This window comes from Pseudomonas sp. GX19020, assembly GCF_023371075.1.
Lineage (GTDB): Bacteria > Pseudomonadota > Alphaproteobacteria > Rhodobacterales > Rhodobacteraceae > Pseudogemmobacter.
Genome location: NZ_JAMCCR010000021.1, coordinates 1 through 55,489 on the forward strand (window position 1 = coordinate 1; position 55,489 = coordinate 55,489).

At 63.3% G+C, this 55,489-nt stretch carries 58 protein-coding genes (1 of these 58 cut by a window edge); 25 read left to right on the plus strand and 33 right to left on the minus strand.

Annotated features, from left to right (window positions below):
* Positions 1-117 precede the first annotated feature (117 nt).
* Positions 118-822 (minus strand): hypothetical protein, encoded by a 705-nt coding sequence (locus M3484_RS21365; RefSeq protein ID WP_249499157.1) that lies wholly within the window; start codon positions 820-822, stop codon positions 118-120.
* A 139-nt stretch (positions 823-961) separates the two neighbouring features.
* Positions 962-3,268, minus strand: coding sequence for a DNA topoisomerase IV subunit A (locus tag M3484_RS21370; RefSeq protein ID WP_249499158.1), 2,307 nt, complete (start codon positions 3,266-3,268; stop codon positions 962-964).
* A 152-nt stretch (positions 3,269-3,420) separates the two neighbouring features.
* Between M3484_RS21370 and M3484_RS21375 the strand changes: the two genes are divergently transcribed.
* From M3484_RS21375 to M3484_RS21405, 7 genes are all read left to right on the plus strand, one after another.
* Positions 3,421-4,125, plus strand: a complete 705-nt coding sequence (locus M3484_RS21375; protein ID WP_249499159.1) for an SH3 domain-containing protein — start codon at positions 3,421-3,423, stop codon at positions 4,123-4,125.
* A gap of 100 nt (positions 4,126-4,225) precedes the next feature.
* Positions 4,226-5,053: an SDR family NAD(P)-dependent oxidoreductase gene (locus M3484_RS21380; protein WP_249499160.1), complete on the plus strand. Its 828-nt coding sequence runs from the start codon at positions 4,226-4,228 to the stop codon at positions 5,051-5,053.
* Positions 5,054-5,146: 93 nt separating this feature from the next.
* Complete coding sequence (locus tag M3484_RS21385; protein ID WP_092899260.1) at positions 5,147-5,353, plus strand: twin transmembrane helix small protein; 207 nt, start codon at positions 5,147-5,149, stop codon at positions 5,351-5,353.
* Between the two features lie 33 nt (positions 5,354-5,386).
* Positions 5,387-5,989, plus strand: coding sequence for a cob(I)yrinic acid a,c-diamide adenosyltransferase (locus M3484_RS21390; RefSeq protein ID WP_249499161.1), 603 nt, complete (start codon positions 5,387-5,389; stop codon positions 5,987-5,989).
* A gap of 163 nt (positions 5,990-6,152) precedes the next feature.
* Entirely contained in the window at positions 6,153-6,914 is a 762-nt protein-coding gene (locus M3484_RS21395; RefSeq protein WP_249499162.1) for an electron transfer flavoprotein subunit beta/FixA family protein, read from the plus strand.
* Positions 6,914-7,825 carry an electron transfer flavoprotein subunit alpha/FixB family protein gene (locus M3484_RS21400; RefSeq protein WP_249499163.1) on the plus strand — a complete coding sequence of 304 codons (912 nt, stop codon included), beginning with the start codon at positions 6,914-6,916 and terminating at the stop codon, positions 7,823-7,825. Before M3484_RS21395 ends, M3484_RS21400 begins: the two co-directional genes overlap by 1 nt.
* Before the next feature lie 138 nt (positions 7,826-7,963).
* Positions 7,964-8,839, plus strand: a complete 876-nt coding sequence (locus tag M3484_RS21405) for a 3-hydroxybutyryl-CoA dehydrogenase (RefSeq protein WP_249499164.1) — start codon at positions 7,964-7,966, stop codon at positions 8,837-8,839.
* A gap of 19 nt (positions 8,840-8,858) precedes the next feature.
* Here the strand turns inward: M3484_RS21405 and M3484_RS21410 are convergent, their stop codons facing one another.
* The 14 genes from M3484_RS21410 to M3484_RS21475 all read right to left on the minus strand — a co-directional run bounded on the left by M3484_RS21410 (position 8,859) and on the right by M3484_RS21475 (position 21,723).
* Entirely contained in the window at positions 8,859-10,316 is a 1,458-nt protein-coding gene (locus M3484_RS21410) for a mannitol dehydrogenase family protein (protein ID WP_249499165.1), read from the minus strand.
* Positions 10,316-11,311 carry an ABC transporter ATP-binding protein gene (locus M3484_RS21415; protein ID WP_249499166.1) on the minus strand — a complete coding sequence of 332 codons (996 nt, stop codon included), beginning with the start codon at positions 11,309-11,311 and terminating at the stop codon, positions 10,316-10,318. Before M3484_RS21415 ends, M3484_RS21410 begins: the two co-directional genes overlap by 1 nt.
* An 8-nt stretch (positions 11,312-11,319) precedes the next feature.
* Complete coding sequence (locus M3484_RS21420) at positions 11,320-12,150, minus strand: carbohydrate ABC transporter permease (RefSeq protein ID WP_092899272.1); 831 nt, start codon at positions 12,148-12,150, stop codon at positions 11,320-11,322.
* A gap of 3 nt (positions 12,151-12,153) precedes the next feature.
* Positions 12,154-13,026, minus strand: a complete 873-nt coding sequence (locus M3484_RS21425; RefSeq protein ID WP_092899274.1) for a carbohydrate ABC transporter permease — start codon at positions 13,024-13,026, stop codon at positions 12,154-12,156.
* A gap of 81 nt (positions 13,027-13,107) precedes the next feature.
* Positions 13,108-14,421, minus strand: a complete 1,314-nt coding sequence (locus tag M3484_RS21430; protein ID WP_249499167.1) for an ABC transporter substrate-binding protein — start codon at positions 14,419-14,421, stop codon at positions 13,108-13,110.
* 130 nt (positions 14,422-14,551) lie between these two features.
* Positions 14,552-15,508 (minus strand): sugar-binding transcriptional regulator, encoded by a 957-nt coding sequence (locus tag M3484_RS21435; protein ID WP_092899278.1) that lies wholly within the window; start codon positions 15,506-15,508, stop codon positions 14,552-14,554.
* 10 nt (positions 15,509-15,518) lie between these two features.
* Positions 15,519-16,196 (minus strand): HAD family hydrolase, encoded by a 678-nt coding sequence (locus M3484_RS21440; protein WP_092901972.1) that lies wholly within the window; start codon positions 16,194-16,196, stop codon positions 15,519-15,521.
* A gap of 78 nt (positions 16,197-16,274) precedes the next feature.
* Entirely contained in the window at positions 16,275-17,153 is an 879-nt protein-coding gene (locus M3484_RS21445; RefSeq protein WP_249499168.1) for a lysophospholipid acyltransferase family protein, read from the minus strand.
* Positions 17,154-17,227: 74 nt separating this feature from the next.
* Positions 17,228-17,491, minus strand: a complete 264-nt coding sequence (locus M3484_RS21450; RefSeq protein WP_249499169.1) for an HPr family phosphocarrier protein — start codon at positions 17,489-17,491, stop codon at positions 17,228-17,230.
* A 27-nt stretch (positions 17,492-17,518) separates the two neighbouring features.
* The gene (locus M3484_RS21455; protein ID WP_092899282.1) at positions 17,519-17,914 is read right to left on the minus strand and encodes a PTS sugar transporter subunit IIA; all 396 of its coding nucleotides are present in this window, start codon (positions 17,912-17,914) and stop codon (positions 17,519-17,521) included.
* The gene (gene rapZ, locus M3484_RS21460) at positions 17,911-18,849 is read right to left on the minus strand and encodes an RNase adapter RapZ (protein WP_249499170.1); all 939 of its coding nucleotides are present in this window, start codon (positions 18,847-18,849) and stop codon (positions 17,911-17,913) included. Before rapZ ends, M3484_RS21455 begins: the two co-directional genes overlap by 4 nt.
* A 3-nt stretch (positions 18,850-18,852) precedes the next feature.
* Positions 18,853-19,278 (minus strand): HPr kinase/phosphorylase, encoded by a 426-nt coding sequence (locus M3484_RS21465; RefSeq protein WP_349306287.1) that lies wholly within the window; start codon positions 19,276-19,278, stop codon positions 18,853-18,855.
* 4 nt (positions 19,279-19,282) lie between these two features.
* A complete protein-coding gene (locus tag M3484_RS21470) occupies positions 19,283-21,025 on the minus strand; it encodes a sensor histidine kinase (RefSeq protein WP_249499171.1) in 1,743 nt (580 codons plus the stop codon).
* Positions 21,022-21,723, minus strand: coding sequence for a response regulator transcription factor (locus M3484_RS21475; protein ID WP_092899290.1), 702 nt, complete (start codon positions 21,721-21,723; stop codon positions 21,022-21,024). The genes M3484_RS21470 and M3484_RS21475 overlap by 4 nt, the downstream gene beginning before the upstream one ends.
* Before the next feature lie 347 nt (positions 21,724-22,070).
* Here M3484_RS21475 and M3484_RS21480 point away from each other — a divergent pair, with 347 nt between their 5' ends.
* A complete protein-coding gene (locus M3484_RS21480; RefSeq protein WP_249499172.1) occupies positions 22,071-23,666 on the plus strand; it encodes a phosphoenolpyruvate carboxykinase in 1,596 nt (531 codons plus the stop codon).
* A 64-nt stretch (positions 23,667-23,730) separates the two neighbouring features.
* On the opposite strand, the gene M3484_RS21485 is transcribed toward M3484_RS21480, so the two are convergent.
* The 6 genes from M3484_RS21485 to M3484_RS21510 all read right to left on the minus strand — a co-directional run bounded on the left by M3484_RS21485 (position 23,731) and on the right by M3484_RS21510 (position 30,304).
* Positions 23,731-25,332 carry a 5-guanidino-2-oxopentanoate decarboxylase gene (locus tag M3484_RS21485; RefSeq protein WP_249499173.1) on the minus strand — a complete coding sequence of 534 codons (1,602 nt, stop codon included), beginning with the start codon at positions 25,330-25,332 and terminating at the stop codon, positions 23,731-23,733.
* Between the two features lie 10 nt (positions 25,333-25,342).
* Positions 25,343-26,152 (minus strand): ABC transporter permease, encoded by an 810-nt coding sequence (locus M3484_RS21490; protein ID WP_092899294.1) that lies wholly within the window; start codon positions 26,150-26,152, stop codon positions 25,343-25,345.
* The gene (locus M3484_RS21495; protein ID WP_249499174.1) at positions 26,149-26,961 is read right to left on the minus strand and encodes an ABC transporter permease; all 813 of its coding nucleotides are present in this window, start codon (positions 26,959-26,961) and stop codon (positions 26,149-26,151) included. The genes M3484_RS21490 and M3484_RS21495 overlap by 4 nt, the downstream gene beginning before the upstream one ends.
* Before the next feature lie 69 nt (positions 26,962-27,030).
* Positions 27,031-28,143 carry an ABC transporter substrate-binding protein gene (locus M3484_RS21500; protein ID WP_249499175.1) on the minus strand — a complete coding sequence of 371 codons (1,113 nt, stop codon included), beginning with the start codon at positions 28,141-28,143 and terminating at the stop codon, positions 27,031-27,033.
* Positions 28,144-28,218: 75 nt separating this feature from the next.
* On the minus strand, positions 28,219-29,247 hold the full coding sequence (locus M3484_RS21505) for an ABC transporter ATP-binding protein (RefSeq protein WP_249499176.1): 1,029 nt from the start codon (positions 29,245-29,247) through the stop codon (positions 28,219-28,221).
* Between the two features lie 172 nt (positions 29,248-29,419).
* Complete coding sequence (locus M3484_RS21510) at positions 29,420-30,304, minus strand: LysR substrate-binding domain-containing protein (protein ID WP_092901980.1); 885 nt, start codon at positions 30,302-30,304, stop codon at positions 29,420-29,422.
* 181 nt (positions 30,305-30,485) lie between these two features.
* Between M3484_RS21510 and M3484_RS21515 the strand changes: the two genes are divergently transcribed.
* Both M3484_RS21515 and M3484_RS21520 read left to right on the plus strand, forming a co-directional pair.
* A complete protein-coding gene (locus M3484_RS21515) occupies positions 30,486-32,069 on the plus strand; it encodes a zinc-binding metallopeptidase family protein (protein WP_249499177.1) in 1,584 nt (527 codons plus the stop codon).
* Positions 32,070-32,086: 17 nt separating this feature from the next.
* Complete coding sequence (locus M3484_RS21520) at positions 32,087-33,010, plus strand: dimethylarginine dimethylaminohydrolase family protein (protein WP_249499178.1); 924 nt, start codon at positions 32,087-32,089, stop codon at positions 33,008-33,010.
* Positions 33,011-33,187: 177 nt separating this feature from the next.
* Here the strand turns inward: M3484_RS21520 and moaB are convergent, their stop codons facing one another.
* The 4 genes from moaB to M3484_RS21540 form a co-directional block, all read right to left on the minus strand.
* The gene (gene moaB, locus M3484_RS21525; protein ID WP_249499179.1) at positions 33,188-33,718 is read right to left on the minus strand and encodes a molybdenum cofactor biosynthesis protein B; all 531 of its coding nucleotides are present in this window, start codon (positions 33,716-33,718) and stop codon (positions 33,188-33,190) included.
* Positions 33,715-34,344, minus strand: a complete 630-nt coding sequence (locus tag M3484_RS21530; RefSeq protein WP_249499180.1) for a LysE family translocator — start codon at positions 34,342-34,344, stop codon at positions 33,715-33,717. The genes moaB and M3484_RS21530 overlap by 4 nt, the downstream gene beginning before the upstream one ends.
* Before the next feature lie 45 nt (positions 34,345-34,389).
* Complete coding sequence (locus tag M3484_RS21535; protein ID WP_249499181.1) at positions 34,390-34,587, minus strand: hypothetical protein; 198 nt, start codon at positions 34,585-34,587, stop codon at positions 34,390-34,392.
* Positions 34,588-34,681: 94 nt separating this feature from the next.
* On the minus strand, positions 34,682-35,584 hold the full coding sequence (locus tag M3484_RS21540) for a uracil-DNA glycosylase (RefSeq protein WP_249499182.1): 903 nt from the start codon (positions 35,582-35,584) through the stop codon (positions 34,682-34,684).
* A 128-nt stretch (positions 35,585-35,712) separates the two neighbouring features.
* Here M3484_RS21540 and M3484_RS21545 point away from each other — a divergent pair, with 128 nt between their 5' ends.
* From M3484_RS21545 to M3484_RS21575, 8 genes are all read left to right on the plus strand, one after another.
* Entirely contained in the window at positions 35,713-36,675 is a 963-nt protein-coding gene (locus M3484_RS21545; protein ID WP_092899310.1) for an aspartate carbamoyltransferase catalytic subunit, read from the plus strand.
* A gap of 9 nt (positions 36,676-36,684) precedes the next feature.
* Positions 36,685-37,230, plus strand: coding sequence for a hypothetical protein (locus M3484_RS21550; protein ID WP_249499183.1), 546 nt, complete (start codon positions 36,685-36,687; stop codon positions 37,228-37,230).
* Positions 37,227-37,352, plus strand: coding sequence for a hypothetical protein (locus M3484_RS23735; protein WP_283176111.1), 126 nt, complete (start codon positions 37,227-37,229; stop codon positions 37,350-37,352). The genes M3484_RS21550 and M3484_RS23735 overlap by 4 nt, the downstream gene beginning before the upstream one ends.
* A gap of 3 nt (positions 37,353-37,355) precedes the next feature.
* Positions 37,356-37,970 (plus strand): hypothetical protein, encoded by a 615-nt coding sequence (locus M3484_RS21555; RefSeq protein ID WP_249499184.1) that lies wholly within the window; start codon positions 37,356-37,358, stop codon positions 37,968-37,970.
* Positions 37,967-38,329, plus strand: coding sequence for a hypothetical protein (locus M3484_RS21560; protein WP_249499185.1), 363 nt, complete (start codon positions 37,967-37,969; stop codon positions 38,327-38,329). Before M3484_RS21555 ends, M3484_RS21560 begins: the two co-directional genes overlap by 4 nt.
* Positions 38,326-39,603, plus strand: coding sequence for a dihydroorotase (pyrC, locus tag M3484_RS21565; protein WP_249499186.1), 1,278 nt, complete (start codon positions 38,326-38,328; stop codon positions 39,601-39,603). Before M3484_RS21560 ends, pyrC begins: the two co-directional genes overlap by 4 nt.
* 64 nt (positions 39,604-39,667) lie before the next feature.
* Positions 39,668-40,318 (plus strand): glycerol-3-phosphate 1-O-acyltransferase PlsY, encoded by a 651-nt coding sequence (gene plsY, locus M3484_RS21570; protein ID WP_092899320.1) that lies wholly within the window; start codon positions 39,668-39,670, stop codon positions 40,316-40,318.
* 6 nt (positions 40,319-40,324) lie between these two features.
* Positions 40,325-40,855 carry an NYN domain-containing protein gene (locus tag M3484_RS21575; protein WP_249499187.1) on the plus strand — a complete coding sequence of 177 codons (531 nt, stop codon included), beginning with the start codon at positions 40,325-40,327 and terminating at the stop codon, positions 40,853-40,855.
* Positions 40,856-40,867: 12 nt separating this feature from the next.
* On the opposite strand, the gene M3484_RS21580 is transcribed toward M3484_RS21575, so the two are convergent.
* The 3 genes from M3484_RS21580 to M3484_RS21590 all read right to left on the minus strand — a co-directional run bounded on the left by M3484_RS21580 (position 40,868) and on the right by M3484_RS21590 (position 43,625).
* The gene (locus M3484_RS21580) at positions 40,868-42,214 is read right to left on the minus strand and encodes a glutamate--cysteine ligase (RefSeq protein ID WP_249499188.1); all 1,347 of its coding nucleotides are present in this window, start codon (positions 42,212-42,214) and stop codon (positions 40,868-40,870) included.
* 143 nt (positions 42,215-42,357) lie between these two features.
* Positions 42,358-42,903: a hypothetical protein gene (locus tag M3484_RS21585; RefSeq protein WP_249499189.1), complete on the minus strand. Its 546-nt coding sequence runs from the start codon at positions 42,901-42,903 to the stop codon at positions 42,358-42,360.
* A complete protein-coding gene (locus M3484_RS21590; RefSeq protein ID WP_249499190.1) occupies positions 42,900-43,625 on the minus strand; it encodes a 16S rRNA (uracil(1498)-N(3))-methyltransferase in 726 nt (241 codons plus the stop codon). The genes M3484_RS21585 and M3484_RS21590 overlap by 4 nt, the downstream gene beginning before the upstream one ends.
* Before the next feature lie 12 nt (positions 43,626-43,637).
* Between M3484_RS21590 and ubiA the strand changes: the two genes are divergently transcribed.
* From ubiA to M3484_RS21615, 5 genes are all read left to right on the plus strand, one after another.
* Positions 43,638-44,696: a 4-hydroxybenzoate octaprenyltransferase gene (ubiA, locus tag M3484_RS21595; RefSeq protein WP_249499191.1), complete on the plus strand. Its 1,059-nt coding sequence runs from the start codon at positions 43,638-43,640 to the stop codon at positions 44,694-44,696.
* A 174-nt stretch (positions 44,697-44,870) separates the two neighbouring features.
* Positions 44,871-47,015 carry an OmpA family protein gene (locus M3484_RS21600; protein ID WP_249499192.1) on the plus strand — a complete coding sequence of 715 codons (2,145 nt, stop codon included), beginning with the start codon at positions 44,871-44,873 and terminating at the stop codon, positions 47,013-47,015.
* 72 nt (positions 47,016-47,087) lie between these two features.
* On the plus strand, positions 47,088-47,417 hold the full coding sequence (locus M3484_RS21605) for a hypothetical protein (protein ID WP_249499193.1): 330 nt from the start codon (positions 47,088-47,090) through the stop codon (positions 47,415-47,417).
* Between the two features lie 230 nt (positions 47,418-47,647).
* Positions 47,648-49,126 (plus strand): NAD-dependent succinate-semialdehyde dehydrogenase, encoded by a 1,479-nt coding sequence (locus M3484_RS21610; RefSeq protein WP_249499194.1) that lies wholly within the window; start codon positions 47,648-47,650, stop codon positions 49,124-49,126.
* Between the two features lie 273 nt (positions 49,127-49,399).
* A complete protein-coding gene (locus M3484_RS21615; RefSeq protein WP_249499195.1) occupies positions 49,400-49,948 on the plus strand; it encodes a peptidoglycan-binding domain-containing protein in 549 nt (182 codons plus the stop codon).
* Positions 49,949-50,193: 245 nt separating this feature from the next.
* Here M3484_RS21615 and M3484_RS21620 read toward each other — a convergent pair whose 3' ends face one another.
* From M3484_RS21620 to M3484_RS21630, 3 genes are all read right to left on the minus strand, one after another.
* Positions 50,194-50,400: a hypothetical protein gene (locus M3484_RS21620; protein WP_249499196.1), complete on the minus strand. Its 207-nt coding sequence runs from the start codon at positions 50,398-50,400 to the stop codon at positions 50,194-50,196.
* The gene (locus M3484_RS21625; RefSeq protein ID WP_249499197.1) at positions 50,369-50,749 is read right to left on the minus strand and encodes a hypothetical protein; all 381 of its coding nucleotides are present in this window, start codon (positions 50,747-50,749) and stop codon (positions 50,369-50,371) included. Before M3484_RS21625 ends, M3484_RS21620 begins: the two co-directional genes overlap by 32 nt.
* 226 nt (positions 50,750-50,975) lie before the next feature.
* Positions 50,976-51,656 (minus strand): DUF3857 domain-containing protein, encoded by a 681-nt coding sequence (locus M3484_RS21630; protein WP_249499198.1) that lies wholly within the window; start codon positions 51,654-51,656, stop codon positions 50,976-50,978.
* Positions 51,657-51,769: 113 nt separating this feature from the next.
* On the opposite strand from M3484_RS21630, the gene M3484_RS21635 reads away from it, so the two are divergent.
* Both M3484_RS21635 and M3484_RS21640 read left to right on the plus strand, forming a co-directional pair.
* Complete coding sequence (locus tag M3484_RS21635; protein WP_249499199.1) at positions 51,770-52,384, plus strand: RNA polymerase sigma factor; 615 nt, start codon at positions 51,770-51,772, stop codon at positions 52,382-52,384.
* Positions 52,381-54,510 (plus strand): vWA domain-containing protein, encoded by a 2,130-nt coding sequence (locus M3484_RS21640; RefSeq protein WP_249499200.1) that lies wholly within the window; start codon positions 52,381-52,383, stop codon positions 54,508-54,510. The genes M3484_RS21635 and M3484_RS21640 overlap by 4 nt, the downstream gene beginning before the upstream one ends.
* A gap of 72 nt (positions 54,511-54,582) precedes the next feature.
* On the opposite strand, the gene dacB is transcribed toward M3484_RS21640, so the two are convergent.
* Positions 54,583-55,489: the 3' portion of a D-alanyl-D-alanine carboxypeptidase/D-alanyl-D-alanine endopeptidase gene (gene dacB / locus M3484_RS21645; RefSeq protein ID WP_249499201.1), read on the minus strand. 584 nt of this gene lie beyond the right edge of the window; 907 of the gene's 1,491 nt are visible here — the last part of the coding sequence; the start codon falls outside the window, past its right edge — the gene reads right to left on this strand; the stop codon is at positions 54,583-54,585.

The following is a 55,489-nucleotide window of genomic DNA, read 5'->3' on the forward strand; positions in this document are numbered from 1 at the left end:
CCTGGCCGCCCTTGCTCTGCGGAGCCCCCCTCACGGGAAACCCCTGGTTCACTCGGGCGGCGACTTAACGATGGTGACGGGGAAAATCAAGTGTCCGTTGGTGTCGCGCCCATCGCGTCACCCCTTCGGAGCCCCCTTGCCAGCGGCCTTGCCCTTGCCGGCGGGCAAAGCGGCTGCGGTCGCGGCGGCGGCCGGATCCGGGGCATCATCCTCGGCAGGCTTCGCCTCTGCCGCTTCAATCTCGGCATCACGTGCGGCAAGCAATTCTTTTTGTTCGTCTTTTGTCAGGCCAAACCAATCGGGATGTTCCAGAAGCCAGGCCTCGATCTTCTGAACGGCATTATAGCTCAGCGCCTCCATCTGCTGGGCCTTGGTGCGGGTCAGACCTGTGCCGATCACACTCTCGCCCGAAAGCCCCTCGAAAATGGTGAATTTTTTACCCTCGTCATTGAGCTTTTTCGCCCTGGCGTCGTCCCAGATATTGGCGGTGATGGCGAGCACGGATTTCGGCGCGGCAACGACCGGGATTCCCGGAGGGGCGAGCGCATAGCCATCGACAGAGATACCGATATTGTAGATCCGGCTGCCCTGATAACGCTTTTGCCCGAAGCGATCATCGACCGCCTTCTGCATCACCTTCTGCCATTCCTCGGGCGTCGCATCGCGCGAGATCGGCACTTTCTGCACATTGTCTGCCACGATGATATTATGGCCCAGCACAAAATCGCCGAAGGGCATCGGAGGCTCGTTCAGATCTGCCTTGCCGCCACAGGCAGCCAGCGAGCAAACAAGGGCGAAAGAGGCAAATCCGCGCAGGTACAAAGCAGAACTCCGTTTGAGACGCCCAACCGATAGCCGAGCCAGAGGCAACAGGCAAACCCGCACGCGACCGGCCCGCCAGAAGACAAATTCCTTGCAAAGGAATTTGGCCGGAATTTTACGATAAAATTCCGGCCGCGCTTCAGTTGAACCGGTTGTCGCGGGGGAAGCCGCGCGGGGCCATCTTGCCGGTCCCGGCACGGGCGCCGATCCATTCGCTCAGATCGGTCTCGAGCCGGGTGCGGCCGGCCGGGTCTTTCCAGCTCAGACCATCGGCCAGGGTAAAGGTGATCGCATCCGACAGACCGCCATCCTTGTATTTCTGCAGTCTGACACCCTTGCCTTTGACCATCTCGGGGAGCTGTACCAGCGGGAAGACCAGCAGCTTGCGGTTCTCCCCCACCACAGCGACATGATCGCCACTCACCTTGCGGCACATCGCGGATTTCACCCCGTCCTTCACCGTCAGCACCTGTTTGCCCGCCTTTGTCTGCGCCAGCAGCTCTTCGGCGGGCACCACGAAACCATCGCCCGCCGTCGAGGCGAGCATGTATTTCTCGCCCGGACGATAGAGGATCAGATCGGTGATATCGGTGTCATTCGCCAGATCGACCATCAGGCGCACCGGTTCACCCATACCGCGCCCGCCAGGCAGATTGGCCCCGATCAGCGTAAAGAAGCGGCCATTCTCGGCCACCAGCAGGATCTTGTCAGTGGTCTCGGCATGGAAAGCGAAGCGCGGCCCGTCGCCATCCTTGAATTTCTGTTCCGCCGCCAGATCGACATGGCCCTTCATCGCGCGGATCCAGCCCAGTCTGGAACAGATCACTGTGATCGGCTCGCGCTCGATCATCGCCTCGAACGGCACTTCCTCGACGGAACCGGCATCGGCAAAGGCAGTACGGCGGGCGCCATGCACCCAGTCCTTGCCGAATTTCCGCCGGATCTCTTCCAGCTCTTCCCCAATCCGCGTCCACTGCTTCGAATCCGAGGCCAGCAGATCCGCGAGCCCCGCGCGCTCCAGGATCAGCGCATCGCGTTCGGCGCGCAGCTCCATCTCTTCGAGACGGCGCAAAGACCGCAGCCGCATATTGAGGATCGCCTCGGCCTGGACCTCGGTCAGATCGCCGGGGCTGCGCGGTTTTGGCGCCTTATAGTCCTTTTCCGACAGCGCGCGCGGATAGGTTCCGCCCCAGAGCTCGGCCATCAGCGCGGCTTTCGGGTCGCTGTCATAGCGGATGATGTCGATCACCCGATCAAGGTTCAGATAGGCGATGATAAAGCCTTCGAGCACCTCGAGCCGGTGGTCGATCTTTTCGATCCGATGGGTCGAGCGCCGGCGCAGCACCTCGCGGCGGTGATCAAGAAACGCCCGCAGCACCTCTTTGAGCGAACAGACGCGGGGCACGCGGCCATCGATCAGCACGTTCATGTTCAGGCTGAACCGCGTCTCGAGATCGGAATTGCGATAGAGCATCCCCATCAGCATCTCGGGGTCGACATTGCGGGCGCGGGGTTCCAGCACCACGCGGACATCCTCGGCGGATTCGTCGCGCACATCGGCCAGAAGCGGCACCTTTTTCAGGTGGATCACCTCGGCCAGCTTTTCAATCAGCTTCGACTTCTGCACCTGATAGGGGATCTCGGTCACGACGATCTGCCAGGCGCCCCGGCCCAGATCCTCGATCTCCCATTTCGCCCGGATGCGGAAGGCGCCGCGCCCGGTGGTATAGGCCTCGCGCATCGACTCTTTCGGCTCGACGATCACACCGCCGGTCGGGAAGTCGGGGCCGGGGATATGCTCCATCAGCCCGTCAATGCTGATCTCCGGGTCTTTGAGCATCGCATGGCAGCCGCGGATCAGCTCATCCAGGTTATGCGGCGCGATATTCGTGGCCATGCCGACCGCGATACCGGAAGATCCGTTTGCAAGCAGATTCGGGAAGGCCGCCGGCATCACGACGGGTTCTTCCAGCGTGCCGTCGTAATTCGGGCGGAAATCCACCGCGTTCTCGGCCAGCCCCTCCATAAGGGTCTCGGCCAGCGCGGTCAGACGCGCCTCGGTGTAGCGCGACGCTGCAGGGCTGTCGCCGTCAATATTGCCGAAATTGCCCTGGCCGTCGACCAGCGGGTAGCGGACGTTGAAATCCTGCGCCAGGCGCGCCATCGCATCATAGATCGCGCCATCGCCATGCGGGTGATAATTGCCCATCACATCGCCGACGATCTTGGCGGATTTGCGGAACCCCCCGGTCGCCGAGAGCTTCAGCTCGCGCATCGCATAAAGGATTCGCCGGTGAACCGGCTTCAGCCCATCCCGCGCATCGGGCAGCGCCCGATGCATGATGGTGGACAGCGCATAGGTCAGATACCGTTCGCCAATCGCCCGCGAAAGCGGCTCGACTTCGGTTGCACCCAGGGAATTGTGATCGTCATCTTCGTCGGACATGCATCTTGTCTAGGCTGCGGCCCGGTTCTGGTCCAGTCGGTTTTCGCGCGACAACGCGCGGCCTGCGCCCGGCATTTGGATTTTGCTGCTGATTTTTCACCCTGATCTGTGCTAGAATGTGGGTTCTGCTGCCAAATTCCGAAAGTCTGCCAATGTTGCGCTACGTGTTGCCGCTTTCTGCGGCTATCTTCGTTACCCTTCTGGTCGCCGGCGAGGATAAGGGCCAGATGCGCCCTGGTCTCGCCCGTGCGGTCGCGACCGGAGAAGAGATCGTGCTGGTCACCCGCACCTTCTCGCCCACGGTCACCGTCGCGCCCGAGCCCGAGCGTGTCCAGCTCTCCGCCACAGATCTGCCGCCGCCGGTCGAGTTGGCTGCAGCCCCTGCAATCGCGAGCGTGCCGAAGGCCGAGCCCGCAGCGCCGGCACCAAAGCCCGTTTTCACCCTGTCTTCATTGCCTGATCCCAGCGGCGACATGGCGACACTTGATGCTACGGGCACCGGGTCCGCAGAGATGTCGGCCCCGGCTGCGCCCGCCATGGCGGAACCCTCGCTTTATGCCGATCCGACCGATGGCGGGGCGCTTTCTCCCGATCCGTCCGCTGGCTATGACAGCCCCTCTTATGACGGCCTTTCCAATGACTGGGCGGCGATGAACGGGGATATCCGCACCGTTTCAGCCAGCTCGGTCAATGTGCGGCTTGGCCCCTCGACCGATTCTTCGGTTGTCGGCCGCCTTTCCGAGGGCGAAGCCGTCCGCGTGATCGGCGCGGTCGATTCGGAATGGGTCGAGGTGGCGATCGAAGGCGACGGCATCTATGGCTATGTCGCCTCGCGCTTCCTGACCGACGCCTATTGATCGCCGGCAGGGCGTGCCCCTGCTTGACCCTCTGCCCGATCTTCATTTGACGCTGCCCGGTCTTTGCCCCTAAGGCTTTGGAAAAAAGACGGGCAGAGCAATGGACAGATCGATTCTCATCACCGGATGTTCTTCTGGCATCGGGCTGGATGCGGCGCAGGGTATGAAGGCCCGCGGCTGGCGCGTCTTCGCTACCTGCCGCCAGGAGGCCGATTGTGAAAGGCTGCGCGAACAGGGGTTCGAGAGCTTCCGCCTGGACTATGCCGATGAGCCCAGCATCCTGGCCGCCATCGACGAGATCCACGAACGCAATGGCGGCCGGCTTGGCGCTTTGTTCAATAATGGCGCCTTCGCCTGCCCCGGCGCGATCGAAGACCTGCCGCGCGGCGCCCTGCGCGAGATCTTCGAGGTCAATCTCTTTGGCTATCATGACCTGACGCGCCGGGTGATCCCCCTGATGCGGGCCGCCGGTGTCGGGCGGATCGTCAATTGCTCCTCGGTGCTGGGGCTGGTGCCGATGAAATGGCGCGGCGCCTATGTGGCAACGAAATTCGCGATGGAGGGAATGACCGATGTGTTGCGCCTTGAGATGCGCGGCACCGGAATTGACGTCGTGCTGATCGAGCCCGGCCCGGTCACCTCGCGCATCCGCGAAAACTCGATCCCCCATTTCGAGAAATGGGTTGATTGGGAGAATTCCGCGCGTTCCGACGAATATCGCACCCTTTTGCACCGGCTTTACGAGGCGAAAAATGCGCCTGACCGCTTTGAACTGCCGCCTTCGGCGGTGACGGCGGCGCTGGTGAAAGCGGTGGAAAAGCCACGCCCCAGGGCCAGGTATTACGTGACCAAAGCCACCTGGCTGATGGCCTTCGCGCGCTGGCTGTTGCCGCGCCCCATGCTGGACTGGCTGATCGCGAAAGGCTGAAACGGCAGTTTCACCCTTCGCATTCCGCCCATTGCACTTTAGGCTTTCACCCGTGGCACTGTTGTGCCGCCGGGCGCACAGAAAGAGCACACCATGTTGAGAGATCCCCTTTTCCTCCTCGCGGCCTTCGCTGCACTTGTCGTCGCCGCGATCCTCATCTTCGGTATTGGCACCTTCGCCAAAGGTGGTGATTTCAACCGGCGCAACGCGAATAAGATCATGCGTTGGCGCCTTATCGCTCAGTTCATCGCCGTCATCCTGCTGGTCGCCTTTGCCTGGTACCGGCATTCAGGCAGCTGAGGCGGCGGGCGCGCGCAAGGTCAGGGAGGAAACATGGTCGTTCTGTCAAAAATCTACACGCGCACCGGTGACAAGGGCGAAACAGCCCTGTCGAATGGCGCGCGGGTGCCCAAACATGCAACCCGCGTCTCGGCCTATGGCACGGTAGATGAGACCAATGCGACCGTCGGTCTTGCCCGGCTGCATGCGACAGGCGAAGTGGCGCTGGCGCTGGCCCGGATCTCGAACGATCTCTTTGATCTTGGCGCCGATCTTGCGACGCCGGACCGGCATCTGGACGAGACCCTCTCTTATACGCCGCTGCGGATGATTGCGGCCCAGGTGGACAGGCTGGAGCGCGAGATCGACGCGATGAACACCCGGCTGACGCCCTTGAGCAGCTTCATCCTGCCCGGAGGATCGGCGCTCGCGGCCCAGTTGCATCTGTGCCGCACGGTCTGCCGCCGCGCTGAGCGGCTGGCAGTAGAGCTTGCCGGCGAAGAGGATGTGAACCCCGATGCAGTACGATATCTGAATCGTCTGTCGGACTGGTTTTTCGTCGCCGGGCGCATTGCCAATGATGATGGTCGGTCGGATGTTCTCTGGGTGCCTGGCCTGACACGTGGCGATGCCGGGCCGAATGGCGCGGCGGGCTGATCGCCCCCTCCCCCCATCTGATCGAAAAGACGCATCAGTAACGCGACGCAGTGCGTCCGGGACGTGTCGCTTTTTGCTGTAGAATCGTTTCCCCCTGCGATAACACTCCTGGCGGGAGCTTGTGAGGGGCGTGCGAACGCCCCCAGAAATGGAGATTTACCGCATGAAGGTCCTCGTGCCTGTCAAACGGGTGATTGACTACAACGTGAAGGTCCGTGTGAAGGCGGATGGTTCGGGTGTCGATCTTGCCAATGTGAAGATGTCGATGAACCCCTTTGACGAGATCGCGGTGGAAGAAGCGATCCGCCTGAAGGAAAAGGGCATCGCAACCGAGGTCGTGGTCGTCTCGATCGGCGTCAAACAGGCGCAGGAGACCCTGCGCAACGCGCTGGCGATGGGCGCGGACCGGGCGATCCTGATCGAAGCCGCGTCTGACGTGCATACCGATATCGAGCCGCTCGCCGTGGCGAAACTTCTGGCGGCCGTGGTGAAGGAAGAGGCCCCCGGCCTGGTCCTGGCCGGCAAGCAGGCGATTGACAACGACATGAACGCGACCGGCCAGATGCTGGCGGCGCTGCTTGGCCAGGCCCAGGCGACCTTTGCTTCGGAACTGGTGATCGAGGGCGACAAGGCCCGCGTCACCCGCGAGGTCGACGGCGGTCTCCAGGTCATCGAGGTCAGCCTGCCGGCGGTCGTCACCGTCGATCTGCGCCTCAATGAGCCGCGTTACGCAAGCCTGCCGAACATCATGAAGGCCAAAGCGAAGCCGCTGGCGGTGAAGACCCCGGCTGACTATGGCGTCGATGTGACCCCGCGTCTGACGGTCGTGAAAACCACGGAACCGGCCGGCCGCAAGGCGGGTGTGCGCGTCGCCTCGGTCGATGAGCTGGTGGCGAAACTCAAAGATGAAGCGGGGGTGATCTGATGGCTGTTCTCCTGATTGCAGATGTGAACGAAGGCCAGCTTGCCACCGATTCGGTTGCCAAAACGTTGACGGCCGTAAAATCTCTGGGCGAAGTGCATCTTCTGGTCGCAGGCCCGGCAGAGGCTGCGGCGACTGCAGCAAAGCTCGAAGGCGTCAGCAAGGTTCTGAATGCCAGCGATAACAATGGCCTGGCCGAACCGATGGCCGATCTGGTGGTCAGCCTCGCGGGCGCTTACAGCCATATCACCGGCGCCGCGACCGCCTATAACAAGAACGTTCTGCCGCGTGTTGCTGCGCTGCTCGACGTGATGGTGATCTCGGATGTGACCGCCGTTATCGATTCTGAAACCTTTGAGCGGCCAATCTATGCCGGCAATGCGATTCAGACGGTGAAATCTTCGGACGCGAAAAAGGTCTTTTCGGTACGCACGGCGGCTTTTGCAGCGGCAGGCGAAGGTGGTTCGGCTGCGGTCGAGGCTGCGGCAGATGCGGCTGCAACCGGCCTGTCGAGCTTTGTCGAAAACCGGGTGGCGGCTTCGGATCGTCCTGAACTGACCTCGGCGAAGATCGTCGTGTCGGGCGGGCGCGGTGTCGGTTCGAAAGAAAGCTTCGCGGTGATCGAAAAGCTCGCGGACAAACTGAACGCAGCCGTCGGCGCAAGCCGCGCGGCGGTCGACAGCGGCTACGCGCCGAACGACTGGCAGGTCGGCCAGACCGGCAAGGTCGTGGCGCCTGATCTTTATGTCGCGGTCGGCATCTCGGGCGCGATCCAGCATCTCGCCGGGATGAAGGACTCGAAGGTCATCGTCGCGATCAACAAGGACGAAGAAGCCCCGATCTTCCAGGTCGCGGATTACGGCCTTGTCGGAGACCTCTTCACCATCCTCCCCGAGCTCACAGAAAAGCTCTGATCTGCAAAACGCAGAAAAGGTACAAAGGGCGCCCCCGGGCGCCCTTTTCCATTGCAGAACCTGCCAGCGCCCGCAGCGGGGATTGCCCCCGCAAGCCCCCGCGCCTAATCTCACAGCCGCAACAGGAAGAGGCTCATCATGGATATCCGTTCGGTCGGCATCGTAGGCGCGGGGCAGATGGGCAACGGCATCGCGCATGTTTTCGCGCTTGCCGGATATGACGTGCTGCTGAACGACGTGAATGAAGACTCGCTGCAAAAGGCTGTCGCCATCATCGACCGCAATCTGGAACGCCAGGTGTCGCGGGGGAAGGTCTCGGCCGAAGACAGGCAGGCCGCGATGGGCCGGATCAGGACCACCATGACCCTGGCCGATCTGGGCCCTTCGGATCTGGTGATCGAGGCCGCGACCGAACGTGAAACGGTGAAACAGGCCATTTTCGACGCGCTGCTGCCCCATCTGAAACCCGAGACGATCCTGACCTCGAATACCTCTTCGATCTCGATCACACGGCTCGCCTCGCGCACCGACCGGCCCGAGAAATTCATGGGGTTCCACTTCATGAACCCCGTCCCCGTGATGCAGCTGGTCGAGCTGATCCGCGGCATCGCCACCGATCAGGCGACCTATAGCGCGCTGCATGCCGTGGTGGAAAAACTTGGAAAAACGGCGGCTTCTGCCGAAGATTTCCCTGCCTTCATCGTGAACCGCATCCTGATCCCGATGATCAATGAGGCGGTCTATACGCTTTATGAAGGCGTCGGAAATGTGCGTTCCATCGACGAGGCGCTCAAGCTCGGCGCCAATCACCCGATGGGACCGCTGGAACTTGCGGATTTCATCGGGCTCGACACCTGCCTTGCGATCATGAACGTGCTTTATGACGGCCTTGCCGATACCAAATACCGGCCCTGCCCGCTTTTGACGAAATATGTCGAGGCCGGCTGGCTGGGTCGCAAATCGCAGCGCGGCTTTTACGATTACCGCGGTGAGGTGCCGGTTCCCACCCGCTGATCCCGGGCCCGGCCCAAGCTTACCGCGCCAGATACGCGCCCAGAACCGCCCGCGTGCCTTCAGCCCAAAGGCGCGTCAGATGGCGTGCAAAAGCCGCACGAAAACGCGGATCCTGGCCGGTCTCACCATAGATCGCTTTTTGTGCCAGCCACAGGTCGGGCTGAGCCTTGGCCTGCTGCGCCAGCGCCGTCAGCCGATCCCAGTCCGGATCATTCGCCGCAATCACGGCGCCGCTGTCAGTCACCCCGGCGCAATAGCGACACCAGAGCGCCGAGACCAGCGCCAGCCCCTCCACCGACCCGCCCGCCGCCAGCGCGTCGCGCAGCGAGGGAATGATGAATTTCGGCTGCCGGTTCGACCCGTCAAGGCAGAGCCGCCGCGTGGTATCTGCCACTTCGGGGTTGGAAAACCGCTGCCGGATCACCTCGTAATACCCGGCAATCACCGTATCCGGGACCGGTGGTACATAGGGCACCACCTCCTCCGTCTCGACCCGGTCAAGGAAGCCCGCGATCAGCGGATCGGCCATCGCCTCATGGACAAATTCGAGATCCATCAGTCCGGCCGGATAGGCGATGATCGCATGGCCACCGTTAAGGATACGGATCTTCATCATCTCATAGGCATGGACCTCGCGGCTGAAGGTCACGCCGACGCGCTCCAGCGGCGGGCGCCCGGCGGGGAAATGATCCTCGATCACCCATTGACGGAAGGGCTCGCAGGTCACCGGCACCGGATCGTCGAGGCCGAACGCCGCCGCCATCGCGCGTTCGCGCGGGCCGGTCGCGGGGGTGATGCGGTCAACCATCGCATTCGGGAAGGCGACCGTGGCGTCGATCCAGGTGCTCAGATCCGGGTCAGACAGGTGGGCAAGGCCCACGACCGCATTGCGGGTAACATCGCCATTTCCGGGCAGGTTGTCGCAGCACATCACGGTGAAGGGCGCGATCCCGCCAGCGCGGCGCGCCTTCAGCGCGGCCACAATCGCGCCGAAGGCCGTACCCGGCGCGCCGGGATTGGCCGCATCGGCAACAATAGCCGGTGCCGTGGGATCAAAAGCGCCCGAAGCCGGGTCGATGAAATAGCCACCCTCGGTCACCGTGAGCGAGACGATGCGGATCTCTGGCCGCGACATTGCCGCGATCAGGCTGGCATTGCCGGGCTCGACCGGCAGGAAATCAATCATCGCGCCGATGCGGCGACAGCTGCGGCCCTGCGGATCCAGCTCGATCACGGTCGAAAGGCAATCCTGGGCCAGCAGGGCATCGCGCATCGCCGCATCCGCCGGGCGCACACCGGCGCCGATTATGGCCCAGTCATGCGCCAGGCCGAGCCGGAACAGGTCATCAAGATAGACCGCCATATGGGCACGGTGGAAGTTCCCCAGCCCGATATGAACGATGCCGGGGGTCAGCGCCTTACGGTCATAGCCGGGCATTTGCACAGACAGGTCAGGCACCGTCTCTGAACCCCGCATCACAGCGCCCTTCCCTCATGGTCGAAGCGGTAAAGCTTGCCCTCCTGCGGGCTGAGGCTGACGCGGTCGCCGTGGTGCAGGGCCATCTCGCCGGAGACACGGACGGTCAGTTCGCCCGCCTCGGCGGTCTGAACCTTGAGAAAGGTGTCCGAGCCGAGATGTTCTGCAAGGCCCACCACGCCGGTCCAGCGCCCGTCCTGCGTCACCGCGATATGTTCCGGGCGGATCCCCAGCGTCGTGCAGCCCTCACGCGCGGCTTCGGCCCCGGTGATGAAATTCATCTTCGGGCTGCCGATAAAGCCCGCGACAAAGAGGTTCTTCGGCTGGCGATACAGCTCAAGCGGCGATCCGACCTGTTCGATCCGCCCCGCATTCAGCACCACGATCTTGTCGGCCATGGTCATCGCCTCGACCTGATCATGGGTCACATAGATCATCGTGGTCTTAAGCGACTGGTGCAGCTCGGAAATCTCTTGCCGCATAGTCACGCGCAGGGCTGCATCAAGGTTGGACAGCGGCTCGTCGAACAAAAACGCCGCCGGTTCGCGCACGATGGCCCGGCCAATGGCGACGCGCTGGCGCTGACCACCCGAAAGCTGGCCCGGACGGCGGTCGAGATAATTCGTCAGGTTCAGCACCTTCGCGGCCTGTTCGACCTTTGCGTTCTGCTGATCGGGGCTGAGACCCGCCATTTTCAGCGGGAATGCGATGTTCTTGCGAACCGTCATATGCGGATAAAGCGCATAGGACTGGAACACCATCGCGAGCCCCCGGCTTCCCGGCGCGGTATCGGTCGCGTCCTTGCCATCGATCACGACCTGGCCCGAGGAAATATCCTCAAGCCCCGCGATCAGCCTGAGCAGGGTCGATTTGCCGCAACCCGACGGCCCCACGAAAACAACGAATTCGCCGTCATTGATGGTCAGGTCAAGCGGCGGAATGACATTCACTTCGCCAAAGCTTTTCGTGACTGCGGAAAGGGTAATCTGTCCCATTCTTTACCTCACTTCACCGCGCCAAAGGTCAGGCCGCGGACGAGTTGTTTCTGGCTGAACCAGCCAAGGATCAGGATCGGCGCAATCGCCATGGTCGAGGCCGCCGAGAGTTTCGCGTAGAAAAGTCCCTCGGGGCTGGAATAGCTGGCGATGAACTGCGTCAGGGGGGCCGCGTTCCTGGTGGTCAGCTGCAATGTCCAGAAGGCCTCATTCCAGGCCAGGATGATGTTCAGAAGCATGGTCGAGGCGATCCCCGGCACCGCCATAGGGGTCAGGACATAGAGTATCTCGCGGCTCAGACTGGCGCCGTCCATCCGCGCGGCCTCGAGGATCTCGCCCGGGATCTCGCGGAAATAGGTGTAGAGCATCCAGATCACGATCGGCAGGTTGATCAGGGTCAGCACGCCAACCAGGCCGATGCGGCTGTCCAGCAGGCCGAAATCGCGGAACAACAGGTAAAGCGGCACCAGCACGCCGACCGCCGGCATCATCTTGGTGGAAAGCATCCACATCAGCAGGTCTTTGGTGCGTTTGCCGGGGACAAAGGCCATCGACCAGGCCGCCGGGATCGCGATGACCAGCGCCAGCACGGTCGATCCGAGCGAGATGATCACCGAATTCATGAAATGCAGGAAGTAGTTCGAGCGTTCCTGGACGACGTGATAGCTCTCCATCGTCCAGGGCGCGGTCAGGACCTCAAGCGGCGCTTTGATCGCGTCGCCCTCGGTCCGGAAGGACAGGATGAAGATCCACAGGATCGGGAAGAAGATCAGGAAACCGATCGTCCAGGCCGCGATGGTGACGGCCCATGTCCGGGCGGGGCTTGTGCTGCGCGCCATGGCTCAGACCTCCAGATTCTTGCCGATCATCCGCATCAGGAAGACCGCAACGATATTGGCAAGGATGACCGCGATGATGCCTCCGGCCGCACCGCCGCCGACGTCAAAGGACAAAAGTGATTGCGAATAGACGAGGAAAGGCAGGTTGGTCGACGCCGTGCCCGGCCCGCCATTGGTGGTGACGAGGATCTCGGCAAAGACGGAAAGCAGGAAAATCGTCTGGATCAGGATCACGACCGTGATGGGCCGTGTCAGATGCGGCAGGGTCAGGTGCCAGAACCGGCTGCGCCAGCCGGCGCCATCCATCTCGGCGGCCTCCATCTGCTCGCGGTCAAGGCTTTGCAACGCGGTCAGAAGGATCAGCGTCGCAAAAGGCAGCCAGGACCAGGCGACGATCAGAATGATCGAGGCCAGCGGCGCATGGCTCAGGAAATCAAAGGGTTGTAGCCCCACGGCCTTGAAGAGATGCGCAAACATCCCGTTCACGGGGTTCATGAACATGTTCTTCCAGACCAGCGCGGCCACGGTCGGCATGACAAAGAAGGGCGCAATCACCATGACCCGCACCACGCCCTGGCCCCTGAACGGCTGATCCAGCAACAGGGCAAGTGCGATGCCTCCGACCACCGTGATCGCCAGCACGCCCAGCACGAGAAGCAGCGTATTGGTCAGGGCTGGCCAGAAGGCGGGCTGGGTGATGAAATAGTAATAATTGTCGAACCCGGTCCAGCTCTCCATCCCCGGCATCAGGAGGTTGTAGCGCAGGAATGAGAAGTAAAGCGTCATGCCCAACGGCACGATCATCCACAAAAACAACAGGATAACCGCCGGAGAGACCATAAGACGCGCAGCCGTCCTGGACTGTTCGGTCGCCATGATGTGGTCCTGAAATACGGGGAAGAAGGTGGCGGGGCCGCGTAAAGAAGGCAGCCCCGCCGGGAGGAACCTTTTAACCGATCACTTGATATAGCCCGCGCGGGTCATCTCGGTCGTGGTAAAGGCCTGCGCCTTGGCCAGCGCGCCCTCGGCCGTATCAGACCCCGCCAGAGCCGCCGAGAACATCTGCCCGACCGCCGTACCAAGCCCCTGGAATTCCGGGATCGCCACGAATTGCACCCCGACATAGGGCACCGGATCCACCGCCGGATTGTTCGGATCGGCCGCATTGATCGATTCAAGCGTCATCTTCGCAAAGGGCAGTTTCTGATATTCCGGATTGTCGTAAAGCGACTGGCGGGTGCCCGGGGGGACATTGGCCCAGCCCTCTTTTTCCGCCACCAGCGCGAGATAGTCCTTGCTGGTCGCCCAGGCGACGAAGGTCCTGGCGGCCTCTTCCTTCTGCGTGCCCGCAGGGATTGCAAGGTTCCAGGCCCAGAGCCAGTTGCCGCGCTTGCCCAGCCCGTTATCGGGTGCCAGTGCGAAGCCGACCTTATCGGCCACGGTCGATTCCGCCGGATTGGTCACGAAACTCGCCGCCACGGTCGCGTCGATCCACATGCCGCATTTGCCCTGCTGGAACAGCGAGAGGTTTTCGTTGAACCCATTATTCGCCGCACCGGGGGGGCCATAATTGCCCATCAGATCAAGGTAGAAATCCAGCGTATCCTTCCAGGGCTTCTGGTCGAATTGCGGCTTCCAGTCCATGTCGAACCACTTCGCGCCGAAGCTGTTCCCCATGGCCGAGAGGAAGGCCATATTCTCGCCCCAGCCCGCCTTGCCGCGCAGGCAGATGCCGTAGACCTCATTCGATTTATCGGTCATCGCGGCGGCGGCTTCTTTGATAAAGGCCCAGCTCGGCGCGTCCGGCATGGTCAGCCCGGCCTTTTCCATCAGGTCGGTGCGATACATCACCATCGAGCTTTCGCCATAGAAGGGCGCGGCGATGAGATTGCCGTCGACGGTCAACCCGCCCCGGATCGCCGGCAGCAGGTCATCCACATCATAATCGGCGGGCAGATCATTCAGCGGCACCAGCCAGCCCTGCTTGCCCCAGATCGGGGCCTCATAGGTGCCGATGGTCATGACGTCGAACTGGCCGCCTTTGGTAGCCACATCTGTGGTGACGCGCTGGCGCAGGACGTTTTCCTCAAGCGTCACCCAATCGACCCTGATGTCGGGATGTTTCGCGTAGAACCCATCCATCAGCCCCTGCATCCGGATCATGTCACCATTGTTCACAGTGGCGACGGTGATGGTGGTTTCGGCCATCGCCGCCCCGGAAAGGGCGAGAGCAACCGTCGCGCCAAACATGGCGCGGTGCGACAATTTCATTGGTAATCCTCCCTGGCTGCGTCTGAAGCGCCTTAAATGAGCAATTCATCGCATTGTGATCAATTGCTCATATTCAGGGGTGTTTCGTCAATCCCTTTCCTCCGCCGCAGCTGCGAGGGTGACAGGCGGCTCAGCCGCGCGACAACAGGGCTTCGGCAGTGGGGGAATCGGTGACGAGACCATTGATTATGCGGGACTTCAGCGCGGCATGGATGCCCGGCACCTTGGATGCACCCGCAGCAATACCGATGGCAGGGCGGGAGAGGCCTGGGTCTACCCTCAGGCCACCGGTGCGTGTGTTGATCCCGAAATCGAGGTAATGGCCATCCGAATCAAAGACCCAGCCCGCGACCTCGCCTGCGGCGCCCGCCGCCTGCATCTCGCGCAATTCGGCATCGCTGACAAATCCGTCCCGGTGCAGCGGCGCGTCATCCGACATCTGGCCGACGCCGACAAAGACCACATCCGCGCCGCGCGCGAGTTCCAGCACCCGCCTGACGGGGCCAAGCGCATGGAATTCGGCACGTTCCTCGGCGGTCGAAGACACCACAGGCACCAGCATCGGGTAATGCGGCGCCTGAACCCGGTCGGCGAGCCGCATCACCACATCGAAAAAGCTCGCCGATCCGTCGGGGGCAATATTGCCGATCAGCGAGACCAGACGGTGTTGCGGCGCGGCCATTGGCTCCAGCGCTTCGACAAGGGCGCGCAGCGCGCGGCCGGTGCCGAAGCCGATGGTCAGAGGATCCTCCATCCGCAGGACCCGCTCCAGTTCGGCTGCCGCCGCACCGGCGATCCCTGCGGCAGGGTCAGCGCCCGGCCCGAGCCCCGGCACCACGCGGCAGGTCGCCAGCCCGAAACGATCCTTCAGACGCGCCGCAAGATCCATCGAGGCGCCGATCGGATGATTGAGCCGCACCTGGATCAGCCCTTCGGCCATGGCGCGGCTGACCAGACGCTGGGCGCGCTGGCGCGAGATACCCAACTCGCCCGCGATCTGGTCCTGGGTCATGCCACCGACATAATAGAGCCAGCCGGCACGGGCGGCATCGTCAAGCAGGCTGGGTTCTGTATCGGCGCGGCTCATTGTGGTTTCCTCATTGCGGTCTCCTCAATGCAGGCACGCTGTCGAAAAACCGGGAAAAATCGTCAAAACGGCGGGTCGGGCGGGCGTCTTCGGGCTCTTCCGGCGTATCAGAGCCCATATGACTGCCCCCGGTAAAGCGCCAGACCTCCATGCCCGCCGCCTTAGCCGCGCGCAAACCCGTCAGGCTGTCCTCGATCACGAGACATGCCGCAGGCGCCACCCCCATCCGCGCTGCGGCATGAAGGAACAGATCAGGCGCAGGTTTACCGCGCGCCACCTCGCTTGCGGTAAAGGTCACCGCGCCAAGCCGGTCCCACAGGCCCACAAGCCCGAGCGAGGTCTCAACCCGGCGCGGGCTGGACGAGGTGGCGACACAGACCGGCACCGCCAGCAGGTCCAGCATCGCCGCCACGCCAGGCATGATGCGCAGATCGCGCCTGAACGCGGCCAGCAGCGCCTCGCGGTAGCCCGTTTCGAATTCAGGCGGCAGATCGAGGCCGAAATCAGCACGGATCGTCGCCATCACCGTCGGATAGCTGCGCCCCAGAAAATGGCGGGCGACATATGCGAGGTCGATCTCGACGCCCAGCTGCGCCAGCTCCGCCACCAGCATCTGCGCGCTGATGATCTCGCTGTCGATCAGCACGCCATCGCAATCGAGGATCAGCAGCTCAGGTGAAACAGTCATCATGCCCCGCACTATGCCCCGAAGCGAAGCCGGCGCATATCTTACCCATTCCGGCGCGGGCCGAAAGCCCGGGTTGCGTCAGCGCGCCTTGCCCAAAGCCAGCGTATGCGCGCGCAGCCAGGCGAGGAAGCCGCGCGGATTGCCTTCCCATTTCTTCAGCTCATCCGCCGGGATCGGCTCGCCGATATGGGGTCGCTGCGGTTTGAAGAGCGCGCGCTTGATCTCGCGCAGCAAAAGGCCCTGGCGCAACGTATCCGACAGCTTGTTCGCGATCAGGAAGCTGCGGCTGTTCTGACCGGGGAAATAGATCGGCAGGATGGTGGCGCCGGTGGATTTCACGATCTTATGGGTAAAGACATTCCATTCCGCCTCGATCGCCGGGCCGAACCAGGTCTCGGACATCGCGACCTTGCCGGCGGGGAAGAGAATGATCACGCCGCCGTTTTTCAGTTGCGCGAGGGTCTCGTTGCGCATCTTCAGCCCTTCTTCGCGCGCATTGTCTTCATGCGGGAAGGGCACCGGGATCATGAATTCCTCAACCTCGGGGATGCCGGTCAGAAGAGAACGGGTGAGGATTTTGAAATCGGGCCGCACCCGGGTGATCATCTCGGCCATGATCATGCCATCGACCAGACCCGAGGGGTGGTTCGCCACCACGACGACCGGACCGGTTTTCGGGATGCGGGCGATTTCCTCGGGTGGCGTGTCGATGCGGATGCCCATATGGCGGATCGCCTTGGGCCAGAAGGGGGCGCCAAAAGGGGCACCTGATTTCTCGAAGCTGCGGATCAGCGACAAAAGCCGGATCTTCGCCGTAAACCATTCAATCGTGCGAATCGTATTCGCCTTGAACGGGTTGCGAAAGGTTCCGGCATAAGACAGCCGGCGCATATCATAGGGTCTGTCCACCGGAGCCGGCGCTGCGGGTTTGGCGGTGGGCGGGCTTTGCTCGGTCACGAAGCGACGATCCTCAGCGTGTATTCCCCGGAACAGGCCCGAAAACCGGACCCCTCATTCCACGAAGACAGCCCTCAATAGTCTTCTCCGAAGCGCCCGGCAACCAGGGCCTCCAATGCATCGGCAAGTTTCTCCGCATCGGCGCCCGACGTCGTTACGTCGATTGAGGTCCCGCGCGAGGCGGCAAGCATCAGAAGACCCATAATCGAATCCCCAGAAACCTCCATCCCGTCCTTGGAGACAAGCGCGCGGGCGTCATGCGCCTCGACCGTCTCGACGAATTTCGCCGAGGCGCGGGCATGAAGCCCCTTCTCATTGACGATTCTGAAAGTCCTCAAGAGCAATCCCCAGGTCGAAACTCCGCCTCAGATCCCGCCGCCGAGGTCAAGGCTGTTGATATATTTGCGCCCGGCATCCAACGCGGCCGCTACCGCCTCTGGCACAGGAATATCGCGCGATTTCGCCAGCTTAATCAGCATTGGCAGGTTCGCGCCATAAAGAATGCGACGTCCCGAAGCCGTACAGGCCGGCAAGGACAGATTCGAGGGCGATCCCCCGAACATATCCGTCACCACAACGACCCCCTCACCGCTGTCAACCGAATTGGCGGCGGCGATGATTTCAGCCTGTTTTGCGTTGCGGTCATGGTCATCTTCAATCGCAATGGCGATCATGCCGTCCTGTTTGCCGACAACATGCTCCACAGCGGAAAGATATTCCCGCGCCAGCCCTCCATGAGCGACGATTACAATCCCGATCAAGCCACAGACACCTTGTCAGCTGGGCCAGGCATCTCGCCGGCCTTGCGTTCCAGTTCCCTGTGCCGTTTTGACACCGGCCAGCCGGCCTGCGCAAGGGCACTGCCCATCAATTCTGCTATAGCAACCGATCTGTGTTGCCCGCCGGTGCAGCCAAACCCGATTGCAAGATGCGCCTTGCCCTCACCCACCTGAGCCGGGAGCAGAAATTCAACCAGATCCCGTACCCGGTCAAGAAAGGGGGCGAAATTCGGATCCTGCGCGAGAAACGCCTGCACGGCCGGGTCCCGCCCGTCCAAAGCGCGGAGCGCGGGGTTCCAGTGCGGATTCTTCAGAAAGCGACAATCAAAGACCATATCCACCCCGCGCGGCAAACCGCGGCGGTAGCTGAAGCTTTGCAGCGACACCGCGAGGCGACCGGAAATGTCCGGCTCGAACCAGCGCTTGATCTCGGCTTTCAGGTCGTGGGGCGACAGCTCGGTCGTGTCGATCAGCAGATCGGCCCGGACCCGGATCGGGGTCAGCAGATCCAGCTCGCGCGCGATACCTTCGGCCGGGGTCTCATCAGGGGCCAGCGGGTGGCGCCGCCGGGTCTCGGAATAGCGGCGGATCAGTTCGGGCGAGGCGCAGTCCAGGTACACCACCATCGGCGAGACCCCGGGGTCACGCACCATCCCATCGATCAGCTCGATCAGCGCGGTGGCGTTAAAATCGCGGTTCCGGACATCAAGCCCCAGGGCCACGGGCCGGTCAGGGGCGGTCCCCTCCAGCAGACGCGGGATCAGGCTCAGGGGAATATTGTCGATCGTCTCATAGCCGATATCTTCCAGAACCCGGATGGCAGTGGTCCGCCCGGCGCCTGACGGCCCGGTCACAAGGACCAGTCTGAATTCCCCGGGCACCGCGTCCCGGAATTGGGCCGCCGAAGAGGCATCCATAGCTCACTCCTGTCGCCCGCCCGTCATCAGGGCAAGCAATCCTTCAGCAAGATGGTCATTTTGCGCCCGCAGCACAAGCGGCAGTTCATATCCAAGTATAGATGTGTGGCGCCGGGGTGGCAGTCGCTCGGTCTCGGCCTGCCCCAGATCGACCACCAGAGCAAGCGGCACCGGGCCCGAGGGCGTTACCCGCAGGATGCCGATCCCCCGCGCCTCGATCAGCCCGCTTATCGCCTGCGCGGGGCAGGAGATCTCTACCCCAATGCCCGACACGGTCAGCGCGGTCCGGTCATCCGCGACCAGCGCCGCGCCATAAGCCATGAGTTTCAGCGCCAGCGCCGATTTCCCCGCCCCCGAAGGGCCGAGGATCAGCACCCCCCGCCCCCCGATGGCAACCGAACTGGCATGCAGGATCTGCGTTTCCGTCACATCGTCAGACCGGCAGACCGACCACGAAACGCGCGCCCAGCGGCTCGGAATTGGGGTCGGCATTCGGGTGGCGGATGTTCTCGGCCCAGATCACCCCGCCATGCGCCTCGACGATCTGTTTCGAGATCGACAGGCCAAGGCCGGAATTATTGCCGAAATGCGTCTCGGGCCGGTCGGAATAAAAGCGCTTGAACACTTTGGTCAGCGCCTGTTCCGGAATACCCGGACCGGTATCTTCCACCACGATCAGTACGCGGTTCTCGCGCTGACGTGCCCAGACCCGCACGGCATCGCTGGCCTCGCAAAACGAGATCGCATTGGTGATCAGATTGACGAAGACCTGGGCCAGCCGCGCCTCAAGGCCACGGATCATAATCTTGCCCGCAGGCAGGTCAGTCAGGAAATCGACCTCCGCCTCCGCTGCCTGTTCGCCCAGATATTGCGTCAGATTGGTCAGGGTATGGACGAGGTCGAATTCCTCCTCCTCCTCCTTCACCAGTTCGGAATCGAGCCGCGAGGCGTTCGAAATATCCGAGACCAGACGGTCGAGGCGCCGCACATCATGTTCGATCACATCGAGAAGTTTCTCGCGATGCTCTTCCTTTTTCACAAAGCGCAGTGAGCCGACCGCCGAGCGCAGCGAGGCGAGCGGGTTCTTGATCTCATGCGCCACATCGGCTGCAAATTGTTCATTGGCATCAATGCGATCATAAAGCGCGGCCACCATGCCGCGCATCGCGACCGAGAGGCGTCCGATCTCATCGGGACGCGCTGCGAGATCCGGGATCCGCACCCGTCCCGGCGAAACCTTACCGCCGTCGCCGCCGCGCCCGATCTCGGCCGCCGCCGCCAGATCCGAAAGCGGATTGGCGATGGTTGAGGCCAGCACCAGCGAAAGCCCAACCGAGACCAGCAGCGCCACGATGAAGACCTGGAGGACCTGCTCCCGTTCATAGCGCACCAGCCGGTCGATCTCGCCCGCCGCCGAAGACAGCACCAGGACCGAACGTACCTCGCCCCCGACCGCCACCGGGGTCGCGACCGAAAACACCTTGCCGCCATCCGGGCCCAGGCCGGTCGAAGAGGCGGTCTGCCCCGCCATCGCATTCGGCAATAGCCGGCGCGCCAGCGTCGCGCTGTCCTCGCCTTCCAGCTGGGTGCGGCCCAGTGACAGCACCACCGAAACCCCGTCCCAGACCGAGTTCAGAAAATCGGTGATCACCGTCGGACGACGGGCCACCAGATCGCTTTCGGGGCCGGTGCGGGTCGCAAGAATCGCGCCCTCGGCGTCGAAGATGAAGGCCACCACGCCCGGCGCCAGATCGACACGACGCAGCGCGGCGGAATAGTCGTAAAGCGCCGCCGGGATGGCCTGCCCCTCCGGGCCGGCCTGACCCGGCGCGGTGGCCGGGCCAGTCTGGCTGGCCTCGAACACGCCGGAAATCAGCCGCGCCTCGCGAACAAGTCCCGCCTCGCGGCTCAGGACCAGGCTGTCGCGGAACGGGTTTAGGAACAGCACCCCCGCCACAAGGATGATCAGCGCCATCAGGTTGAATATGACGATTTTGCGCGCCAGCGGGCTGCGGTTCAGCGCGACAAGCCCGCCCAATGGGCGGGCGCCGCGCTGTTCATCGGGAATGCTCTCTGGCGAGACCCAGTCTTCGCCCAGCAGAACTTGCCCCCCGCGCCGGCCAGTTCCGGTACGGGAGTTGTGATTGTCAGGCCCAAGGCGCGGCGAGGCTGTCATTCTTCGTTGTAGCGATAACCAATGCCGTAAAGCGTTTCGATGGCCGAGAATTCCTCATCAACGGTCCGCATCTTCTTGCGCAGCCGTTTGATATGGCTGTCGATGGTCCGGTCATCGACATAGACCTGATCATCGTAAGCCACATCCATCAGCTGGTCACGCGACTTCACAAAACCCGGGCGCTGCGCCAGGGCCTGCAACAGCAGGAATTCCGTGACCGTCAGCGAGACATCGCGGCCTTTCCATGACACCGCATGACGCAGCGGATCCATCCTGAGCTCGCCGCGCTCGATCACCTTATTCTCTTCGGAAACCGGTGCATCCGTCGCCACGCCGGCATCCTGACGCCGCAACAGCGCGCGGATCCGTTCGACCAGCAACCGCTGCGAGAAGGGCTTTTTGACATAGTCATCCGCGCCCATGCGCAGACCGAGCACTTCGTCGATCTCGTCATCTTTCGAGGTGAGGAAGATCACCGGCATCGCGGTCTTCTGACGAAGCCGCTGCAAGAGGTCCATCCCGTCCATGCGGGGCATTTTAATATCAAGAACCGCCATGTCGGGCATGCGGCGATTAAAGGCATCCAGGGCCGACTGGCCGTCAGTATAGGTTTCGACTTCGAACCCCTCGGCTTCAAGGGTCATCGAGACGGACGTCAGAATGTTCCTGTCGTCGTCCACCAGGGCGATGCGCGACATAATATATCCTGCTCTGTTTCTTATCGGGATATAATCCTCAATGCGCGGGCAGGAATCAACAAGAAACGAATCACCCACCCGTTCCGGCAGGAAAAGCGTCACGAAAATACGGCAGCATGGCGAATATGCCTCACTGTGGGCAGGCTGCCGCCGGTGGTTGCGCTAACCTTGGAATGGTTGCGCTAACTCCCTGAAAGGTTGCTGTTTTCCTTTCGCAACCGCGTGTTATAGGCGCGAAGAGGGCAGTACAAACGGATAGGGTTTGCCCTTGCGCCCAAGGCCCGGGCGCAGTTTCAACCAAGGCCGCGCCAGGCGCGCGGCGACCGGAGCTTGGCACGGATATGACTATGAACGGACGCGTGAACCCGAAACGCACTCTGGACCACCAGGGGATCAGCGGCGCTGGCACTGTTCATTACAACTATCGCGAACCTGCACTTGTCGAAGCTGCGGTTGCCCGCGGCGAGGGCCATATCGGCAAAGGCGGCGCTTTTCTCTGCACGACGGGGAAATTTACCGGCCGTTCGCCGAAGGACAAATTCGTGGTGCGCTCGGCTTCGACCGAAAACACCATCTGGTGGGAAAACAACGCAGCGATGACCGAGGGTGCCTGGGCTTTGCTCAAGGCCGATATGCTCGATCACCTGAAGGGGCGCGAGGTTTTCGTCCAGGATCTCTATGCCGGCGCCGATGCCGCGCACCGTGTCGATGTGCGGGTGATCAGCGGGCTTGCCTGGCATAATCTGTTCATCCGCCACCTTCTGCGGCGCCCTGAGGCGGCTGAACTTGACGTTTTCGAACCTGAATGGACGATCATCAACCTGCCGTCCTTCAAGGCTGACCCCGAACGTCACGGCTGCCGCACCGATACCGTCATCGCGCTGAACTTTGACGAAAAGACCGTGCTCATCGCCAATACCGAATATGGTGGCGAGAACAAGAAATCGGTCTTCACCATCCTGAACTACCTGCTGCCCGAAAAGGGCGTGATGCCGATGCATTGCTCGGCCAATCACGCGATCGGCAACCCCGATGACACGGCCGTCTTCTTCGGTCTTTCCGGCACCGGCAAGACCACGCTTTCGGCTGACCCCTCGCGCATCCTGATCGGCGATGATGAACATGGCTGGTCGGATACGGGCACTTTCAACTTTGAAGGCGGCTGCTACGCCAAGACGATCAATCTCTCGGCCGAGGCCGAACCGGAGATCTATGGCACCACCCATCGTTTCGCGACCGTGGTCGAGAACATGGTCTGGGATCCCGAGACCTTTGAGCTTGATTTCGAAGACAATTCGCTCACCGACAATATGCGCTGCGCCTATCCGCTGGATTATATCTCCAACGCCTCACCCACCGGCCTGGGTGGGATGCCGAAGAATGTGGTGATGCTGACCTGTGACGCTTTCGGGGTGCTGCCGCCGATCTCGCGGCTGACGCCGGCCCAGGCGATGTATCACTTCCTCTCGGGCTTCACCTCGAAAACCCCCGGAACCGAGCGCGGCGTGACCGAGCCGACGCCGACCTTCTCGACCTGTTTCGGCGCCCCCTTCATGCCGCGCCGGCCCGAAGTTTATGGCAAGCTCTTGCAAGAGAAGATCGCAAAGCACGGCGCTTCCTGCTGGCTGGTGAACACCGGCTGGACCGGCGGCAAGCACGGCACCGGACGTCGGATGCCGATCAGGGCGACCCGCGCGCTGCTGACGGCGGCGCTGGATGGCTCACTTGCCCGGGTGCAGTTCCGCAAAGATCCGAATTTCGGCTTTGAAGTTCCGGTCGATGTGCCCGGCGTGGATCCGGTGCTTCTGAACCCGCGCGAGACCTGGGCGGATAAGGCGGCCTATGACGCACAGGCCCAGGTTCTGGTCGGCATGTTCTCGAAAAACTTCGGACAATATGTCGAACATATCGACGCAGATGTCCGCGCTGCCGCGATTGGCTGAAATGTTCGATAAGTGAAATCAGAACCGCCCGGAAACAAAGGTTTCCGGGCGGTTTTGTTTGATTTTAGAGCGATACCTGGGCGCGCAGATCATCACCGAAGATCAGCATTGTCGGCCCTTTGCGTGCAGCCCCCTCGCGCAGGAAGCCCGGCAGCGTCTCAAGTTCCGAGACGCGTTCGACATGCCAGCCCGAGGCCGCAGCGATCGCTGCAAGATCGGGCGTATAGATATCGACCCCAAGCGTCGGGATGTTCTTCGCCACCATATAGGATTTGATCTCGCCATAACCGCTGTTGTCATGGACGAGCAGGATCACCGGCACTTCTGCCTCGGTGGCAGATGCCAGTTCCGAGAGCGAGAATTGCAGCCCGCCATCGCCCGAGATCCCCACCACAGGGCGGTCATCCGCGAGCTTCGCACCGATCGCTGCAGGCAGGCCATAGCCCAAAGTGCCGTAACCCGTAGCCGAATTGAACCAGGTACCGGGCGAGGCCGCTTCATATGCCATATTCCCGGCATAGGTCAGCTGGGTCGAATCGCCCACCATCCGCACACCTGGAAGCGTATCACGCACGATATTGAGCAGCGCCAGGTCGCGCAGATAGGCATCCGAAAGAGCGGCACGCCCCTCGCGCGCCCCTGCCGCCCGCGCCGCACCATTCTTCTTTGCGGCCGGGGGCGGGTCGGCCAGCACCGCCGCCACAAATTCCGCCGCATCCGAAGTGATCGCGAGCGAAGGGGTGATCCCCCGTGCCATATGCACCGGGTCGAGATCGACGCGGATCAGGGTGCCCGGCAGTGCGAAACCGCCATCTTCATACATGTCGTAATCGGTCAGACCCAGCTCGGTCCCGATAGCCAGGACGACATCGGCGCCCGCGATCAGCGCGCGCGTGCTGGCGACCGATGCCGAGACAGGCACCGCCAGCGCATGATCCGGCGGCAGCAGCCCCCTTGCATTGGTCGTCATCACCAGCGGCGCGTCAAACAGCTCGGCCAGCCGTCCGACTTCGGCCCGCTGTGCACCGCCACCGGCGAGGATCACCGGGCGTTCTGCGCCCTCCAGGGCCTGGATCGCCTCGCGCAGGGCCGCGGGCGCGGGCGCGGGCAGCGACAGCATCATCGGCTTTGGCAAAGGCAGATGGCCGGCATCCGCGAGCATCACATTGATCGGCAGTTCGATATGCACCGGGCGCGGCCGCGCGCCATAGAATACCGCAAAGGCCTGGGCCAGTGCGCCCGCCAGTTCCTCGGGCCGGTTCACCGTGCGCGAGAACGCAGCCACGCCCGAAACCAGCGCCTGCTGATTGGGCAGCTCATGCAGCCATCCCTCGCCAGAGCCCATCCGCCCATGCGCGTTGACGGTCGAAATCACCAGCATCGGGATCGAATCACCATAGGCCTGGCCCATTGCGGTCACGATATTGGTCATGCCGGGGCCGGTGATGATGAAACAAACACCGGGCTTGCCGCTGGCACGCGCATATCCATCGGCCATAAAACCCGCGCCCTGCTCATGGCGCGGTGTCACATGGCGCACGCCGGAACCGGCGAGGCCGCGATACAGCTCTACCGTGTGAACGCCGGGGATGCCGAACACCACCTCGACGCCATAGCTGCGCAGAAGGTGGGTCAGATAAACCCCGGTTGAGATATTCGCAGTCACGTCTTCATCCCTATCTTTGCTGGCCCTGCCGCAATTGCACGACGGTTTTGATCAATACGACCGCGACCACAATCGCAATCAGCACCACCGAAATCGCGGCAATTGCCGGGTCAATATTATCCCGCAAGCCCATCCACATCAGGCGCGGCAATGTCACCGCATTGACCGAGGTAATGAACAATGTCACGCCGATTTCCTCCCAGGACAGCACAAAGCTCAGGAAAAATGCGGCAATCAGGCCAAAGCGGATATTCGGCATGATGATGCGGAACACCCGCGTCATCAGCCCTGCCCCCATCGAGCGCGCGGCAAGGTCGATGCGGCGGTCCACCTGGCTCAGTGCGACCGTGATCAGCACGACGGCGAAGGGCGCGACCATGACCGAATGCGCCAGCGCAACGCCAAAGAACGTGTCATAGCCGACGACCCCGTTCCACTGGCTGAGCGAGGTCAGGAAGAAGTAAAGCGTCAGCGCCGAGACGACCGGCGGCGCCACCATCGGCAGCATCGCGATCCCCATGTAAAGCCCGGCAAATCGCGGCTGCAGCATCCAGATCCCAAGCGCGAAAGCGGTGGCAAGCGCGGTGGAAAACAGGCTCGCGACCAGCCCGATGCGAATCGAAAGCCAGACCCCCTGCCCCCAGGCCGGGTTCTCGATCAGCGCCCGGTAATGGCGCAAGGACCATTCATCCCCGGCCATCGACAGGTTGCGCCCTGGCGTGAAGCTGACCGGCACTACGGCAATCAGCGGCATCAGCAGGAAGACCGCGACCATAGCCGCTAGGATCGTCGCAAGGAGACCCGGCTTGAGCGTGATCATCGGCCCGGCCCTTTCGCATATTTCATCGTCAGCATCAGCAAAAGGCCGATGGAGACCATCATGATCACCGAGATCGCGGCGCCAAGGCCCCAGTCCGGGCTTTGGAAGATCCTCAGCCAGATCAGTTCCGCGACCAGCACCGAGCGACCGCCCCCAAGCAGCGCAGGCGTGACAAAGAAGCCAAGCGCGAAGACGAAGACCAGCAAAAGCGCACCGAATATGCCGGTCCTGGTCATCGGAACGAAGACCTGCCAGAAGACGCGCGCCCGCGATGCCCCCATGCCGCGCGCGGCCAGAAGCACACGTTCATCCACCGCGCGCATGGCAGAGGCCAGCGGGAAGACCGCGAAGGGGATGAGGAAATGCACCATCCCCAGCACGACGCCGAATTCATTGCGGACCAGCGTCAGCGGCTCTGCCAGCAGCCCGAGATCCTGGCCCCAGGTGTTGATGATGCCCCGGTTTGAGAGCAGCGCCAGCCAGCCAAAGGCCCGTGTCAGAACGGAAATCCAGAAAGGGATCAGTATGCAGAGCTCGACGAAAAGCCGCATCACCGGCCCGCCCCGCACCCAGAGCAGCGTGATGATATAGGCCATTGCGACCGCCAGCACAGTGACCAGCGCGCAGATCCTGACCGTGCGCCAGATCACGCTCAGAACCAGCGGATCGGTCAGCGCGGTCTTGTACTGGCCAAGCCCGGGCTCGGGGAGGGTCACGCTCCAGCGCATGACGCCGAGGAACGGGATCAGATAGGCCAGCGCCAGGAAAATCAGCAGCGGAGCCAGCAGAAACAGGCGGGATCGGAGCATGGGCACCCCCTCGGGCAAGAGACCCCGGGCCGGGATGGCCAGGGGTCAGGGGTTCAGGTCGGGTTCAGGTCAGGCCGAGATGATCTTCAGATATTCATCCAGCGCCGGGCCGTAATTGGTCTCATACCAGGCCATATCGATCGGCATTTGCTGGGCATAGTTATCAGCGGCCACCGGGTTATATCTGGCATCTTCGGCCGGCAGCAGCGCATCTGCGGCCGGGTTCGCCGGCCCCTGACCCAGCATCTCGAACATGATCAGCTGTTTCTTGGGATCCTGCACCGAGGCGAGGAACTGCATCGCGGTTTCGGCGCCGCCGGGATTGCCCTTCACCACGCCAAGCGCGCCGGGCGAGACAAAGCCATCCTTCCAGATGAATTTCACGTCGCCGCCCGAATCCTGTTCGATCAGGCGCGCGCGGGTCGACCAGACAATGGCCATCGAGGCCTCGCCATCCAGCAGCAGCGACTGGCTTTCCGCCCCGCCACCCCAGAAGGCCACGACATTGTCCCGGAAGGCCGCAAGCTTCTTGTGCGCGCGCTCGATATCCAGCGGATAAAGATCTGCGGGCGCCACACCATCGGCCAGCAAAGCCGCCTCCCAGACACCAACGCCCCATTTATAAAGCGCGCGTTTGCCGGGGAATTTTTCCACATCGAAGAAATCTGCGATGCCGGTCGGCGGGTTATCCCCGAATTTCTTCGCATCATAGGCAATGACGTAAGAGAAGAAATAGGTCGAGGCGGCATAGTCCCAGCCAAAACCCTCGCGGAATTTCGACTTGTCGACCACTGCGTAGTCGATGGGCTCCATCATACCCTTTTTGCCAAGTGCTTCGGCCGAGAACGGATCGACATCCACTAGGTCCCAGGTCGGTTTGCCGCTTTCCACCTGGGCCTGGATCGCGCCCTCGGTCGGGCCCGATCCGTCCTGACGCACGGTGATGCCCGTCTCCTCAAGGAAGGGCTTGCCATAGGCCGCATCATAGGCGGTGCCGGCATCGCCGCCCCAGTTCACCAGTACCAGCTCTTTGGTCTGCGCATCGGCGCGGCTTCCCAGCCCGACCGCAGATGTTCCCAGCAAAAGCGCGAGGCCAGTGTTGAAATTCCGCCGCGAAATCTGACCCTTGCGGGCTTTCATCGCGAGGATTTCCAACTGGTCACGCTGGAAAGGTCCGTTCATAATCCATCTCCCTGTTGAGGATTTTCTGTCTCCCGGCGCCCGCATCTGATGGCGGATCTGTCCCGGATCGTTCGCTTAAAGCATGAAACCGCGGCTCGCCTCCCAGCTGGTCCAGACCGCAGCACCCGGGGCAAGACCCTCCGGGAGTTTCGCAGTCGGCATATGGAGGGTAACCGGCACGCCGCCTTTGGTCGCCAGCGCGAGGCGGGTTTCGGCACCAAGATAGGTCAGGTCGCGCAATTCGACCGGCAGCGCATTGCCGCAGGTGGGTTCGGTCAGCGAGAGGCCCATATTCTCCGGCCGGATCGCCAGGTTGTCGCCCGTGCCGTCCGGCAGGTGAATGGCGCGGCCTTCGATCTGCGAGGCTGTCACCGGCAGAATATTGATATCGCCCAGGAATTCCGCAACGAACCGATTCGAGGGCCGTTCATAGACCTCGCGCGGCGGCGCGATCTGCTGCAACTGACCCTTCTCGAAAATCGCAATCCTGGAGGACAGAGCCAAGGCTTCTTCCTGGTCATGGGTCACGAAAACAAAGGTGGTGCCGGTTTCCTGGTGGATCCGGCGCATCTCATCCTGCATCTGCCCGCGCAGGTTTTTGTCCAACGCCGAAAACGGCTCGTCCAGCAGCAGAACCGGCGGTGAATAGGCCAGCGCGCGGGCCAGAGCGACCCGCTGCTGCTGCCCTCCCGACAGGCCCGCAGGCCGTTTATGGCCATGCCCGCCAAGGCCGACCATCTCGACCATGTCTTTGACACGTCTGGAAATATCCGCCGCCGAACGCCCCTGCACCTTCAGCGGAAAGGCGATGTTTTCCTCGACCGTCATATGCGGGAACAGCGCATAGCCCTGAAACACCATGCCAAAACCGCGCGCTTCGGGCGGCGTTTCGGTCATCTCGCGCCCGTCCAGTGTCAGCTGCCCCGAGGTGGGGGCCTCGAAACCTGAAAGGATCATCAGGAACGTGGTTTTCCCCGATCCCGAAGGCCCGAGAAGCGTCACAAACTCGCCGCGCCCGACGGTCATGGAAATGTCCTTCAGCGCGGTGAAGCGCCCGAACATCTTGCCGATCCCTGATGCTCCGATTTCTGCTGCCTGCGTCACTTGGTATCCCTTGCCAGAGTTCCGGGTGCCGGCGCCGGCCGCAGGTTGCGGCGGGAACCGGGCAGAATATCCACCTGAGCCTGAGATGCGGGGCTCTGAAAAACAATAGAAAGTTTTTCACCCATTCGGGAAACAGAATTTGCCGAACCTCCGCCTGCCGATCAAAAAGGCATCAATCTCCGATCAGCTCGCCCAGAAGCCAGTCCCGAAAGGCCCCGACCGTCGGGTTGCCCGCCTTTTCCGGTGGTACGACCATGAAATAGGATCGGACCGAACGTACCGAAAGGTCAAAGGGCCTGACCAGATGGCCGGCGCGGATCGCATCCTGGCAGATGAACTCGTCGCCCATCGCGATGCCCTGGGCGCCAAGCGCTGCCGCGTAAACCAGGTTCATATCGGCAAAACGGATGCCATTCTGCGCCGCTTCGACCGGCATACCGGCAAGGCGGAACCAGCTTTCCCAATCCTCGTAATCGCCCAGATGCAGCAAAGTGGCGCCCAGAAGCGCGCCGGTATCCGCCATCGATTCAAAGCGGTTCAGCCAGGCCGGGCTGCAAAGCGGCGTGAAATCCACCTCTTTCAACAGCTCGACATCCATTCCGGGCTGGTTGCCTTCACCAAAGGTGATGAAAATATCGACATCGGGGTTCGCAACTTCATCCAGCCGGCGCGGCGTCTGCACCGAAAGCGTAACATCCGGAAAATCCGCAACAAACCCGCCGATCTTGCCGCAAAGCCAGCTGGAGGCAAAGCCCGGCGGACAGCTGACCGACAGCGTTCCGGTCACGCCCCGCGCCGCATTGCGCGTGGCCGATCCCGCAATCATCGACAGCGCGCGGCGGATATCTGTGGCATAGGCCTGGCCCTGCGGCGTCAGTTCGACCCTTGTGCCGATGCGGCTGGTCAGGCGAAAGCCGAGATCGCGCTCCAGCAGCCGCAGCTGATGGCTGACCGCACTGCGGGTCAGGTTCAGCTCATCCGCCGCCTGCCAGACCGTGCCATGGCGGGCAAAGCTTTCCAGCGCGCGCAGCGCCTGGGTCGAGGGGATACGGGCCATGCTCACCTCGCTGGCTTTGCGCCAGTCTGCGGCTTTCGCCGCCCGGCACAAGCAAAAGGTGAATTTTCTTTGCCGAACCTGGGAAAAGGTTTCACTTTCGCGCAACCGCGACGCGCTGTTAGCCCTGAAAGAAGGATGGCGGCCCCTTCCGCCCCCTTGCCCCAGAACCGGAGCCCGGGTCATGTCTCAGCTTTCCGCCGCCCAGACCACCGCCCTTGCCAGCGTCACAGCCCGTGCAGCCGAGCATTCAGACTGGTGCGCCACGATCTTTTCCTATGGCGAAACCGCCTGGCGCGAATACCGCTCCTGCGCCTGGTATGTCGAAAAGCTGCGTGCCGAAGGGTTCGACGTCGAAGAGGGATCGGCGGGGATGCCGACCGCTTTTTGTGCCACCTGGTCGAACGGACCCGAATCTGCGGGTGACCCCGTGATTGGCATGTATGCGGAATATGACGCCGTTCCGGGCAATTGCCAGGCCGCCTCCACCCGGCGCGAGCCGCGCGAGGGCCTGGGCTATCAGGCCGGCGGCCATACCGATCCGCATTCGGGCCTCGGGATTGCCGGGCTCGCGGGGCTTCTGGCCACCAAAGCCGCGATGGAGGAACACGGCATCAAAGGCGGGCTGCGCTTTACCGGCGAACCAGCGGAAAAGGTGCGTGGCTCAAAGCCGATCCATGCCGCAAAAGGCTATTATGACGGGCTGGCGGCGATCCTGTCGTTCCACCCGTTCTACATGCTGCCGATGTGCAATACGGTGCGCTGGAACACGCATTGTGGCGCGGCCTATGCGATGATCTACCGTTTTATCTGCGATGAGCCGCAAAACTGGGGCGCGCATGACGGCGCGCCCATCCCGCAATCGCATTCGGCGGTACGTGCGCCCGGCGCCAATGACGCGCTGAACCTGATGTTCCTGACGTCAAAATCTCTGCGCGATTCGATGTTGCCGCATCAGGGCGGCTGGTCAATTTCCGAGGCGATCCTGACGGCTGGCCAGGCCACCGCTGACAACCTTCCCGCAGGTCTCGCCGAAATCCAGTATATGATGCGGGTGCCGACCCTTGCCATGGCCGAGGCGGTGACCGCCGCACTGGATCGCAACGCCGAACATGCAGCGGCGATGACAGGCTGCCGCGTGGAACGGCACTGGGTCTGCAAATCGCGTCCCGGTCTTGCGAACCACGCCATCGCAAATGTGGTCTGGGAAGCGATGCAGGCCACCGGCGCCCCCGCATGGGGCGAGGCCGCGAAAGACATCGCCCGCGAGATCCAGTCGGGTCTCGGCCTCTCGCCCATGGCAGAGCCCTTCATCCCCGAGATGACACGGCTGATCGCCCCGCAGGAGGCCGAACGGATCCTGCGCGAAGATCTGCCACCCTCGCAGGCCAATTCCACTTCGGATGACTACACCGACATGACCTGGCACGCGCCCACCGCGCGGTTCTACATCGCGCGGCCTGCGCTGAGCGCGCCGCAGGGCTATGTCTACCCGTCCTGGGTGATGAACGCGCTTGGCGGCATCCCCGAGACCATCGACCCTATGGTGCAGACCGCCGCCGGGGTGCTGGCGCTCTCGGCGCTGCGCATCCTCGAAGATGCGGAGACCCGCGCCGCGATGTGGGCCGAATTCGAGACCCGCCGTGCCGCCGCGCCGATCCCGCCTCTTTGCGATTACGACCCGCCCATCCATTTCCGCTGGCCGGAATATGTCACCACCCCACGCGGGCGAGACTGGTGGATTCCCTCCACCATGCCAGGCGCCTGACCCAACAGGAGAGAAAAATGAACGTGCAAACGAAGCCTGAACCCTTTTCCCTCCAGCGCCGCAAGGCAGGTGGCGGCACCGCGCCGCTGGCGAATTGGGGCTTTGCGAATGAGACCGACCGCCTGACCGATGTGCTTTTGGGCGATCCGGCCTATCTGCGTCATATGGCAACCTCGTCGCTGTCGCGCAAACATCTGCGCGAAAACCCCTGCAACATCCAGGAGGCCCAGGCGCAGCATAAAGAGCTGAAAGCGGCCTATGAGAGCTTTGGCGTTCGCGTACATACCGTGCCGCCCGAGGCGGAACTCCCGATGCAGGTCTATACCCGCGATTCGTCCGTGATGACCCCATACGGCGCCGTGATCACCGCCATGAGCCAGCCCTGGCGGCGCGGCGAGAACTATGCCGCCATCCGCCATTACGAGAGCCTCGGCATCCCGATCTATGACATGGTCACCGCCGGCACCTTCGAGGGCGGCGATTTCAATGTGATTGAGGAAGGCGTGCTGCTGGTCGGCTGTGGCGGCGCGCGCACCAATGAAGACGGCGCGCGCCAGGTGGCGGGCTGGTTCGAGGATGAGGGCTGGGAGGTCCGCCTTGCCTTTATCGACGAATATTACGTTCATATCGACCTGATGGTGGTGCCGATCGCACCGAAACTGACCGCCGTCTGCCTCGCCTGCACGGAACCCGCGATTGTTGATTGGCTGAAGGCGAAAGGCCATGAAATCATCGATGTGCCTTTCCAGGACACGATGGCGCTCGGCTGCAATTTCATGAGCCTTGGCGGGGATCGCATCATCGCGCCCCAGGCCTCACAAACCCTGATCGGCCAGCTGAAAGCCCGCGGTTTTGACGTGGCCGTGGTCGATACCGCGGAAATCTCGAAAACCGGCGGCGGCATCCATTGCATGGCCCAGGCGCTGAAACGCCAGGGCTGATTCTGATCTGCTGGTCAGTCGCGCGCGGGCTTTGCCTCGCCTGGCTGACCAGCCTTCCGCCCCGTCAGCATCACCTCAGATCTCAGGCGTATGAGATCCGGGTCCGCAAGACCCCGTCCTTCTCCCACCCTCCATTCCCGGGCTTCACCCGGGTCAGGCCCGGGCGCCAGCCAGGGCTCACTTCCGCCGCTTGTGTTCTTCAAGCCTCGGGAAGATTTCCACGAAATTACAGGGACCATGCCGGTAATCGAGCTGCTTGACGAGGATCTCGTCCCAGGCATCCTTGCAGGCGCCGGTCGAGCCCGGCAGCGCGAAGAGATAGGTGCCGCCCGCGACGCCGGCGCAGGCGCGGCTTTGCACGGCGGAAGTGCCGATCTTTTGCATCGAGACAATGGTAAAGACGGTGGAAAAGGCGGTGATTTCCTTTTCATAGACGTCCTGATGTGCCTCGACCGTTACGTCCCGCCCGGTCAGCCCGGTGCCGCCGGTCGAGATCACCACATCGACGCCGGGGTCGGCAATCCAGCTGCGCAGCTGATCCGCGATCAGCGCGCGGTCATCGGTGATAATGGCACGGGCGGCGAGGATATGCCCCGCCCCTTCCAGGCGTGCCACCAGCGTTTCGCCGGAGCGGTCCTCGGCCAGGCTGCGGGTGTCAGACACGGTCAGCACGGCGATGCGGGTGGGAATGAACTCTCTTTCGGTCATGCGGCACGCTCCATCACGGCAAGGCGCAGGGCAAGCGCTGCAAAAATGCCGCCGGTTGCGCGGTTCATGCGCCGCGCCAGCCGGTCCGATCCGAGCAGCGCCCGCCCGAGGCGCCCGGCAAATATCCCGACCGCGCCGTTGATCACCAGCCCCCCGGCGCAGATGATCAGCCCAAGGGCCAGGAATTGCGGCAGAACCGGCTTTGATGCCGTCACGAATTGCGGCAGGAAGGCAAGGATGAACAGCGCCACTTTCGGGTTCAGCAGATTGACCACCAGCGCCTCGCGAAACACCCTGGCTGCGGGCGCGCGGGCGACAGATGCGATCTCGGGTCGCCCGGCATTCCAGGATTTGACCGCCAGCCACAAGAGATAGCCGACACCGCCCCAGCGGATCACTTCAAAGGCCATGGGATGCGCTTTCAAGAGCGCCGCGAGCCCCAGCCCGGCGATCAGGACATGCACGAAACAGCCAAGCGCGATGCCGAGATTGGCCGCCATCCCCGCACGCGCGCCGCCTTTCAGCCCCTGGGCCAGCACGAACATCATATCCGCCCCTGGCGTGAGGTTCAGCGCCAGCGCGGCCGGCAGGAAGGCCAGCAATGTCACGGCATCAATGGGAAACATCAAAAGCCACCCGATTTTTAAGGGCTAAGGTTTGCGGGCGATGGGTTACAGACATGGGGTCATCACCGGCAGGCGCGGTCTTTCCGGCACTTCTTCCATCGCGGTCAGGAATTCGTCGCGCGGGATATATGAGAGCGTCCTGGCCAGATCGCCATCGGGCCCCGGTTGCAACCGCTTGCCATATGAAAGGCGAGCGCCCCCTCCGTCTGCCGCCCGGGCGGCGATGGCCGTTTCAGGCAGCATCCGCGCATAACCCGCCGCGCGCGCGGTATCTCCCCCGGGGAATTTGCAGTCAGCGGCATCAGCATCAGTATGTGAATGGCGGCAGGACGCATGATCATGCCTTGTCGAGAAAGGCCCTGAGCGCGAGCAGATCGGCCCAGGCCTCGCGTTTGGCGGCAGGGGTGCGCAAAAGGTAAGCCGGATGCGTCATCGGCAAAAGCGGCTTGTCCAGCGCCCGGGTCCAGGTGCCGCGCGCGCGCAGGATGCCGCGATTGCCGGTCAGCGCGACAAGCGGCGTATTGCCCATCACAACGATCACATCGGGGTCGGCCAGCGCGATATGGCGTTCGACAAAGGGGCGCAGCATGGCGATCTCGGCCAGGCTGGGATCGCGATTGCCTTCGGGGCGCCAGGGCATGACATTGGTGATGTAGAAAGACGCGGCCGGATCGGGGCTCTGACGGGTCAGACCGATGGCCCCGAACATCCGGTCCAGAAGCTGCCCGGCCTCGCCCACAAAGGGGCGGCCCTCGATATCCTCTTCGCGGCCCGGCGCCTCGCCCAGAATCAGAAGCCGTGCCTTCGGATTGCCATCGGCAAAGACCGTGTTGCGGGCACCGCGTTTCAGATCGCAGAGATCAAAGCCGCGAATGGCTGTTTCCAGCGCCTCGAGCGTGGTGGCCGAGGCCGCTGTGGCGCTGGCGACCGCGACCGGATCAATCTGCGGCTCGGGCGATGGGTCGTAATTCTGAGAGACGGCGTTCTGGCGGGTCGGGTTCTGACCGTGCGCCGTGGCTGCGGGGGGTGCCGCCGCCCGGACCGGTTTTTCGATCACGACCTCATAGCGGTTGACGGGTGCCTCGCCGATCACCTCGTCGATGCCGCAGTCAAGCTGCCAGTCCAGCGCGGCGTAAGAGGCATTCCAGTCAGCCGCCACGGCTGCGGCAAATGCCGCCGGGTCCGGCCCTGCGCCATCCGGTTCCGCCGCCCCTGCCATGATCCCGGTTTCGATTCCCATAGCGCGCAGGCTAATGCCCGCAGCGCCGCGCCACAAGCCAGCCGCCGCCAAAGCGGCACCGTCAGCGGCGCTTGCCCCTTTTCCCCCGCTTTGCGATAAGAGATCACGCACATTACAGGGATCACGCCATGGCTTTCCATGCCCGCCACCTTCTCGGGATCGAGCCGCTCTCGCCCATGGAGATCACCACCATCCTCGATCTCGCCGACCGCTATGTCGATCTGAACCGCCGCACGGTGAAACAGTCCGACACCCTGGCGGGGATGACGCAGATCAACATGTTTTTCGAGAACTCGACCCGTACGCAGTCGAGCTTCGAGATCGCGGGCAAGCGCCTTGGTGCCGATGTGATGAACATGAATATGGCGACCTCTTCGGTGAAAAAGGGCGAGACGCTGATCGACACCGCGATGACGCTGAACGCGATGCATCCAGATCTGCTGGTGGTGCGGCACGGGGCCTCGGGCGCGGTCAACCTTCTGGCGTCCAAAGTGAATTGCGCGGTGCTGAATGCCGGCGACGGGCGCCACGAGCACCCGACCCAGGCGCTTCTTGATGCGCTGACCATCCGGCGGGCCAAGGGGCGGATCGACCGGCTCACCATCGCGATCTGCGGCGATGTCGCCCATAGCCGCGTTGCGCGCTCGAACCTGATCCTTCTGGGCAAGATGGGCAATAACCTGCGCCTGATCGGGCCACCGACGCTGATGCCTTCGGGCTTTGCGGAACTGGGCGCGACCATCATCGAGGATATGCGCGAGGGGCTGAAAGGCGCCGATGTGGTGATGATGCTGCGGCTTCAGAAAGAGCGGATGGATGGCGGGTTCATTCCGTCGATGCGGGAATATTACCACCGCTACGGGTTGGATGCCGAGAAACTGGCCTATGCCAAACCCGATGCCATCGTGATGCATCCCGGCCCGATGAACCGGGGCGTCGAGATCGATGGCGAGATCGCCGATGATATCAACCGCTCGGTGATCCAGGATCAGGTCGAGATGGGGGTCGCGGTGCGGATGGCCTGTATGGATCTGCTGGCGCGCAATCTGCGCAGCGAGCGCGGCCGCCGGATCGCCGAGAGCTATGTCTGAGGCGACCGGATGACCGCGAACCGGGGGCAGACCGGGGCACAGGATCAGGCCATGACGCGGGAACAGGCCGGAGCTGGCGCCGCGCCTGCATCTGTGATCCTGTGGCAGGCCCGGCCGGATATGCGCATCTATGCCCTGATCGCGGTCATCGGCTCGGTTATGGGCTTTTATCCCGTCCTGCGCCTTGCCACTGCACTCGCCGGAACCGGCGAGCCATTGCCGCCGGTCGAAATCACCTTCGCGCTGATCGCGGCCGCAATCTTCGTTTTCGCGGTCTTCATGCTGGTCGTCATCCTGGCTGGCGGGCTCGTGATCGAATATCGGCTGGAGCAAGGGACCTTCTTTGTCGAGCGTCGGCTTTTTGGCAGGCTCCGCCGCCGCGCCTATGCTGTATCCGGGATCCGCTTTTTTCGCATCCGCAGGTTTTCCTGCCTGGTTCAGGCCGGAAAACCCGACCCTGACGGCAGCTGGCCTGCCAGCTCCACCATAACCCTGTTCAGTGCCGCGCAGCGAGACAGCCTGCGCCGCGCGCTGCCGGAAGGAACCTTCCCGTGACCACGCCCGACCCCAATCGCAAACCCACAAAGGCCGAGATGCGCCAGGGCGGCATGGTCGCCACCGCAGTCCTGCTGATCCTCGTCGTGCTGACCGTGGTTTTTGTCTGGGTCGGAGGCTGACCCGTGGCCCCCGCCCCCCCGCCAGGCTGGGAAGACATTCTCGACCCGGGCGAGGAGATTCTGTGGCAGGGGCGCCCGGAGGCACGGTTCGACTGGGCTGACCTGATCCATTTCAGGCTGCTGATGGGCGCGCCTTGTGTGGTTTTCGCGCTGTTCTGGATGAGCCTCGCCTCAGGTTTCGCCGGCGGGCCGCCTTTCCCGATCAATATCCTCTTTCTGCTTTTTGGCCTTCCGGTCCTCCTGATGGGGCTGACCCTATGTTTTGGCGCGCCGGTTGGGCGCTGGCTGCGGCTCAGGGGCAGTTTCTACACCCTGACCGACCGCAATGCCTTTATCGCGACCGAGATCCTCGGCCGCCGCAGGCTTGCGCGGTATGCGCTGCATTCCGGTCTGCATCCGGCGCTGGAAGAGGGCCTGCCGGGCTCGGTCTGGTTCGCAACCCGGGCCTGGGATGCGGCCAGCCTGACGCGCGGCAGCCTGATCGGCTTTGTCCACAGCACCGGCATCTTCGGCGAGAGGATCGGCTTCGAGGATATCCCCGAAGCGCGGCGTGTATTCACCCTGATGCTTGAGGCCATGCGCCGGCCAGCCCCAATGACCGGCGGCGGTGCATCATGAGACAGGCAGGTGCGTCACGGAACCTGCTGTCAGGACAGCGTATCCCGACCGGGGAAAGCTGTCCGGCCAACCCGACTGGAGCCGCGATCTCGCGCCCGGAGCATGGCTCTTATGGACCGCGCGCCCGGCGCCGGGGTGACCTCGGGAGGACCGGCGATCCGCGTCATGGCACCCACTCCCTGCATCTGGCGATGCGCGTCACAGTGGACAGCGAGGGAGACAAGTCCTACACCCGCACCGGGTTTGAACGTCTGACCAATGCAGAACATGTAATGCAGCTGGTCCCCGACATTCAGGCCAAAGCATCTCTGGCCAAAGCACTGCCGGCCAGGTCACAGCCCGACACGGATCCCGGATGACCATCCTTCATTTCACCAATGCCCGCCTGATCGACCCCGAAACGCTGAGCGATGCGCCGGGCAGCCTGACCGTGGTGGATGGCGTGATCGCCGAGCCCGCGAAAAAGCTGCCGAAAGGCGCGGTCAGCATTGATTGCGGCGGCAAATGCCTCGCCCCCGGAATCGTCGACTGGGGCGTCAAGATCGGCGAGCCGGGTGAGCGCCACCGCGAAAGCTTCCGCTCGGCCGGGCTTGCAGCAGCGGCGGGGGGCGTGACCACGGTGATCGCGCGGCCCGACACATCGCCCGCGATCGACACGCCCGAAGTGCTGGAATTCGTCACACGCCGCGCCGCCGAGGCCGCGCCGGTCCGCATCCGCCATATGGCGGCGCTTACCAAGGGGCGTCTTGGCCATGAGATGACCGAGATCGGCTTTTTGCTGGATGCGGGCGCGCTGGCCTTCACCGATGGTTTCCATGTCTCCACCGACACCAAGGCGCTGTCGCGCGCCTTCACCTATGCGCGCTCGCTCGGGGCGCTGGTCGTGTGCCATCCGCAGGAGCCGGAGCTGTCCAAAGGCGGTGCCGCGACCTCCGGCAAATTCGCAAGCTTCCGCGGCATTCCGGCGGTCTCGCCGATTGCCGAGCGGATGGGGCTGGAGCGTGACCTCGCGCTGGTCGAGATGACCCGCGCCCGCTATCACGCCGATCAGATCACCACGGCGCATACGCTGCCGGCGCTCTCGCGCGCGAAGGCTGCCGGGCTGGATGTCACCGCCGGCACCTCGATCCACCATCTGACCCTGAATGAGCTGGATCTGGGCGATTACCGCACCTTCTTTAAACTGACGCCGCCCTTGCGGTCGGAAGAGGACCGGCAGGCGATCATCGCGGCGCTGGCGGATGGGCTGATCGACGTGATCGCGTCCTTCCACACGCCCGCCGATGAGGAATCGAAACGTCTGCCCTTTGAAGAGGCAGCGCCAGGCGCGGTGGCTCTTGAGACGATCCTGCCGGCCGCGATGCGGCTTTACCATGCCGGCCATCTGAGCCTGCCTCAGATCTTCCGCGCCATGGCACTGAACCCGGCAAACCGGCTTGGCCTGCCCCAGGGCCGGCTCTCGGTCTCGGCCCCGGCGGATCTGGTGCTTTTTGACCCGGATGCGCCTTTCCTGATGAACCGCTTTACGCTGCAATCGAAATCGAAGAATACGCCCTTTGACGGGGCGCGGATGGAGGGGCGTGTGCTGGCCAGCTGGGTCGGCGGGCGCGAGGTGTTCCGCTCGGCCATCTGAAACGCCGCCTGGGTTAAACGCCGCCACCGGGCCCGGGCCCTGTGAGCGCAGGGAGAGACAATAAATGCCGGATTTTGTAACCGGGCGTGAGACGCTGATCCTGGTGGCCATCCTGGCCTATCTGCTGGGGTCGGTGCCGTTTGGGGTGCTGATCACCCGCGTAATGGGCCTTGGCGACCTGCGTCAGATCGGATCAGGGAATATCGGCGCGACCAATGTTCTCAGAACCGGGAATAAGGCGGCAGCGCTGGCGACATTGCTGCTCGATGGCGGCAAGGGCGCACTTGCGGTTATCCTGGCGCGCTGCTGGGCCGGCGCGGAAGACGCCGCCCAGATCGCGGCACTTGCGGCCTTTCTCGGCCATCTCTTTCCGATCTGGAGCGGCTTTCGCGGCGGCAAAGGGGTTGCGACCTTCCTTGGGATCCTGCTGGCACTGGCGCCGCCGGTCGGCATTCTGACCTGTCTGACCTGGCTGATCGGCGCGATTGCGACCCGGATGTCCTCGGCGGCGGCCCTGATCGCGGCGGCCCTGACACCACTTTGGGTGCTGATCGCCGGGATGAAAGATATGCCGGCCTGGATTGCCTCACCCGGTGCGGGGCGAATGCTGATCCTCGTCGTGCTGCTGACGGTGCTGATCTATATCCGCCACGCCGCCAATCTGAAGCGGATCAAATCCGGGACCGAGCCGAAGATCGGCGGGAAAAAGACCTGATCTGCGATGATTGAACTCGGTCTCGCAATCCTGCTTCCGCTTGTGCTGCTCGCCTGGCTGCTGGCGCTTGCCGGGGGCTTGCGGCGGGGGTGGCGCGCGCGGGCAAAGGCGCGCAGACCGCTTGCAGTGCTCGATGGCTCCAATGTGATGCATTGGCGTGACGGCAAGCCCCAGTTCGCCACCCTGAAGGAGGTGCTGCGCCGGCTTGATCTGATGGGCTATGGCTGCGGCGTGGTTTTTGATGCCAATGCCGGCTACCGGCTGACCGGGAACTATATGAATGACCGGCAATTCTGCCGGCTGCTCGGGCTGGAGCAGGACCATGTGCTGGTGGTGCCCCGGGGCGCGCAGGCCGATCCCTTCCTGCTGGATTTCGCAAATCAGAGCGAGGCGGTGATCATCAGCAATGACCGCTTTCGCGACCGGATCGCCGGTTACCCTGACCTCGCCCGCCCCGGCCGTCTGGTTCGGGGCGGCTATCGCGACAATGCGCTGTGGCTGGATCTTGCTCCGGCACGGCAAGCGGCCGGCAAGTAAAAACACCGTAAATCAGTAGCTTGACGCGTCATAGATCGGCGCAAGGCTGCCGGCCCAGTCGCCATGATACAGTTCGAGCCAGCGGTCGGCCTGGACCTTTCCTGCCTTGACCGAGGTAACCAGCGGCGCAAGCCAGATCTCTTCGCCATGACCGCGCTCTGCCAGGCCGGTATGGGCAAGCGAAAGCGCCGCATGGGCCAGATCGGCCAGCTTCACCCCATTCGCCTCGCCTTGCAGTGCCGAAACTGAGGCCGCAACGCGCAGCCCCTCCCGGGTCTCGCTGTCGATATTGCGGACCAGTTCCCATGCGGCGTCCAGCGCGGCATCATCATAGGTCAGCCCGGTCCAGAAGGCCGGCAGCGCGATCAGATGCGCGCGGTCGCCGCAATCCGCGCCGCGCATCTCGATATATTTCTTAACCCGCGCCTCGGGGAAAACCGTGGTCAGATGGTCGGCCCAGTCGGACAAAGTCGGCTTCTCTCCCGGCAGAGCAGGAAGCTTGCCATCGAGGAAATCGCGGAAGCTCTGCCCAAGCGCATCGATATATTTGCCGTCGCGATAGACGAAATACATCGGCACATCGAGCACCCAGTCCACATAGGCCTGAAAGCCCATGCCTTCGTCGAAGGCGAAAGGCAACATCCCGGTGCGGCTGTCATCAAGGCCACGCCAGATCCTGGAGCGCCAGGATTTATGCCCGTTCAGCTTGCCGTCAAAGAACGGGGATGATGCGAACAGGGCTGTCGCCACCGGCTGCAGCGCCAGCGCCACGCGCAGCTTTTTCACCATGTCTGCTTCTGACGCGTAGTCGAGATTAACCTGCACCGTCGAGGTGCGGTACATCATCTGCGTGCCATGGGTGCCCACGCGGCCCATGTAATCGGTCATCAGCCGGTAGCGGCCCTTGGGCATCACCGGCATCTGGTCATGCGACCATTCCGGTGCCGCCCCGATTCCCATGAACCGGACCCCCATGCCCTCGGTCACCGCCGCAACCTCGGCGAGGTGATTGTCAAGTTCGGCCGCGGTCTCGTTGATGGTCAGGACCGGCGCGCCGGAAAGCTCGAACTGGCCGCCGGGCTCAAGGCTGATATTTGCGCCGTTGCGGGTAAGGCCGATGACGTTCTCACCTTCAAGCACCGGCTCCCAGCCAAAACGCGCCTCAAGCCCTGCGAAAATCGCGGAAATCGAGCGCGGGCCGTCATAGGGCAGCGGCTGCCTGGTATCGGTAAGCCAGCCGAACTTCTCGTGTTCGGTCCCGATGCGCCAGTCTTCCTTCGGTTTACAACCGCTCTCCAGCAAGGCCGCGAGCTGGTCAAGGCTCTCGATCGGGCCGCCTCCGGATTGTGGTATCGACATGGGCTGGCTCCGGCTTCGCTGTCAACTGGTCTCAGGCGACTGACCTGTCCTGTCCCGGGGGATATTGTCAAGCCCGCCAGATGCACAGGTCCTGTGAGCCGGCGTTCCGGATGGGCCGGCCGGGCGGCCGGTCAGACGCCCGCTCACACGGGCCGGATGCCGCTGCCGGGCCGTGTCCAGACCAGATGTTCGCGCGCGCCGGTCGAGGGCAGCGTGCTGCCTTGGGGCGCTACATCGGCATCAAGCGCCGCCACGAGGCTTGCGGCCGTAAGCCCTGGCAGGCTGGTCAGCGCATCGGCCAGATCCCCCGCCCCGGCAGATTCGAGCGGCACGATCAGCCGCGCCCCCGAAAGGTCGCGCATCTGCCAGAGCCTGCGTCCCCGGAGCGTGACCAGCTTCAGTTCTGCAAGGTCATTCAGGCTGACCTCGCCTCCCATCACCGGATGCAGAAACCGGATGCGGCCCTCGTCCACCTCGATCAGCCCCGGCGCCGAAGGGTCGGCCTGAAAGCGCATACGCCGCCAGCCATTGACCGCCCAGCCAAGCCCGAGCGCCATCACCGCCAGTCCCGGCAGCTGCCAGACCAGGGTGCCGCCGGCGAAGATCCAGATGCCGAACAGAAGGAAAGCCGCACCTTCGATCACGCCCTGCCAGCGCCGTGCGCCGGCGATGAGTTCGGGGCGGATCATGCCCAATCCCCGAAAGACCGCTGCCAGAGCGTCACCGCCGCCAGTGCCGCCGTTTCGGCGCGCAGGATCCGGGGACCAAGGGCGACGGGACTGACAAAATCGAGACTGTCGAGCCTCGCGCGTTCCTCGGGTGTGAAGCCGCCTTCCGGCCCGATCAGGATCGCCGCAGGCGCGCCCGGCGCGCCCGGCCAGGTCCCATCAGACCCCGCCCGGATCTCATCGGCCCAATAGATCCGCCGCGCCGGATCCCAGCCCGCCAGAAGCCGGTCGAGCGGTTGCAGATCGCTGATCCCCGGCACAAAGGTCGCGCCGCATTGCTCGGCCGCCTCAATGGCATGGGCCTGCTGCTTGTCGAGCCGGAGCCGTTCGGCATTCATGCGCCGGGTCGAGATGGGCATCAGACGCGCAACCCCCAGCTCTACCGCCTTCTCAACAATGAAATTCGTGCGTTCCTTTTTGACCGGCGTGAACAAAAGCCACAGATCCGGCGGGAAATCCTGCCGCCGCGTCTGCGCCTCGCAGACCAGAACACCGCGCCGTTTATTCGCCTCGGCCACGCGCGCGCGCCATTCGCCGTCACGTCCGTTGAACAAAAGCACCTCGGCGCCTGTCCCCAGCCGCATCACGGCAAAAAGATAATTCGCCGCACCCTCAAGGACTGCGACGGCTTGCCCCTCACCAAGGGGCTGATCTACATGAAGTCTGACTTTCGGCCCGGACATGGAGGCGAAACTATGGCGCCCACAGACAGAACGCCAGAGGGAAGCGGCCAGCCCGAAGGGGATGATCTGCTGTCGCCGGTCGAGGCGGCACGGCTTGCCGCTCAGCTGGAGGCCACGGCGGCGAAGATCAGCACCGGCCAGGTGGCGGATGCGCCGCGCGGCAATTGGGTGGATCATCTCGCCCCGCCGGTAACGCGGCCCTTCCTGCGGCTGTCACGGGCAGACCGGCCGATCGGGACCTGGCTTTTATGGCTTCCCTGTCTCTGGGCGCTGGCGCTGGCGGCGAATGATGGGTCTGGCTTTTCCTGGTGGGATCTGTGGCTGGTGGCCTCTTCCGGGGCTGGCGCCTTGCTGATGCGTGGCGCGGGCTGCACCTGGAATGACATCACCGACCGCGACTTCGATGCCTCGGTCGCACGGACCCGCTCGCGTCCGCTGCCTTCGGGCCAGGTCACGGTGAAAGGCGCGATGGTCTGGATGGCGGCCCAGGCGCTGATCGCGGCGCTGATCCTGTTCAGCTATAACCGGCTGGCGATCACGCTTGGCATAGGCTCGCTGGTGCTGGTGATGATCTATCCTTTCGCGAAACGCTTCACCTGGTGGCCGCAGGTCTTTCTTGGCTTCGCCTTCAACTGGGGGGCGCTGCTGCTCTGGGCCGCGCATTCCGGAGATCTGCCGGTTGCGGCAGTGATCCTGTGGCTGGCGGGTATCGCCTGGACGCTGTTTTACGACACGATCTATGCCCATCAGGACAAGGAAGATGACGCGCTGATCGGGGTGAAATCCACCGCGCGGCTGTTTGCCGACCGGACCGGTCAATGGCTTGCGGGCTTTCTTGTACTTTCGGTGCTGCTGTTTGCGGCGGCGGTGATCCTCACCATCCCCGCAAGCCGGGGCATCCTGCCTGTGCTGATGGCGCTTTGTGGCATCTGGGCCTTCGGACTGCATCTCTTCTGGCAGTTGCGGCAGTTGGATGCGGATGATCCGGCCATCTGCCTCAGGCTTTTCAAATCGAACCGCGATGCCGGTCTGATCCCTGTGCTGTTTCTTGCCGTCGCAGTCTTCCTCTGATTGATCCCTGCCGCCCAAGCGCCTAGGTAGAGGGACGATCCCGGCGGCCCGGTTCCCGTGGCCTGCGGGACTCCTACGGTTCCGCAAATCCCGGGTCTTCCTTTGCCGCAACGTCTGCTCACCCTGCCCCGTGCCGCTCTCGGTGCCCTTGCTTTCGCAATTGCCGGACTCTTGATGATCGGCATCGCCTTCTGCACGGTGCTGGTGATCGAAGACCGCACCCGGGCCGTGCTGGGTCAGCGCCTGAGCGAAGCGCGGATGGACTGGGTCGGGGTGACGACCGACGGGATGCAGGTGGGCCTGAGCGGCACCGCCCCGAACGAGGCGGCGCGGTTTCGGGCACTGAACCTTGTCGGCAGCCTCGTTGACAGCTCGCGGATCCGCGACGGGCTTGAAGTCGCCCCCACCACCGCCATCGAGGCGCCGCGTTTCTCGGTCGAGATGCTCCGAAATGATGACGGGATCCAGCTGATCGGCCTGATCCCGGCGATCCTCAATGAGGGCGAGCTGGATTCCGAAGGCATTGCGGCAGCAGCCAATGGCTTTACCGCCGAAGACAGCGCCCCCGCCAATATGCTGCAGACCGCGAACTGGCCGGCCCCCGAGGGCTGGGACGCCTCGCTGCGCTTCGGGCTTGAGGCTTTGTCTTTGCTGAAACGCTCGAAGATCTCGGTCTCGGCCGGTGAGGTGCGGGTGACCGCCATCGCCGAAAGCCCGGCGGAAAAGCGGCGTTTTGAAACGGAGCTTGGCAAGCGCAAACCGGCCTCGGTCAGGCTGGATGCCGCGATTTCAGCGCCGCGCCCGGTGATCACGCCCTTCACGCTGCGCTTTGTCGTTGATGGCAGCGGCGCGCGGTTTGACGCCTGTTCGGCTGATACCGAACGCGCCCGCAGCCTGATTCTGGCGGCCGCAAGCGCCACCGGGATGGAGGGGCCGGCAATCTGCACCGTGGGTCTTGGCACCCCGACGCCGCGCTGGTCGGAAGCGGCAGTACTGGCGATCCGCAAGCTTGGCGCCATGGGCCAGGGCAGCGTCACCTTCTCAGACGCGGATATCACCTTTGAAGCCGGCGAGGGCGTGACGCAGGAGGCCTTTGACACCGCGCTTGGCGATCTGCGCGCCGGCCTGCCGGATGTGTTCTCGCTGCAACCGGTGCCGCCCTCGACCGAAGCCGTGATCCGTGGCCCCGAGGAATTCACCGCCCGCCTTGTGACGGGGGGACGGGTCGAACTGCGTGGCCGCCTTGTCGATGAGGTGCAGCAGGCGGCGGTTGATGCCTATGCAAGGGCCTCATTCGGCGCGTCAAATGTCTATGTGGCGACGCTGCTGGACCCGGCCTTGCCCGATGGCTGGCCGTCAAGGGTGCTGGCGGGGCTCGAATCGCTTTCGATGCTGAGCGAGGGCACGCTTGTGGTGCGCGCCGACACAGTCGAACTGCGCGGCATCACCGGCAGCCAGGAGGCCCGTGGCCGTATCACCCAGATCCTGTCGTCGAAACTGGGCCAGGGCCGCAATTTCCGCGTCGAAGTCACCTATGACAAAAAGCTCGACCCGCTGGCCGCACTGCCGACACCTGCAGAATGCGCCGCTGACGTGGCCGCGATCATGGCGAAATCGAAAATCGCCTTCACGCCGGGATCGGCCGAGATCGCCTCGGAGGCCGGACCGCTGATCAATGAAATCGCTGAAGTGCTGAAGCGCTGCCCGGCGATTCCGATGGAAATCGCAGGTCATACCGATTCGCAGGGTTCGGAAAGCGGCAATGCGGCGCTGAGCCAGGCCCGGGCCGAGGCGGTGCTGATGGCCTTGCAGGGCCGTCGCGTCGATGTGTCGAATATGACGGCCCTCGGCTATGGCGAAAGCACCCCCATCGCGGATAACGCCACCGAGGCCGGGCGCGAGGCCAATCGTCGCATCGAATTCAGCCTGAAAGGCGCCGCCGCCCCCGAAACGCCGGCAAAAGCGGCACCTGCCGAAGAGATAGCCCCCACCGGTGACGAAATCGCCACCGCCCCGGAGGATGAAGATCTCGAAGACCTGGTGCTTGGCTCTTCGGACCCCGATGATCCGGCAACTCCGGCTGATGAAGCGGGCGAGCACGATGTCCAGGTGCCTGCCGCGCAAGGGACTGCTCAGCCGAAGACCGAATCGCCCCCCTCCCCCGCATCGCCTGCAACAGCCGGCCCTGCCCAGGCGGAGGAGGAGGCGCCGTCTGAGCCAGGCCCGGAAATCGTCTATACCTATAGCGGCCCCTCGCTGGCCCCTGCAGAGCAGACCATCCGCCCGAAAACCCGCCCTGCCAGCGCCGGCCAGGACTGAGCCGCGCGCCCGATTGATAACCCCGGATGCGTCGCCCGGATGGCGCCAGCGGGACCAGGAAAGTAAATTTGCATGAACCGGACAGAATTCATCATTGCCACCTCGGTCATCCTGTTGCTGGCCTTTGCACTTGGCTGGTTCTGCCACTGGCTGCTGCACCGGTTCTCGCGCAATGCCGGCAATGACCTGACCGAGCTGGAACGCCTGGCACAATCGCTGCATGAGACCGAAGAAATGCGCGATCAGGCCATTGTCTGGCTCGAATCCCGCGAGGCGGAACTGGGCAATCAGATCAGCCAGACCGAGGCGGAACTGCGCGCCGCAATGGAAGGCCTGCGCGAGGCCCGCCAGGAAGCCGAAGAGATGCGCGCCTATATTGAACGGATGCACGCGAACAGCTGAGGCCACCGCGCCTCTCCTTTGGCGGATACCTTCGGCGGGAATATCTGGATCAGCAGGAAAGCGGCAATTCCGCTGACCTGAATACGCCCCGCAGCGCGTCCCGATCTGCCTCGTATTATGCCGCCAGCCCTTGCCGGATTTGCACTGAAACTGGACTGATCGCGCGCCCGACAGTAGACAAGTGGCCTTACGGATGCCACCTGAGGAAAAACCCTTCAGCGGAGGCCTCCATGCCTGATTCCGTCACCAATCTGCGTTCGCTTCTGAAAGACCCCTCGCTTCTGGTCGAAAAGGCTTATGTCGCCGGCGCCTGGATCGATGCCGATGACGGCTCGACCTTCGAGGTGATCAACCCGGCACGCGGCGATGTGATTGCCCGCGTCCCCAATCTGAGCCGTGCCGAGACGGCCCGCGCCATCGCGGCGGCGGAAAAGGGACAAAAGGCCTGGGCCGCGCGTACCGGGAAAGAGCGCAGCCAGATCCTGAGGAAATGGTTCGATCTGATGATGGCGAATCAGGATGATCTCGGCACCATCCTGACCGCTGAAATGGGCAAGCCGCTGGCAGAAGCCAAAGGCGAGATCGCTTATGGCGCCAGCTTTATCGAATGGTTCGCCGAAGAGGCAAAACGGGTTTATGGCGAGACCATCCCCGGACATCAGCCCGACAAACGCATCACGGTGATCAAACAGCCGATCGGCGTTGTCGCCTCGATCACGCCCTGGAACTTCCCCAATGCGATGATCACCCGCAAATGTGGCCCGGCGCTGGCCGTTGGCTGCGCCTTTGTCGCCCGCCCCGCCGCCGAGACGCCGCTTTCCGCACTGGCGATTGCAGTCCTGGCCGAGCGTGCCGGCATCCCGGGCGAGGTCTTCTCGGTCATCACCTCGAAACGGTCCTCGGATATCGGCAAGGAGTTCTGCGAGAACCCCGTCGTGCGCAAGCTGACCTTTACCGGATCGACCGAAGTCGGGCGGATCCTGCTGCGTCAGGCGGCGGATCAGGTGATGAAATGTTCGATGGAACTTGGCGGCAATGCGCCCTTCATCGTGTTTGACGACGCCGATCTCGACCGCGCTGTCGAAGGCGCGATGCTGTCGAAGTTCCGCAATAACGGCCAGACCTGCGTCTGCGCGAACCGGATCTATGTCCAGGCCGGCGTCTATGATGCCTTTGCCGAAAAGCTCGCCGAGGCCGTCGCGAAGACAAAAGTCGGCGACGGGCTTTCCGAACCGGTACAGTTCGGCCCCCTGGTCAATGAGGCTGCCGTTGAAAAGATCGAAGAGCACATCGCCGATGCGACCGCCAAGGGCGCGGTGGTGGCGCTTGGCGGCAAGCGTCACAAGCTTGGCGGCTCGTTCTTCCAGCCGACGATCCTGACCAATGTCACCTCGAAAATGCTGGTCACCACCGAAGAGACCTTTGGCCCGCTGGCGCCGCTCTTCCGGTTCGAGACCGAGGAAGAGGTGGTCGCGATGGCCAATGACACGATCTTCGGCCTCGCCTCCTATTTCTACTCGCGCGATATCGGCCGCATCACCCGCGTCCAGGAAGCGCTGGAATATGGCATTGTGGGCGTCAATACCGGGCTGATCTCGACCGCAGAAGCGCCGTTCGGCGGCGTCAAACAATCGGGTCTCGGCCGCGAAGGCAGCCATCACGGCACCGAGGACTATCTTGAAATGAAATATATCTGCCTCAGCGTCTGAGACCGGTTATCGGGGGCTGTCCGCCCCCGTACATCTCAGGACGCATCCGCCGGGGGTATCCGGAGGGCGAATGGATCAGAAAGTTACAGGGGGCGCGCAGGCGCCCCTTTTTTCTTTGCCGGCAAGCCACTGATTTTATGGCTGTTATCTGATATCAACGCGGCGTTTTTGCCTGTCAGACGTCTCTTGCCCAGATTTGACCCATCGCGTCCCGATCCGGTTCTCTGCACGACCGGGGAGGAGAGCGCAGGCCAATCCAGGAAAGGACATGCCATGCTGCCTGTTACCAGCTCCGATAAACACCACACCGTTAAAAGCGGGGCCGCCAGAAACCAGAGCGGCAAATTCCGGGCCGGTGTTGTCGCCGCCCTTGCCGCCGCCTCGGTCGCGCTCACCTCGATGCCCGCGCTTGCGTGGGGGAAAAAGGAACAGGGTTTCGTTGCCGGTGTTGCCACAGCGATCATCGTTGACCAGCTGATCCAGAACGGTCAGCACCGCCGGGATCACCAGCCGCGCTATGTGGAACAGCCGCGCTATTATGAGCCCACGCCGGTCTACCGCGAGCCGCCCCGCAGCACCAGGAGCTACAGCTCGGTCTATTCGACCCCGGCGGGCCAGGCCTTCAACACCTATAGCCCTGGCGAGCGCAAAGCGATCCAGCGCCAGCTGCGTCGTGCCGGATACTATAATGGCGGCATCGACGGCGTGTTCGGGACCGGCACCTATAACGCCGTTTCGGCCTGGGCACGTGATACAGGCGCCTCGGGCAATCTGCGCACCACTGGCGGCGCCTTTGCCGTCTATGACGGGCTGTTGTTCTGAACCCGGCCTGATCTCAGGAACCGTTACAGCGGGATTACTGCGGGTGGGCACAGGTGGCCCGCCCGCTAAAACGCGCAGTGGCGGATGAGACCCGGGCCGGCCTCTGGCCGGCAATTCCCCAGGCCGGCCAGAGGACAAGCCCCACAGAGGGCAGGCACCCGAGTACGATGACCTGAGATCCGGGGCCGGACGCCCCCTGCATCCTTCCCGATGGAGGGGGCGTTCCGGTCAGACCTGCCCTTCCCCTAGTCCAGATCGTAACTGAACCAGGACGTCTCATGGACGGTCCGGGCGTCTTCCAGCACTTCAGGCAGATCGCGCAGCGCGATATCGGTCGGCATGGCGGTGAAATCCCATTGCAGCACCAGCTGACCCGGCCCTGGCGCTGCACCCTCAAGCCTGTAGCTGAAAGCCGGATTCTCAAGCTGCACCGCCTGCGGAGGCGCCAGCATGCCAAAACGGCCCCGGAGCTCGGCCCGATGCCGGGAATTGCGCGGTGAAATCCTCGGCTGTCAGCGGAAAGTCCGTCATTACCCCCTCATCCCGGATCACCGAAGCCGGCAGGAAATAGCGTTCATGCGTCCCCATGCTGTTGTTTTCCGCGTCATCGGTGAAATCGGGTTCCCGGATCATGGCAATCTGCTGAAAAACGATCTGGTAATAGCCGAGCAGTTCGGCGGAAATATCCCCGATCCCAGGCTCGGTATAGCGGTAGCGCAGTTCATCCGCGGCCGAGCCGCGATGCTCCGATGTCACGTCGAGAAACAGGCCCGCCGGGGTGAAACGCCAGGTTTCCTGCACATCACTGGTCCAGATTCGCGGCTGGTTCCACCTCCATCACCACCGGCCGCATAATGCCCCACCAATATGGTCGCGATCCGTCCCCAGTCACGATCGCCGCTGGCCCGTAACACGGTGCGTTGATCGCCCCATGAAGGCGCAAGTTCCTCACCCGCGGGCGTGATGAGATCGAAAAGCTGATAGTCATGGCGCGTGCCCCAGCCCGCAACCGGCCCGGTTGCCTGCGTCACCTCCTGGGGCAGGGCCGGAACGAAAATCTTTTCCACGCCGGCCAGTTCACCACGGCCCGCGCAAGCGTGACGCGGTCGTCAAATTGCAGCGGCACCACCGCCTCCTGGTCAAGCCCGCGCTCCGAATCCGACAGATCGGGATGCGAGCGGCGCAGGTAAGACAGATCGAGACTGTCGCCGGCGCGCAGCCCGGGGAAGGTCATCATGACGAAATACTGCGGATTGAGCGGGCTGGCCTCATAGCTGGTGCTGAACAGCTCGACCGCCATTTGCGGTGTATCCCAGAGCTCGATCTCCTCGCCATCGCGCCAGAGTGAGGCGCCCGTCAGCGTAAAATCCTCAAGCGCGCTGTTATAGTCGAAGATCTGTGTACCGGCTTCGGTGGCGGCCCCGTCGGTCGCCATCTCGATCACCTGGCGTTCCCAGATCTGGCGACTGCCGCCCACCCAGGTGAATTGCATTTCCCTCAGCAGATAGCGCGGGCGGTCGATCTCGTCGCTTCCGATCCCGGAAAGCGCTGTGATATCAGGAAGATAATCTACCCATTCCGGAACAGGCACCCGTTTGAGCCCCGCCTCTTCGGCAAAAGCCGGCATGGTGACCAGAAAAGCCGACAGCATGATAGCGCCCAGCCTCAAAACGGCCTGAACAAGTGCGAAACACACAACGCGGACCATATCATCGCTCCCTGGGGCGGCGGGGTGGTCTGCCAAAAGCTGCGGCGCGGTTCCGCGCGGGAAGCCTGCTGCAAAGCCGCCGGTGCGACAAGGCGGCAAAGCCGGAGAACCAGATGGCCGCTGCGGAAAAAAATGCGCCGCGCCTCCAGGGATTGCCAGCCGGGCTGCGTCTGATTAGCACCATGCTGATGGATACGCCCGACGAAACCCTTGCCAGCGCCGCGGCCGAAGGCGACCGCGCAGCCTTTGCGACCCTTGTTGCACGGCATTACGACCGCATTTTCGGCCTGGCCTGGCGGCTGAGCGGCAACCGCTCTGACGCCGAGGATCTGGCGCAGGATATCTGCGCCGCACTGCCGGTGAAACTCAGGAACTGGCGCTCTGAGGCGCGGTTCACCACCTGGCTTTACCGCGTTGTCGTCAATGCCGCCCATGATCAGCGCCGCCGCCAGGCGACGCGCTCAAAGGCGGCCGAGGGCTGGGGCGACTGGGAACTCGCGCGCCAGGACGAGATCGAAACCGGGCGCGAGGCCGAGATCTGGCTGCATCAGGCCATGGCGCAGCTGTCTTCTGAACTCAGGGACACGGTGGCGCTGGTCCTGGGCGAGGAAATGACCCAGGCCCAGGCCGGAGAGGTCCTTGGCGTGACCGAGGGGACCATCAGCTGGCGGATGTCAGAGGTCAAAAAACGCCTGCGGGTGATCGCGGCAAGAGAGGTCGGAAAATGACCGATGAGCTGAATGATCTGCGTGCCGCGCTGAAACGCGCGCCGGCTTCGGACCCCGAGGCCCGCACCCGTGCTCTGACCCTGGCGATGGAAAATTTCGACCGGCTCCAGGGATCGGGGGAAGCGTCGCGTCACAAGGAAGACCGCCCGGGGGCAGATGCGCCCCGCCAGGCGGGCTTCTTTGGTGGAGTGCGACAGATGATGAAATTTCTCACCGCAAAGCCGGCCTTGCTGGCAACGACTTCGGCGGCGGCCCTGGTGGTCGGCGTGGCGATTTTTCTGCCTTTGGGCAATATTCCCGGGATCGGCGGCGGCACGACGGGCGTCACCGGAGCTGTAAGCCCGGGCGGCAATATCCCCGCCCAGAAGGCGCCTGCCCCCGAACCGGCGCTTACCGCATCCTCCCTGGACGTAACAGCCGGGGAGGCTCCGGTCGTCACGGAACCAGCCCCCGCGCCCCAGGCCGCGGCCAAAATTGCCGCAGATGAGGCGCCTGCCCAAGGGGGCTCCCCAAAACCAGCGCCCCAGCGAGAAAATCCGCAACCGGAGGCCGCAGCACGGACTACAGCAGAAGCCGTTCCTGTCGACCAGGCTGAATATGCGGCTGCAGCCTCCTCTGCAGTCGAGATGCTGGCGGAGGCGCCCTCGCAGCCGATGAATGACGCACGCCTGCGCATGTCGAACGGCATCATGCCCGCAGGAGACATGGCCTATCTGCCCGCCCCTGCCCCTTCGACCGAGACCTATGCCAATGCGGTGGCCAATCCGGTCAAAGTCACCGTGGAAGAACCGGTCTCGACCTTTTCGACCGATATCGACACGGCGTCCTGGTCGGTGATCCGTTCGACCCTGAACGCAGGCATACTGCCCGCGCCGGAACAGGTGCGGGTCGAGGAAATGGTGAACTATTTCCCCTATGCTTACGCCGCACCCGAGGGGGATGAGGCGTTCGCCACCACGGTCGCGGTCATGCCGACGCCCTGGAACCCGGAGACGCGGCTGGTGACCATCGGCCTGCAGGGCGCACTGCCCGAAATCGCCGCCCGGCCACCGCTGAACCTTGTATTCCTGGTCGATACTTCGGGATCGATGCAGGACATGAACAAGCTGCCGCTGCTGAAGCAGTCGCTTGCGCTGATGCTGCCTGAGTTGCGGCCCGAGGATCAGGTCGCCATCGTCGCCTATGCCGGATCCGCCGGGGCCGTGCTGGAGCCGACCCCGGCCAGCGAGCGCGATAAGATCCTGAACGCGCTCGACAGCCTGTCGGCAGGCGGCTCGACCGCCGGAGCAGGAGGGCTGGAACAGGCCTATCAGCTGGCCGCGAAGATGGCGGGCGAAGGTGAGGTCAGCCGTATCCTGCTGGCGACCGATGGCGATTTCAATGTCGGTGTGTCGGACCCCGGGGGGCTTGAGGCCTATGTCGCGAAGAAGCGCGCGGGCGGCACCTATCTGTCGGTGCTGGGCTTTGGACGCGGCAATCTGGATGACGCGGTGATGCAGGCGCTGGCGCAGAACGGCAACGGCACGGCGTCTTATATCGACAGCCTGTCAGAAGCGCGAAAAGTGCTGGTTGACCAGCTGACAGGGGCACTTTTCCCCATTGCAGATGATGTAAAAGTGCAAGTCGAGTGGAACCCGGCCCAGGTCGCGGAATACCGGCTGATCGGCTATGAGACCCGGGCGCTGGCGCGGGAAGACTTTAACAATGACAAGGTGGATGCCGGTGAGATCGGCGCGGGCCTGCAGGTCACGGCGATCTATGAGGTGACGGCACCGGGTTCGGCGGGCCTGAAAAACGACCCGCTGCGCTATGGCTCCTCCGGAGCGGTGAGCGGCGGCGGCAGTGATGAGATGGGCTTTCTGCGGCTGCGCTGGAAAGAGCCGGGGGAAAGCATCTCGCAGCTGAAGGAAACCCCGATCACCGGGCTGGAACCGGCCTCTGACGAGACCCGTTTTGCGGCCGCGATTGCCGGCTTTGGCCAGCTTTTGCAGGGTTCTGCCTATACCGGCGACTGGGGCTATGACGATGCGATCAAACTTGCGCTGGCAGCGCGCGGTGCGGATGAATTCGGCTACCGGATCGAAGCGGTGACCCTGATGCGGCTGGCGCAGAGCCTCGCGAAATAGGGCTCGCCTCGCGAAACTGACGAGGGTCGTCAGGCAAAACCGGGCGCGGGGCTTCCTCCCGCGCCCCTGATGTCAGGCGTAAAGCGAGGCCCAGCGGCTGATCAGCTGCCCCTGGAGCTTGCGCGAGCGGCTGATCCAGGCTTCGGATCCGGGCGGGTTCTCGCGCGCGGAGACCGGCACAGCGTCACGGCGCGCAGGGTCTCCGGTGAAGATCGCAAAAATCATCTCGCGTCCGCCGGGGGGGGTAATATAGCCCGCCAGAGCCGAGACAAAATTCAGCGTGCCGGATTTCGCCATGACCTTGACCGGATGGCCTTTGATCACCTTGCCCTGCGCGTCTTTCATACCGACATCGCGGAGGATGGGCTTCAGGCCGCGCCCGTCACGGGCTGCGCGGAGCAGGATCTGCGCCATATCCTGCGCCGAGATCCGCGAAGCGCCACCGAGGCCCGAATGGTCGGCAAAGCTCGCACCGACAGCAAAGCTCTGCCGCACCCAGGCCGTCATGGCCTGGCCAGAGGCGGCGATACTCCCGGCGCCCGAAGCGCTCAGCCCCGAACATTCGGCGGTGATATTCGTGGACCAGCGCAGCATACCGCGCAGCACTTCGGGAAGCGCCTCGCTCTCTACCCGCGCAAGCTCGTCGCTGCGCGGCAGGGCCTGGACTGCCTGACCTTCCGGCAGGGTCACGCCCTGGGCTTTCGCAAGGGTGCGGAAGACCTCGGTGGTGTAAAGCCCGGTCAGCCGCACCGGCAACCAGCGCGAGCCCCCCTTGCCAAGCGCGCCAGAGGCAACCGTCCAGTCCTCGCGAGAAGCGCCGCCTTTATAAGTGTAAAGCGGCGTCTCGCGACTGGCGACCTTCATCCCGACCATCGAAACCTGGGGGATAAACCGTTCACCCCGGGCATCCATCGCGACCGACCAGTCTGCGCCGGCCTTTTTCCATTCAAAATGCACGCGGTTGAAATTCAGGTTCAGC

What these genes read in the sequence shown, in the direction of transcription:
- M3484_RS21470 (WP_249499171.1), bottom strand. Translation starts at nt 21,025, where the DNA reads ATGACAGCCTCGCCGCGCCTTGGGCCTGACAATCACAACTCCCGTACC.
- M3484_RS21520 (WP_249499178.1), top strand. Translation starts at nt 32,087, where the DNA reads ATGAACGTGCAAACGAAGCCTGAACCCTTTTCCCTCCAGCGCCGCAAG.
- M3484_RS21630 (WP_249499198.1), bottom strand. Translation starts at nt 51,656, where the DNA reads ATGGTCCGCGTTGTGTGTTTCGCACTTGTTCAGGCCGTTTTGAGGCTG.
- M3484_RS21535 (WP_249499181.1), bottom strand. Translation starts at nt 34,587, where the DNA reads ATGCTGCCTGAAACGGCCATCGCCGCCCGGGCGGCAGACGGAGGGGGC.
- M3484_RS21615 (WP_249499195.1), top strand. Translation starts at nt 49,400, where the DNA reads ATGCTGCCTGTTACCAGCTCCGATAAACACCACACCGTTAAAAGCGGG.
- M3484_RS21580 (WP_249499188.1), bottom strand. Translation starts at nt 42,214, where the DNA reads ATGTCGATACCACAATCCGGAGGCGGCCCGATCGAGAGCCTTGACCAG.
- M3484_RS21390 (WP_249499161.1), top strand. Translation starts at nt 5,387, where the DNA reads ATGGTCGTTCTGTCAAAAATCTACACGCGCACCGGTGACAAGGGCGAA.
- M3484_RS21510 (WP_092901980.1), bottom strand. Translation starts at nt 30,304, where the DNA reads ATGGCCCGTATCCCCTCGACCCAGGCGCTGCGCGCGCTGGAAAGCTTT.
- M3484_RS21420 (WP_092899272.1), bottom strand. Translation starts at nt 12,150, where the DNA reads ATGGCGCGCAGCACAAGCCCCGCCCGGACATGGGCCGTCACCATCGCG.
- M3484_RS21545 (WP_092899310.1), top strand. Translation starts at nt 35,713, where the DNA reads ATGGCTTTCCATGCCCGCCACCTTCTCGGGATCGAGCCGCTCTCGCCC.
- M3484_RS21410 (WP_249499165.1), bottom strand. Translation starts at nt 10,316, where the DNA reads ATGCGGGGTTCAGAGACGGTGCCTGACCTGTCTGTGCAAATGCCCGGC.
- M3484_RS21600 (WP_249499192.1), top strand. Translation starts at nt 44,871, where the DNA reads ATGATCGGCATCGCCTTCTGCACGGTGCTGGTGATCGAAGACCGCACC.
- rapZ (WP_249499170.1), bottom strand. Translation starts at nt 18,849, where the DNA reads ATGGATGCCTCTTCGGCGGCCCAATTCCGGGACGCGGTGCCCGGGGAA.
- M3484_RS21400 (WP_249499163.1), top strand. Translation starts at nt 6,914, where the DNA reads ATGGCTGTTCTCCTGATTGCAGATGTGAACGAAGGCCAGCTTGCCACC.
- M3484_RS21575 (WP_249499187.1), top strand. Translation starts at nt 40,325, where the DNA reads ATGATTGAACTCGGTCTCGCAATCCTGCTTCCGCTTGTGCTGCTCGCC.
- M3484_RS21540 (WP_249499182.1), bottom strand. Translation starts at nt 35,584, where the DNA reads ATGGGAATCGAAACCGGGATCATGGCAGGGGCGGCGGAACCGGATGGC.
- M3484_RS21590 (WP_249499190.1), bottom strand. Translation starts at nt 43,625, where the DNA reads ATGTCCGGGCCGAAAGTCAGACTTCATGTAGATCAGCCCCTTGGTGAG.
- M3484_RS21640 (WP_249499200.1), top strand. Translation starts at nt 52,381, where the DNA reads ATGACCGATGAGCTGAATGATCTGCGTGCCGCGCTGAAACGCGCGCCG.
- M3484_RS21415 (WP_249499166.1), bottom strand. Translation starts at nt 11,311, where the DNA reads ATGGGACAGATTACCCTTTCCGCAGTCACGAAAAGCTTTGGCGAAGTG.
- M3484_RS21560 (WP_249499185.1), top strand. Translation starts at nt 37,967, where the DNA reads ATGAGACAGGCAGGTGCGTCACGGAACCTGCTGTCAGGACAGCGTATC.
- M3484_RS21605 (WP_249499193.1), top strand. Translation starts at nt 47,088, where the DNA reads ATGAACCGGACAGAATTCATCATTGCCACCTCGGTCATCCTGTTGCTG.
- M3484_RS21480 (WP_249499172.1), top strand. Translation starts at nt 22,071, where the DNA reads ATGAACGGACGCGTGAACCCGAAACGCACTCTGGACCACCAGGGGATC.
- M3484_RS21405 (WP_249499164.1), top strand. Translation starts at nt 7,964, where the DNA reads ATGGATATCCGTTCGGTCGGCATCGTAGGCGCGGGGCAGATGGGCAAC.
- M3484_RS21490 (WP_092899294.1), bottom strand. Translation starts at nt 26,152, where the DNA reads ATGATCACGCTCAAGCCGGGTCTCCTTGCGACGATCCTAGCGGCTATG.
- moaB (WP_249499179.1), bottom strand. Translation starts at nt 33,718, where the DNA reads ATGACCGAAAGAGAGTTCATTCCCACCCGCATCGCCGTGCTGACCGTG.
- M3484_RS21530 (WP_249499180.1), bottom strand. Translation starts at nt 34,344, where the DNA reads ATGTTTCCCATTGATGCCGTGACATTGCTGGCCTTCCTGCCGGCCGCG.
- M3484_RS21500 (WP_249499175.1), bottom strand. Translation starts at nt 28,143, where the DNA reads ATGAACGGACCTTTCCAGCGTGACCAGTTGGAAATCCTCGCGATGAAA.
- M3484_RS21375 (WP_249499159.1), top strand. Translation starts at nt 3,421, where the DNA reads ATGTTGCGCTACGTGTTGCCGCTTTCTGCGGCTATCTTCGTTACCCTT.
- pyrC (WP_249499186.1), top strand. Translation starts at nt 38,326, where the DNA reads ATGACCATCCTTCATTTCACCAATGCCCGCCTGATCGACCCCGAAACG.
- M3484_RS21385 (WP_092899260.1), top strand. Translation starts at nt 5,147, where the DNA reads ATGTTGAGAGATCCCCTTTTCCTCCTCGCGGCCTTCGCTGCACTTGTC.
- plsY (WP_092899320.1), top strand. Translation starts at nt 39,668, where the DNA reads ATGCCGGATTTTGTAACCGGGCGTGAGACGCTGATCCTGGTGGCCATC.
- M3484_RS21635 (WP_249499199.1), top strand. Translation starts at nt 51,770, where the DNA reads ATGGCCGCTGCGGAAAAAAATGCGCCGCGCCTCCAGGGATTGCCAGCC.
- M3484_RS21380 (WP_249499160.1), top strand. Translation starts at nt 4,226, where the DNA reads ATGGACAGATCGATTCTCATCACCGGATGTTCTTCTGGCATCGGGCTG.
- M3484_RS21610 (WP_249499194.1), top strand. Translation starts at nt 47,648, where the DNA reads ATGCCTGATTCCGTCACCAATCTGCGTTCGCTTCTGAAAGACCCCTCG.
- ubiA (WP_249499191.1), top strand. Translation starts at nt 43,638, where the DNA reads ATGGCGCCCACAGACAGAACGCCAGAGGGAAGCGGCCAGCCCGAAGGG.
- M3484_RS21550 (WP_249499183.1), top strand. Translation starts at nt 36,685, where the DNA reads ATGACCGCGAACCGGGGGCAGACCGGGGCACAGGATCAGGCCATGACG.
- M3484_RS21585 (WP_249499189.1), bottom strand. Translation starts at nt 42,903, where the DNA reads ATGATCCGCCCCGAACTCATCGCCGGCGCACGGCGCTGGCAGGGCGTG.
- M3484_RS21620 (WP_249499196.1), bottom strand. Translation starts at nt 50,400, where the DNA reads ATGCTGGCGCCTCCGCAGGCGGTGCAGCTTGAGAATCCGGCTTTCAGC.
- M3484_RS21440 (WP_092901972.1), bottom strand. Translation starts at nt 16,196, where the DNA reads ATGACTGTTTCACCTGAGCTGCTGATCCTCGATTGCGATGGCGTGCTG.
- M3484_RS21475 (WP_092899290.1), bottom strand. Translation starts at nt 21,723, where the DNA reads ATGTCGCGCATCGCCCTGGTGGACGACGACAGGAACATTCTGACGTCC.
- M3484_RS21425 (WP_092899274.1), bottom strand. Translation starts at nt 13,026, where the DNA reads ATGGCGACCGAACAGTCCAGGACGGCTGCGCGTCTTATGGTCTCTCCG.
- M3484_RS21515 (WP_249499177.1), top strand. Translation starts at nt 30,486, where the DNA reads ATGTCTCAGCTTTCCGCCGCCCAGACCACCGCCCTTGCCAGCGTCACA.
- M3484_RS21395 (WP_249499162.1), top strand. Translation starts at nt 6,153, where the DNA reads ATGAAGGTCCTCGTGCCTGTCAAACGGGTGATTGACTACAACGTGAAG.
- M3484_RS21370 (WP_249499158.1), bottom strand. Translation starts at nt 3,268, where the DNA reads ATGTCCGACGAAGATGACGATCACAATTCCCTGGGTGCAACCGAAGTC.
- M3484_RS21435 (WP_092899278.1), bottom strand. Translation starts at nt 15,508, where the DNA reads ATGAGCCGCGCCGATACAGAACCCAGCCTGCTTGACGATGCCGCCCGT.
- M3484_RS21495 (WP_249499174.1), bottom strand. Translation starts at nt 26,961, where the DNA reads ATGCTCCGATCCCGCCTGTTTCTGCTGGCTCCGCTGCTGATTTTCCTG.
- M3484_RS21430 (WP_249499167.1), bottom strand. Translation starts at nt 14,421, where the DNA reads ATGAAATTGTCGCACCGCGCCATGTTTGGCGCGACGGTTGCTCTCGCC.